Origin of the sequence: Escherichia sp. E2661, from assembly GCF_004745185.1 — a bacterium.
Classification (GTDB): Bacteria; Pseudomonadota; Gammaproteobacteria; order Enterobacterales; family Enterobacteriaceae; genus Escherichia.
Genome location: NZ_PDIG01000001.1, coordinates 230,687 through 287,769, shown reverse-complemented (window position 1 = coordinate 287,769; position 57,083 = coordinate 230,687). Strand labels below are relative to the sequence as shown.

Here is a 57,083-nt window from a genome sequence, read left to right as displayed (position 1 = left end):
TGTTTCACGTTGTCACAGGTGTTGCCAGTAACCGGGTTGGATTCGCCCATACCACGTGCGGAGATCTTGTCAGACGGGATACCTTTGGAGATCAGGTAATCAACGACGGACTGAGCACGACGCTCGGACAGACCCTGGTTGTAAGCGTCAGAACCGATGCGGTCAGTGTAACCCAGAACAACTACGGAACCGTCTTTCGGATCCAGGTTGCTCAGCTGGCTGTACAGCTGATCCAGAGCAGCCTGACCTTCCGGTTTCAGGGTTGCTTTGTTGAAGTTGAACAGAACGTCAGACTTCAGAGTGAAGTGCTTGGTCTGTACTTCTGGAGCCGGAGCCGGAGCCGGAGCAACTACTGGAGCTGCTTCGCCCTGACCGAAACGGTAGGAAACACCCAGGCTCAGCAGACCGTTGTCCGGACGAGTACCGATGGTGTTAGCGTCACCGATGTTGTTGGTCCACTGATATTCCAGACGGGTAGCGATTTCTGGAGTGATCGCGTACTCAACACCACCTGCGAATACCGGAGAAACGCCGGTGTCGTGGTCTTTAAAGGATGGGCCACCAGGTACGTTAGCCTTGGTGTCTGCGCGCCATACCATACCACCCAGACGAGTGTAGATGTCCAGATCGTCAGTGATTGGGTAACCCAGTTTAGCGGTCAGCTGAACGCCCTGAGCTTTGTATGCGCCGTTGATGTTGTCGCCTTTGTACGGCATACGACCTAACCAGTCGTAACCCATTTCAAAGCCAACATACGGGTTAACCTGGTAACCACCAAAAGCACCTGCACCCAGTTGGTTTTCGTGGGTCGGACCATTGTTAGGAATGAAACCAGTGTCATGGTACTGGGACCAGCCCAGTTTAGCACCAGTGTACCAGGTGTTATCTTTCGGAGCGGCCTGCGCTACGGTAGCGAAACCAGCCAGTGCCACTGCAATCGCGATAGCTGTCTTTTTCATTTTTTGCGCCTCGTTATCATCCAAAATACGCCATGAATATCTCCAACGAGATAACACGGTTAAATCCTTCACCGGGGGATCTGCTCAATTGTAACTCTGCCGATAAATTCGGCTTATGCCGAGCACCCCTGGCGATGTAAAGTCTACAACGTAGTTGAAAACTTACAAGTGTGAACTCCGTCAGGCATATGAAAAAAAAGACTTGTATAAGGTGCGTTTAACCTTTTTTGTTAACGATACTTTACAGGATAAAATCGCGGAAACCGCTTCAGACAAGCCTCCACAAGTAAAATTAGTGACAAGTGAAAGCGTCTACGGGTTAACAAAAAAAGTTCCAGGATTAATCCTAAATTTACTTAATGATACAAATTTGAGTGAATTTTTAGCCCAGAAAGTTGTCTCGTGGCGTGAGAGTGTGTGCTTACTGGACGCATAATAAACCCCATTGCGTTACCTTCATTGGCGGCATCAACAAGATCAGCATGCTCTTCTTCTGTCAGATCGTCTGCCAACCAACCGATCACTACGCTGTAATTTCCCGTACGCAAAGCACGAACCATTGATTCCACGGTGTGACAAGGGGAAAGCTGGCTTATCTGCATCACCTTAGTTAAGGGTAGTCCCGCTGCCTGCACCCATTCACGACTTAGTTTTTGTTGCGGCGTTAACCAAAGTTGCCAACGCGATTGTTGGCCTAGTTGCTGTAATAATGGCAAAAGCAGGAGTTGCGTCATCATGGGCTGATCTTCGCGATAGACAACTTCACTAATTAGCCCGGCTGTAGTGTTTTCCGTAGAGACACGCGCAATTTTGCTTGCTGTGGAGGAGAACATCGAAGAACGATTTGCGTAGCCTGAAGTGTACATAATCAATCCAGCCCTGTGAGTTACTGTATGAATATACAGTACATCCAGTGACAACAAAGATCAACACAAATTTCGGAAAGAGCCTCGCAATTTTTTGTCGTTGGTGGCCTGAAAACTTAAATTAATCTTGCCCCTTGAGAATAAGTTGCCTATTTTCGTATTTAACGGATCCGTTAATGTGAATCATTCTTTTATATTATGATTTTAAAAGGAATTTTATGAAAAGCCTCTCCTACAAGCGGATCTATAAGTCACAAGAATACCTGTCGACGTTAGGCACTATTGAATATCGATCATTGTTTGGCAGTTACAGTCTGACCGTTGACGATACAGTGTTTGCGATGGTTTCTGATGGTGAGTTGTATCTTCGGGCTTGTGAGCAAAGCGCACAGTACTGTGTAAAACATCCACCAGTCTGGCTGACATACAAAAAGTGTGGCCGTCCCGTTACTCTCAATTACTACCGGGTTGATGAAAGCTTATGGCGGAATCAACAGAAGTTGGTGCGGCTGTCGAAATATTCGCTGGACGCTGCGCTTAAAGAGAAAAGTACGCGCGACACCCAGCAACGGCTGAAAGATTTGCCCAATATGTCTTATCACCTGGAAGCGATTCTCGGGGAAGTGGGGATTAAGGATGTTCGGGCGCTACGTATACTTGGGGCGAAAATGTGCTGGTTGCGACTACGGCAGCATAACAGTCTGGTGACAGAAAAGATTCTGTTCATGCTTGAAGGCGCAATTATCGGTATTCATGAAGCTGCGCTCCCGGTGGCACGCCGCCAGGAGCTTGCAGAATGGGCAGATTCTATTACACCGAAACAGGAGTTTCCTGAGGAACTTGAGTAATCCGACGTTGCAGACGGCCAATTTCTGGCAGTAATGCAATCAGTAACCCGATTTGCTGTACGACCAGAGGTTCTTTGCTGTCTGCCCGCGGTTCAAGTTGTTGCATCCGCTGTTTCAGGCCAGCTAATGCCTGATTGACGCGTTCTTCATCGGCAGGTTGATGATGTAGCGCGTCATCAACATAGCAAACTGCGTCATCAAGAAACGCCAGAATTTCAGGGTTGGTTAACTGCTCGCGGTGTGCGCCGAGGGCAGAAATATAGCTGGTAAACGTATGGTTAAGGCACAGTAAACGGAATGCGTCATCGCGAATTTGCGGTGTGACGTTCGGTTCACTGGACATATTCGACACCACCGACGCCAGTTCAGCATCACGGTTGTGAGCATCGCGACGGGCAATACGATACGCCAGACGGTTGTCACGCCCCTGATGATATTGCTCAAGAATGGCATCGAGATAACGGCAGTTAGCATCCGTCGCGCGTTCAAGCATTCGCGGCAGATTGCGAAACCGCCAGTCGGGCCAGATGTAGCTCACCGCCGCCCATGCTATTGCACAGCCGATCAGTGTATCGATTACGCGAGGCAGCGCGACTTCAAAACCTTCACCCAGCAAGTTGAAGCACAGTAACACCAGAAGCGTAATGAACATCGTTGCATGAGCGTATTGCACGTTACGGAAGGCAAAAAAGAGCACGCCGGTAATCACCAGCAGCACCAGTTGTCCTTCCAGTGACGGAACAAACCACAGCACAGGAATACCAATCGCAATACCCACCAACGTACCAATAATCCTTAACTTCAGACGGTGGCGCGTGGCGTTATAGTTTGGCTGGCAGACAAACAGACTTGTCAGCAGGATCCAATATCCGTGATGCATTCCGGTAATCTGAATGATGGCGTAACCAACACACAATACCAGCGACATTCTCACTGCATGGCGAAAGAGTGCAGACTCCGGCGTTAAGTTACGTTTAAGACGCAGCCAGATATCGCTAAACCCGCGAGGGCTGTCGTCGGCGAGTTCATTTTCGTCTGCATTGTGGGGCAGCGCCTGGGCTTGTTCTGATTCAATAGTCGCCAGTTGGGCATCTATGGCACGTAAATTGTTCAGCAGGAATCCCAGTATTTTTAGTAGATCGGCGGGCGCACCGTTTTCGCGCATCCGCTCAAGTGCGGCGTCAATATGCGTAAAAGCGCGTTCAAAATGTGGATCGTGCTGATAAGGCTGACGCAGCAAAATACAGCGTGACAATTGTTGGCAGGCTTGTCCCTGCATCGACATCAGGCGCTGGAAGCGGAACAGCACGTCGCTGTGGCGAAAATGTTCTCGCAGCGTTTGATACTGAATATGTGAAGAGCTCGCTCGCTCGTGGATATCCTGCGCTACAAAATAGTAATGTAGTGTACGACGCGTTCCCCGCTGACCGCGGTCGCCGCGTAAGCGGGTCAGCAACGAGATTTTCGTCTGGTTCAGCGTCACCATAAGTTGCCCGTTGGCGAGCGCCAAATCATACAGCGGAGCCTGGCTTTCATCCTCAATATCAGGATCAAACATACGTGATTTGAGTTCCAGATACCGCGCCAGTTGTTCATAAGAACGTGCCAGGTTGTCCTGCAACGGGCGGACAGGGAACAGCAAATGACCAATAAGCGTCAGGATGTTGTACCAAACCGCACCAGCAAGCAGATAGATAGGCTGCTGATACCAGTGCTCATACAGGGAGGTTCCCAGCATCGTATAAATGGCAATCAGCAATGCACCGAAAGCGATGGTCGCATAGCGTTGACCCAGACCGCCGAGCAAAATGAAGCCGCTGGTGGAGAGCGTTAAACCAATGGCGAACAGCCAGGGCCACGGAAATAACAGCTCTACTGAAGCCGAGGCAATAAAAAAACAGAACAGCGTAATAATGAGATTACGCAGACGTCCCGCCAGTCGGTCGTCGAGATCGGTCAGTGCTGCCGCCACCATTCCGAGAGTCAGCGGAATCGTAAGTTTTACATCACCCAGCCACCACGGAAACGCAGTAGTGCCGCAAAGTGCGATAAAAATGCGCGCGTAATACAGCCAGGTGCTGTTCCAGGTATAGCGTTTGAGCAAAGGACTTAGCATAAAGGCCATAATGTTGGATTATTGGAAACGGCGACGTGCATTGGCTTCACGCGCAGCTTGAGCTGTTTCTACCGATACCACGCGGCGTCCGACCGGCCACAGTGCAATAGCGGCAATTTTAAAGTTCGCAATACCAACCGGAATACCAATGATGGAAATGCATTGCGCGATGCCTGTTGCGATATGCATCAGGCATAACCACCAGCCGAAGAAAACCAGCCAGAAAATATTCAGCACCGTACCGCCAGTGTTAAGCAGCACATTTTTGCCTGCCGGGTTTAGTTCATCGACATGAATAGCTTCATTGCCATAAGGCAGCAGAGACAGTTTGGTTATCTCCCAGCAGGATCGTGTCAGCGGTAAGGTAAAAATCAGCACAATACTGACCAGGGTCGCTAACAGCCAGCCAAGAGTGGTGGCGAATCCGCCAAGCACAAAGTTCAGAATGTTCAAAACGGTACGCATAAAACCTCGCTTTACTGTGGTTTTCAGTAATGGGCGGCAATTGTAACGTTTTTTTGGGCTGGAGCACGTTTTCTCTGGCGGTTACACTGATAAGAAATGACATCGTGTGGATCTACAGAGACATGGAACTGAAAGCGACAACTCTTGGCAAACGTCTGGCACAGCACCCTTACGATCGGGCGGTGATCCTCAATGCCGGGATAAAAGTTTCCGGCGATCGCCACGAATACCTTATTCCTTTCAATCAATTACTGGCTATTCACTGCAAACGTGGTTTGGTATGGGGTGAGCTGGAATTTGTATTGCCTGATGAAAAAGTCGTGCGTCTGCATGGCACTGAATGGGCAGAGACGCAGCGTTTTCACCATCATCTTGATGCTCACTGGCGGCGCTGGAGCGAGGAAATGAGCGAAATTGCCGCTGGCGTATTGCAGCAACAACTGGATCTTATTGCTGCTCGCACTGGAGAAAATAAATGGCTGACGCGGGAGCAAACCACTGGGGTACAGCAACAAATTCGTCAGGCTTTGTCTGCGTTGCCATTACCGGTTAATCGCCTGGAGGAATTTGATAACTGTCGTGAGGCGTGGCACAAATGTCAGGACTGGCTGAAAGATATTGAAGGCAGTCGGTTGCAGCATAATCAGGCGTATACCGAAACCATGCTTAACGAATATGCGGATTTTTTCCGTCAGGTTGAGTCTTCACCGCTTAATCCGGCGCAGGCCCGGGCGGTGGTTAATGGTGAGCATTCCCTGTTAGTGCTGGCTGGCGCAGGAAGCGGAAAAACGTCTGTGCTGGTGGCGCGCGCTGGCTGGTTACTGGCGCGTGGTGAATCATCTCCCGAGCAAATTTTATTGCTGGCGTTTGGCCGAAAAGCGGCGGAAGAGATGGACGAGCGGATCCGCGAACGGCTGCATACCGAAGAGATTGCCGCGCGCACGTTTCATTCTCTGGCCCTGCATATTATTCAGCAAGGCAGCAAAAAAGTACCGACAGTCAGCAACCTGGAAAATGACACCGCAGCCCGCCATGAACTCTTTATTGCTGAGTGGCGCAAGCAGTGTAGTGAAAAGAAAGCACAGGCGAAGGGCTGGCGACAATGGTTGATGGAAGAACTGCAGTGGTCCGTGCCAGAAGGCAACTTCTGGGATGATGAAAAATTGCAGCGTCGTCTCGCATCTCGCCTCGATCGCTGGGTCAGTCTGATGCGGATGCACGGCGGCGCGCAGGCTGAAATGATTGCCAGTGCGCCTGAAGAGATTCGGGATCTGTTCAGTAAACGAATCAAATTGATGGCACCGTTGCTGAAAGCCTGGAAAGGTGCGCTGAAAGCGGAAAAACGCCGTCGATTTTTCAGGTCTGATTCATCAGGCGATTGCTATCCTTGAGAAAGGGCGGTTTATCAGCCCGTGGAAACATATTCTGGTTGATGAATTCCAGGACATCTCCCCACAGCGAGCGGCCTTGCTGGCAGCATTGCGTAAACAAAATAGTCAGACAACGTTGTTTGCCGTTGGCGATGACTGGCAGGCTATTTACCGCTTCAGCGGCGCGCAAATGTCGCTCACCACGGCCTTCCATGAAAACTTCGGTGAAGGCGATCGCTGTGATTTAGACACGACTTACCGTTTCAATAGCCGTATCGGAGAGGTGGCAAACCGTTTTATTCAGCAGAACCCTAATCAGTTGAAAAAACCGCTGAATAGCTTAACGAATGGTGACAAAAAAGCCGTCACCTTGTTGGATGAGAGTCAGCTTGACGCTTTACTGGACAAGCTATCTGGTTATGTCAAACCCGAAGAGCGCATTCTGGTACTAGCGCGTTACCATCATCTGAAGCCCGTTACTCTGGATAAAGCCACGACGCGCTGGCCGAAGCTGCAAATCGACTTTATGACCATTCATGCCAGCAAAGGGCAACAGGCCGACTACGTCATCATCGTTGGTTTGCAGGAGGGGAGTGATGGCTTCCCGGCTGTGGCGCGTGAGTCCATTATGGAAGAGGCGCTACTGCCCCCGGTAGAGGACTACCCGGACGCCGAAGAACGGCGATTGATGTACGTTGCGCTCACTCGCGCACGGCATCGGGTTTGGGTACTGTTCAGCAAAGAGAATCCTTCTCCCTTTGTGGACGACCTGAAAAAACTGGATGTACCGGTAGCAAGGAAACCGTAAGAAACAGGCGGCGAGTGCCGCCTGTGCGAACTTACTTCAGGCGTTCTGCGAGATAACGCTGATAATCCGGGATCAGAATATCTACAGCGTCGTTGAAATGTGGTGACTGGATGATGAAATCAGCCGTTGCCACGTTGGTGGCGACCGGAATGTTCCACACCGTCGCCAGACGCAGCAACGCTTTCACGTCGGGGTCGTGTGGTACAGCATTCAGCGGGTCCCAGAAGAAAATCAGCACATCAATTTTCCCTTCTGAGATCAATGCGCCAACCTGCTGATCGCCGCCCATCGGGCCGCTCAGCATCGCGTTGACGTTCATTCCTGTCGCGCGGGAAATTAAGTTACCCGTGGTTCCCGTTGCATAAAGTTCGTGCTGCTCCAGAAGCGGCTGATGCCGTTCCACCCAGCTCATGAGCATTTGCTTGCAGTGATCATGTGCCACCAGCGCAATATGTTTACGCGCCGCCATTGTGCGAGTTGTCAGTTCCATAATTTACATCCGTAGTTAACTTTCCTACAGACTACTGTAAGCACTTATCGCTGCAAGATAAAGACTGAAAAAGCCTGCGCACAGGCACAAAAATCTCAGGAAGAAGGTTGTTTTTCCGCCCATTGCAGAAAGTTATTACGCGTTTGTGGGTCAGCCAGTTTAAACCAATACTTCAGCCGTTGTTCAGTGAGCACCTGTGACTGCGGAGGAATTGCATCCAGTTCCGAAACGCCGGAGAGCAGTGTACTGTCGTCCGCCATCATAGTGGCAAATTGCGGTAGCGAAGCGCGTTTTGCGGATTTGTTATAGCGTTCGACTTCCAGCTCATAATCGATTGTTTTCCCGGCAGAGGTAATGGCGAGAATATCCAGCTTCACCGGAATCGGCGTCGCATCGCCATCTAACAATTCAAGGTTCGGCGCTGCGTCAAAATGGTTCGCTTCTCGTTCATTCTCCAGGCGAGGGAGACGAAAATTCACCTGACTAATGAGCTGGGTATTAAAGCTAACGACCAGCGGCGGGGAGATATAAAGTCGCTCTTCGTTACTGGAAAGATGGATTGTCTTTTCAACGCGAAACACTAACTGATGTGGTCCATTATCCAGTTCGATGCTATCAGCACCGCGAAGCAGAGAACTGGAAACCTTTTTACCGTCGAGTATCAGGAGATCAACATCGCTGGATAGCCGCAGTGTGGTGGCAAAAACGGATACCGGCAAACACAGTGCAATCAAGGTGGTCATAATGCCGGTTTTCATAGGTAGCTCCTGTCCAAAGACCGCCCGACTAATAATGTATCAAAATTTTTCTTTAATCATACTTACTAACATATAGACATGTTTTCTGCTTTTGCTCTCATACATTCGTAGTAGCTACATGGTTGGCATGTCGGGATTGTCGTACACTTTGGTAAATAGTCTGGAGGAAATGATGAAAGAAACCGATATTGCAGGCATTTTAACGTCCACTCGCACCATTGCGCTGGTGGGAGCAAGTGACAAACCCGATCGTCCAAGTTATCGCGTAATGAAGTATCTGCTCGATCAGGGCTATCACGTTATTCCCGTCTCGCCAAAGGTCGCTGGTAAAACGCTGTTAGGCCAGCAAGGTTACGGCACGCTGGCGGAGGTTCCGGAAAAAGTGGATATGGTCGATGTTTTCCGTAATTCAGAAGCAGCATGGGGCGTGGCGCAGGAGGCGATCGCTATTGGGGCGAAAACCTTATGGATGCAGCTGGGTGTTATAAATGAACAGGCGGCAGTGCTGGCGCGTGATGCAGGGTTAAACGTGGTGATGGATCGCTGCCCGGCGATTGAGATCCCTCGTTTGGGCCTGGCGAAATAAAAAAATACCCGGAAGGCGAAAACCTTCCGGGCATGTTTATGAGGATTAGTTACGCAGACGCGGCGCCTGGAGTTGTTTGCGGATAGTCTGCGCTAGCTCATCCATTGACGGTTGCTCTGGATGTTCATCCTGCAATTCGCTACTTAGCTGGGCTTCAGCCAGGTAGGTATGAACCGGTAGGCCGTTGTCATCCTCCATCACCACGTGATACCACGGAGCGGCGCGAAGCTCGTCATTCACCGCCAGCTCATCAGGCGACGGTTCAGAGAGCGAGTAAACCGGGTCGATATCCACGACCACTCCGAGATAACCTAACAGGGAATGGCGGACCTGCTGGCCGATACCGAATTTGCTGGCAATCATAGTCACCTCCCGGGAAATCTTTACCTTTGATATATGGGCAAAATTTCACTTTTCAAGTTACATGACGCGACAGGCAAACCCTTTCAGATATAGCCCTTCCGGGTAGGTAGCGATCACCGGGTGATCGGCGGCCTGACGGAACTGCTCTATAAATTGTACATCACGACCGGCATCAATTGCGGCGTCAGCGATGATTTTCTGAAATAAATCGCTGGTCATCAGGCCAGAACATGAGAAAGTCAGGAGAACTCCGCCTTCATTCAACAGCTGAATGGCCAGCATGTTGATGTCTTTATAGCCACGGCATGCACCCATCAACTGGCTTTTATTCTCAACAAACTTCGGCGGGTCCATCACGATAACGTCAAATTTTTCACCGCGATCGCGATAGGTACGCAACAATTTAAAGACGTCATCACGGACAAACTCAGCCTTGCTCAGATCCAGCTTGTTCAGCTCAACGTTCTGCCGCGCGATATCCAGGGCTTCCTGCGAAGTATCGACACTGACAACCTGGCTGCATCCACCCATTAATGCCGAGACGGCGAAACCACCGGTATAGGAGAAACAGTTGAGTACGCGTTTATTTTCAACGTAGCGGCGGGTAGCCAGGCGGCTGTCACGCTGGTCCAGGTAGTAGCCCGTTTTGTGGCCGTGTTGAATGTCCACCAGCAGCTTCATACCGTGTTCTTCAATCGGCAGCAGGGCAGGCGGCAGCTCGCCGGTAACGGGACCCTGGGTCAGCTCCATACCTTCTTTTTTACGTACAGCGACGTCGCTGCGGTCGTAAATTGCGCACTCCGGATAGAGCGTTTGCAGGGCGCTAATTAATGCCGCGCGCTGATACTCTGCGCCAGCACTCAGCAGTTGCAGCACCAGAAAATTGCCGAAGCGGTCGATAGTAATGCCAGGCAGGCCATCAGATTCGCCAGCGATTAAACGATAGCTGTCGAGGCCATCTTTTTTCGCCAGCCAGTCGCGCCACTTTTGCGCCTGTTGTAAACGGCGAGTAAAAAAGGCAATGTCGATGGATTCTGACGGGTCAAACGTCCAGACGCGCGCACGGATTTGCGATGCTGGCGAATAAGCGCCGCGTGCTAACCATTTTCCCTGATGATCAACAATATCGATGGTTTCTCCGAGGCTGGCTTTACCTTCCATCCGGGCAACGGCGCCGGAAAAGACCCACGGATGGCGACGAAGTAATGATTTTTCGCGCCCTTTGGCTAACACTAAACGTACACTCATAATTAACTATTCTGTCGATGCAAAGAAATGGGCGCCATTGTCCGGAGTTTTCCATGGATTTGCAACGCGTCCATTAAGGATAAGGAGAGCAGTCATGTCGAAAGTCTGCATAATTGCCTGGGTTTACGGCCGGGTTCAGGGCGTAGGGTTCCGCTATACCACCCAGTACGAAGCGAAAAGGCTGGGATTAACTGGTTACGCCAAAAATCTTGACGATGGCAGCGTGGAAGTCGTTGCCTGCGGTGAAGAAGGGCAGGTGGAAAAATTAATGCAGTGGTTAAAAAGCGGCGGCCCGCGTTCAGCGCGTGTGGAACGGGTGCTTAGCGAGCCGCATCATCCCTCCGGGGAGTTAACGGATTTTCGTATTCGTTAAATGCATTTCACCGGTTTAGGCAGGCCAGCAATTTTGGTGGCTTGCTTTGCCGGGCCTTTCGGGAACAGTCGGTACAGATAGCGGCTATTGCCTTTCTCTTCACCAAATTTATTCGCCATCGCTTTAACCAGCATACGAATTGCCGGAGAGGTATTAAATTCCAGGTAGAAGTCACGCACAAAACGCACCACCTCCCAGTGTTCTGGCGACAGTGTAATACCTTCGTTCTCTGCAATGACCACCGCCAGTGGTTCGCTCCACTGGCTACTCTCTTTGAGATAGCCTTCGGTATCGGTTTCTATCTCTTTACCTTCGAAGATCAGCATAATTATTTACTACCTTAGTCAGACTGGCGGCAGTGTAACAAAAAACAAAGCCCCGCATAAAGCGAGGCTCAGAAAGAGATAGCGGGCGAGATTAATCGCGGCTGGCGAAGCCAGAATGCTCAACAGGCTAACGAAGATGTTATACAGCGACACATACAGGCTCACAGTGGCACGAATGTAGTTCGTTTCACCGCCGTGGATGATGTTGCTGGTTTCAAACAGAATTGCGCCAGAGGAGATCAGAATGAACACCGCGCTGATCGCCAGATGCAGAGCAGGCAGTTGCAGGAAGATATTCGCTACCATCCCGATCAGGACAACAACAATACCCGCCATCAGCATACCGCCGAGGAACGACATATCTTTGCGAGTGGTCAGCACATACGCAGAGCAGCAGAAGAACACTAATGCCGTACCGCCCAACGCCATGGCAATTACGTCACCCATTCCGGCTGACAGATAGGTGTTCAGAATTGGCCCGAGGATATAACCCAGAAAACCGGTAAACGCGAACGCGGAGATAATCCCGGTCGGCTTATTCGCCGTTTTATAGGTCAGGAACATCAAACCATACATACCCACCAGCGTCAGAATCAGCCCCGGAGATGGCAGCATCAGAACCGTACTGGCCGTCGCGGTAATCGCCGAAAAGGCCAGTGTCAGGCTCAGGAGAAAATAGGTATTACGCAGCACCTTATGGGTGCTAAGCAGCGATGTACGGTCATGTGAAGAACTAACAATACGATCCATTGAGTCACTCTCTATGACAGATGTAATTAATGAAGCAGCATAATGATAATGCCGAAAGCTACCCAGAGGTTTTACCCATCTTTACGCATTTGATCTGGAACAGGTTTAGCAGAGGATGGTTAAGCCACTGAGTGTGGTATAGCATTTTGACAGGCAAAAGAAAAAGGGGTTAGCATTTAGCTAACCCCTTATCTTATTTGGCGGAAGCGCAGAGATTCGAACTCTGGAACCCTTTCGGGTCGCCGGTTTTCAAGACCGGTGCCTTCAACCGCTCGGCCACACTTCCGGAATGACGCGAACTATAAACATCCCGATGCGTCGTGTAAACCCCCAATTTGTTTGTTTGCTTGAAAAACAGACAAATGCGTGTCGATAGCTTGAAATAACAGCAATTTGGACATTCTATCGCCATAAAAATTGGCTCGTAATTCTTCTGCGCCAAACCTTAAGGAAAATAAGGTCCATTTTTATCGCTAAAAGACAAATCCACACAGTTTGTATTGTTTTGTGCAAAAGTTTCACTACGATTTATTAACAATACTTTCTGGCGACGTGCGCCAGTGCAGAAGGATGAGCTTTCGTTTTCAGCATCTCACGTAAAACGATGGTTTGCCTTGCTACAGGGACGTCGCTTGCCGACCCATAAGCGCCCGGCGTCCTGCTGGTGTCGCAAGGAGAAGAGACGTGCGATATGAATAACGAGGAGACATTTTACCAGGCCATGCGGCGTCAGGGGGTCACCCGGCGCAGCTTTCTCAAATATTGCAGTCTGGCTGCAACCTCGCTGGGATTAGGCGCGGGAATGGCACCAAAGATTGCCTGGGCGCTGGAAAATAAACCGCGCATTCCGGTGGTGTGGATCCACGGTCTGGAATGCACCTGCTGTACCGAATCTTTTATCCGCTCCGCTCACCCACTGGCGAAGGATGTCATTCTTTCCCTTATTTCTCTCGACTACGACGATACTCTGATGGCTGCCGCCGGAACTCAGGCGGAAGAAGTCTTTGAAGACATCATCACGCAATACAATGGCAAATATATCCTCGCAGTAGAAGGTAATCCGCCACTGGGCGAGCAGGGGATGTTCTGTATCAGCAGCGGTCGACCGTTTATTGAGAAACTCAAACGTGCCGCTGCCGGAGCCAGTGCGATTATCGCCTGGGGAACCTGCGCGTCCTGGGGCTGCGTGCAGGCCGCGCGACCTAATCCGACGCAGGCAACGCCTATCGACAAAGTCATCACCGACAAACCCATTATCAAAGTGCCTGGCTGCCCGCCGATCCCGGATGTGATGAGCGCCATCATTACTTACATGGTGACGTTCGATCGCCTGCCGGATGTCGACAGAATGGGGCGTCCGCTGATGTTCTATGGTCAGCGTATTCACGATAAATGCTATCGCCGCGCCCACTTCGACGCCGGAGAGTTCGTCCAGAGTTGGGATGATGACGCGGCGCGTAAAGGTTACTGCCTGTACAAAATGGGCTGCAAAGGGCCAACTACGTATAACGCCTGTTCCTCTACCCGCTGGAACGATGGCGTTTCCTTCCCGATCCAGTCTGGTCACGGTTGTCTTGGCTGTTCTGAAAATGGCTTCTGGGATCGCGGCTCGTTCTACAGCCGCGTGGTCGATATTCCGCAAATGGGGACTCACTCCACCGCCGATACCGTCGGCTTAACCGCGCTTGGCGTGGTGGCTGCGGCGGTTGGCGTACATGCAGTCGCCAGCGCCGTTGACCAGCGCAGACGTCATAACCAGCAACTTGCAGAAGCAGAACAACAGCCGGGCAACGAGGATAAACAGGCATGAGCACTCAGTACGAAACTCAGGGATACACCATCAACAATGCCGGGCGCCGCCTGGTGGTCGACCCGATCACGCGCATCGAAGGCCATATGCGCTGCGAAGTAAATATCAACGATCAGAATGTGATCACCAATGCCGTCTCTTGCGGCACTATGTTTCGCGGGCTGGAGATCATCCTGCAAGGGCGCGACCCGCGCGATGCGTGGGCGTTCGTTGAACGTATTTGCGGCGTTTGCACCGGAGTACACGCCCTGGCTTCGGTTTACGCCATCGAAGATGCCATCGGTATTAAAGTGCCGGACAACGCCAATATCATCCGCAATATTATGCTGGCAACGCTCTGGTGCCACGATCACCTGGTGCATTTCTATCAGCTCGCCGGGATGGACTGGATCGATGTGTTAGATGCGCTGAAAGCCGATCCGCGTAAAACCTCCGAACTAGCGCAAAGCCTCTCCTCGTGGCCGAAATCGTCTCCTGGCTATTTCTTCGACGTACAAAACCGACTGAAGAAATTTGTTGAAGGCGGGCAGTTGGGGATCTTCCGTAACGGCTACTGGGGCCATCCGCAATATAAACTGCCGCCAGAAGCCAACCTGATGGGCTTTGCCCACTATCTCGAAGCTCTCGATTTTCAGCGTGAAATTGTCAAAATCCACGCGGTCTTTGGCGGTAAAAACCCTCATCCAAACTGGATTGTCGGCGGGATGCCATGCGCCATTAACATTGACGAAAGCGGCGCGGTCGGGGCGGTCAATATGGAACGCCTGAACCTGGTGCAGTCGATCATTACCCGTACGGCGGACTTCATTAATAACGTGATGATCCCCGACGCTTTAGCCATCGGCCAGTTCAACAAACCGTGGAGCGAGATCGGCACGGGCCTTTCGGATCAATGCGTCCTCAGCTACGGTGCGTTCCCCGATATCGCCAACGACTTTGGTGAGAAAAGTTTGTTGATGCCTGGCGGCGCGGTGATCAACGGCGACTTCAAAAATGTGCTGCCAGTGGATTTGGTTGATCCGCAGCAGGTGCAGGAGTTTGTCGATCACGCCTGGTATCGTTATCCCGACGATCGGGTTGGACGTCATCCCTTCGATGGTATTACCGATCCGTGGTACAACCCCGGCGATGTCAAAGGCAGTAACACCAACATTCAGCAGCTGAATGAACAGGAACGCTACTCGTGGATCAAAGCGCCGCGCTGGCGCGGTCATGCGATGGAAGTGGGGCCGCTGGCGCGCACGTTGATCGCTTACCACAAAGGCGATGCGGCAACCGTTGAGTCTGTCGATCGCATGATGTCGGCACTGAACCTGCCGCTTTATGGCATCCAGTCAACGTTGGGCCGCATTTTGTGCCGCGCGCACGAAGCGCAGTGGGCCGCAGGTAAGTTGCAGTACTTCTTCGACAAGCTGATGACCAACCTGAAAAACGGCAATCTCGCCACTGCCTCTACCGAAAAATGGGAGCCAGCGACCTGGCCGAAAGAGTGTCGTGGCGTTGGCTTTACCGAAGCGCCGCGCGGGGCGTTAGGCCACTGGGCCGCCATTCGCGATGGCAAGATTGATCTCTATCAGTGCGTGGTGCCGACCACCTGGAACGCCAGCCCGCGCGATCCCAAAGGGCAAATAGGTGCGTATGAAGCGGCGCTGATGAACACCAAAATGGCTATTCCTGAACAGCCGCTGGAAATCCTGCGTACTTTGCACAGCTTCGACCCGTGCCTCGCCTGTTCAACTCATGTGCTGGGCGACGACGGTAGCGAGCTTATCTCCGTGCAGGTGCGTTAACAGCGAAGGAGAATCATCATGCAACAGAAAAGCGACAACGTTGTCAGCCACTATGTCTTTGAAGCGCCCGTGCGGATCTGGCACTGGCTGACGGTGCTGTGCATGGCAGTGTTGATGGTTACTGGCTACTTTATTGGCAAACCGCTGCCTTCGGTCAGCGGCGAGGCGACTTATCTGTTCTACATGGGGTACATCCGGTTAATTCACTTCAGCGCCGGGATGATTTTTACCGTGGTATTACTGATGCGGATCTACTGGGCATTTGTTGGTAATCGCTACTCCCGCGAGCTGTTTATCGTGCCAGTGTGGCGTAAAAACTGGTGGCTGGGCGTGTGGTATGAAATTCGCTGGTATCTGTTTCTGGCAAAACGCCCGAGTGCTGATATTGGTCATAATCCCATCGCCCAGGCCGCGATGTTCGGCTATTTCCTGATGTCCGTTTTTATGATCATCACCGGTTTTGCGCTGTTCAGCGAACACAGTCAGTACGCTATCTTCACACCGTTCCGTTACGTGGTGGAATTTTTCTACTGGACGGGCGGCAACTCAATGGACATTCACAGCTGGCATCGGCTGGGGATGTGGCTGATTGGCGCGTTTGTGATCGGTCATGTCTATATGGCGTTGCGTGAAGACATTATGTCTGACGACACGGTGATCTCCACGATGGTGAACGGCTACCGCAGCCACAAATTTTTTAAAGTCAAAAGCAACAAGGAGCGTTCATGAGTGAGCAACGCGTGGTGGTAATGGGGCTGGGCAACCTGCTGTGGGCCGATGAAGGCTTCGGCGTGCGGGTGGCGGAACGGCTGTATGCCCATTATCACTGGCCCGAGGAAGTGGAGATTGTTGATGGCGGCACTCAGGGGCTGAAGCTTGCTGGGCTATGTCGAAAGCGCCAGCCACTTGTTGATTCTCGATGCCATTGATTATGGGCTGGAGCCAGGAACGCTACGAACCTATGCCGGAGAACGTATTCCGGCCTATCTCAGCGCGAAGAAAATGAGCCTGCACCAGAACAGTTTCTCCGAAGTGCTGGCGCTGGCAGATATCCGCGGACATCTGCCAGCACATATTGCCCTCGTCGGCCTGCAACCGGCGATGCTCGACGACTACGGCGGCAGCCTGAGCGAACTGGCGCGAGAGCAACTGCCCGCTGCGGAACAGGCGGCGCTGGTCCAGCTGGCTGAGTGGGGAGTTGTACCGCAACCGACTGAGGAGTCTCGTTGTCTCAATTATGACTGTCTGTCGATGGAAAATTACGAAGGCGTTCGTTTGCGCCAGCACCGGATGACGCTGGAGGAGCAGGGATGAGCAACGACACACCATTTGATGCGTTGTGGCAACGAATGCTGGCGCGCGGCTGGACGCCGGTCAGTGAATCCCATCTTGATGACTGGCTTACGCAAACGCCAGACGGCGTGGTGTTGTTAAGCAGTGACCCAAAACGGACGCCTGAAGTCAGCGACAATCCGGTAATGATCGGCGAGCTACTGCGCGAGTTTCCAGACTATGCGTGGAAGGTGGCGATTGCCGATCTTGAGCAAAGCGAAGCCATTGGCGATCGCTTTGGTGTTTTTCGCTTTCCCGCCGCCCTGGTGTTTACCGGCGGTCGCTATCGCGGCGTGTTGAACGGCATTCACCCGTGGGCGGAGCTGATAAACCTGATGCGTGGGCTTGTCGAACCGCAACAGGAGCGAGCCTCATGAGCGACACTTTCTTCCATCTGCTGGGACCGGGAACACAACCTGGCGACGACAGTTTCAGTATGAATCCACTGCCGATTACCTGTCAGGTGAATGATGAACCAAGTATGGCGGCACTGGAGCAATGTGTGCATAGCCCGCAGGTGATTGCGCTGTTAAACGAGTTACAACATCAACTAAGTGAACGCCAGCCGCCGCTGGGTGAGGTGCTGGCAGTCGATCTGTTAAATCTCAACGCCGACGATCGTCATTTCATCAATACGCTGCTTGGGGAAGGGGAAGTGTCAGTGCGCATCCAGCACGCTGACGGCAGTGAAAGTGAAATTCAGGAGGCGATCTTCTGTGGATTATGGCGTGTACGCAGACGTCGCGGCGAACAGTTGCTGGAGGACAAACTGGAGGCTGGTTGCGCGCCGCTGGCGTTGTGGCAGGCGGCAACGCAAAACGCGCTGCCGACAGATTCGCTATTACCGCCCCCCATCGATGGCCTGATGAATGGCTTACCGCTGGCCCATGAGTTGCTGGCGCATGTGCGAAACCCCGACGCGCAGCCGCACAGTATTAACCTGACGCAGTTACCCATCAGCGAAGCTGACCGGCTTTTTCTGTCGCGTCTTTGCGGACCGGGCAATATTCAGATTCGCACCATTGGCTACGGCGAGAGCTATATCAACGCTACGGGATTACGCCATGTCTGGCATTTACGCTGTATGGACACCTTAAAAGGCCCGCTGCTTGAGAGTTATGAAATCTGCCCGATACCCGAAGTTGTGCTGGCTGCGCCGGAAGATCTGGCGGACTCTGCGCAGCGTCTCGGCGAGGTTTGTCAGTGGCTGGCGGAAAGCGCACAACAGTAAAAATGGTGGCAAATATCGCTTTCGGTCCTGTGAATATCGCAATTAGCGAATACAACTACCTACAAACTGTAAGGATAAAAAGAGGGATCTACTATTAAAGGGTTATTACCCTCTCTTCGCCTACAGGAGTTAGCATGTGGGATGTTATTGACTTATCGCGCTGGCAGTTTGCGCTGACCGCGCTGTATCACTTTTTATTTGTGCCCCTTACCCTGGGGCTGATTTTTTTGCTGGCCATCATGGAAACTATTTACGTGGTTACCGGCAAAACAATCTACCGCGATATGACGCGTTTCTGGGGTAAGCTCTTCGGTATCAACTTTGCTCTCGGCGTGGCCACCGGCCTGACGATGGAGTTTCAGTTTGGTACTAACTGGTCATTCTATTCCAACTATGTAGGCGACATTTTCGGCGCACCGCTGGCGATGGAAGCATTAATGGCCTTCTTCCTCGAATCCACTTTTGTCGGTCTGTTCTTCTTCGGCTGGCAACGCCTGAATAAATACCAACACCTGTTGGTCACCTGGCTGGTGGCATTCGGTTCAAATATCTCCGCATTGTGGATCTTGAATGCCAATGGCTGGATGCAGTTCCCGACCGGGGCGCATTTCGATATCGATACCCTGCGTATGGAGATGACCAGTTTCAGCGATCTGGTCTTTAACCCTGTCAGCCAGGTGAAATTTGTGCACACGGTGATGGCAGGTTATGTGACCGGGGCGATGTTCATTATGGCGATCAGCGCGTGGTATTTGCTGCGTGGGCGGGAGCGCGACGTTGCACTCCGCTCGTTTGCCATCGGTTCTGTCTTCGGGACCCTGGCAATAATCGGCGCGCTGCAACTCGGAGACAGCTCTGCATATGAAGTCGCACGAGTACAGCCGGTAAAACTGGCGGCGATGGAAGGGGAGTGGCAAACCGAACCTGCACCCGCGCCGTTCCATCTCGTTGCCTGGCCGGAACAAGATCAAGAACGCAACGCTTTTGCCATTAAAATCCCGGCCCTGTTAGGGATCCTCGCCACTCATTCATTGGATAAACCTGTTCCCGGGCTGAAAAATTTGATGGCCGAAACCTACCCACGGCTGCAACGGGGACGCATAGCCTGGCTGTTAATGCAGGAGATATCGCAGGGCAACCGCGAGCCGCATGTATTACAGGCGTTTCGCGAGTTAGAAGGCGATCTCGGTTACGGCATACTGCTCTCCCGCTATGCACCGGATATGAATCATGTCACTGCTGCGCAGTACCAGGCGGCGATGCGTGGCGCAATCCCGCAAGTTGCGCCGGTATTCTGGAGTTTCCGCATCATGGTTGGCTGCGGTTCGCTGCTGTTACTGGTGATGCTGATTGCGCTCGTCCAGACGCTGCGCGGCAAAATCGATCAACATCGCTGGGTGCTGAAAATGGCGCTCTGGAGTTTGCCACTGCCGTGGATTGCCATTGAAGCCGGGTGGTTTATGACCGAGTTTGGTCGTCAGCCGTGGGCGATTCAGGACATCTTACCGACATACTCCGCGCACTCTGCATTAACCACGGGCCAACTGGCCTTCTCTCTGATTATGATCGTAGGACTTTACACCCTGTTCTTAATCGCCGAAGTCTACCTGATGCAGAAATATGCCCGCCTGGGGCCGAGTGCGATGCAGAGTGAACAACCAGCGCAGCAACAGGGGTAAAGGAGAGAGTCATGTTTGATTATGAAACATTACGGTTCATCTGGTGGCTGCTGATGGGCGTCATCCTGGTGGTCTTTATGGTCACCGACGGATTTGATATGGGGATCGGTTGTCTGCTGCCACTGGTGGCGCGTGACGATGATGAACGCCGGATAGTGATCAACAGCGTTGGCGCTCACTGGGAGGGTAACCAGGTCTGGCTGATCCTCGCAGGTGGGGCATTATTTGCCGCCTGGCCCAGAGTCTATGCAGCGGCGTTTTCTGGCTTTTATGTGGCGATGATCCTGGTGCTGTGCTCGCTGTTCTTCCGCCCGTTAGCTTTTGATTATCGCAGCAAAATAGCGGATGCCCGCTGGCGCAAAATGTGGGATGCCGGTCTGGTCATTGGTAGTCTGGTCCCGCCAGTGGTCTTTGGTATCGCCTTCGGCAACTTGTTGCTCGGCGTGCCGTTTGCCTTCACACCGCAATTACGCGTGGATTATCTCGGTAGCTTCTGGCAGTTGCTGACGCCATTCCCTTTGCTGTGCGGCTTGCTCAGTCTGGGTATGGTGATTTTGCAAGGGGGCGTCTGGTTGCAGCTGAAAACCGTTGGCGCTATTCATCTGCGTTCACAACTGGCGACCAAACACGCTGCGCTGCTGGTGATGCTCTGCTTCCTGCTGGCGGGTTACTGGCTGTGGGTCGGTATTGATGGCTTTGTGTTACTCGCTCAGGATGTCAACGGTCAGTCCAATCCACTGATGAAAATGGTGACGGTACTGCCAGGCGCCTGGATGAATAACTTCGTCGAATCGCCCGTCTTGTGGATCTTCCCACTGCTCGGTTTCTTCTGCCCGTTACTGACGGCGATGGCAATTTACCGTGGTCGCCCCGGTTGGGGATTTCTGATGGCGTCATTGATGCAATTTGGTGTGATTTTCACCGCTGGCGTTACGTTATTTCCCTTTGTTATGCCTTCGAGTATCAGTCCGATATCCAGCCTGACCGTGTGGGACAGTACCTCCAGCCAACTGACACTTAGCATTATGTTAGTAATTGTACTGATATTTTTGCCAATAGTGTTGCTCTACACTCTATGGAGCTACTACAAAATGTGGGGTCGTATGACGACTGAAACGCTGCGCCGTCACGATCATGAGCTGTACTAAGGAGCAAGAACAATGTGGTATCTATTGTGGTTCGTCGGCATTTTGTTGATGTGTTCGCTTTCTACCGTCGTGTTGGTATGGCTGGATCCGCGTCTGAAGGGATGACTGGCGTACAACGAACTTAGGCCTGATACGACGCGTCGCATCAGGCAGTCATGTCGGATATGAAAAACGGAAACATATCGATGAAAGCGATTTTGATCCCATTTTTATCTCTTCTGATTCCGTTAACCTCGCCACCTGCATTCGCTCAGAGTGAGCCGGAACTGAAGCTGGAGCGGGTGGTGATTGTCAGCCGTCATGGCGTGCGTGCGCCCACCAAAGCCACGCCACTCATGCAGGATATCACTCCAGACACATGGCCCGAGTGGCCGGTGAAATTGGGCTGGTTGACCCCGCGTGGCGGCGAACTGGTCACTTATCTTGGGCATTATCAACGCCAACGCCTGGTCGCTGACGGTTTACTGGCAAAAAATGGCTGCCCGAAACCTGATCAGGTTGCGATTATTGCGGATGTCGATGAACGTACGCGTAAAACAGGTGAAGCCTTTGCTGCCGGGCTGGCACCCAACTGTACGATTACAGTACATACCCAGCCAGATACTTCCCGGCCCGATCCCCTGTTTAATCCCCTTAAAACTGGCGTTTGCCAACTGGATAAGCCGAACGTTACCGCGACTATTCTCAGTAGAGCAGGGGGATCGATAGCGGAGTTTACCGAGCATCGGCAAACCGCATTTCGCGAACTGGAGCAGGTTCTCAATTTCCAGCAATCAAATCTGTGCCTTAAACGAGACAATCAGGACGAAAGTTGTACGTTGACTCAGGCATTGCCGTCCGAACTCAAAGTGAGTGATGACAATGTATCTCTGACCGGTGCGGCAAGCCTGGCTTCAATGCTGACGGAGATATTTCTCCTGCAACAGGCACAGGGAATGCCGGAGCCTGGCTGGGGGCGAATTACTGATTCACACCAGTGGAACACCTTGCTAAGTCTGCATAACGCGCAGTTTTATTTGCTGCAACGGACACCAGATGTTGCCCGTAGTCGTGCCACGCCGTTGCTGGATTTAGTGCTGACGGCGCTGACGCCAAATAACACGCAACAACAGGTTTATGGCGTGACATTACCCACTTCACTGCTATTTATTGCCGGACACGACACTAATCTGGCGAATCTGGGGGGGCGCGTTAGAGCTTAACTGGACGCTACCAGGCCAGCCGGATAATACCCCACCGGGGGGGCGAACTGGTTTTTGAACGCTGGCGGCGACTTAGTGATAACAGCCAGTGGATTCAGGTATCGCTGGTATTCCAGACCCTACAGCAGATGCGTGACAAAACTCCGTTGTCGCTAAAAACGCCGCCAGGCGAAGTGGAGTTAACGTTGGCTGAGTGTGGCGAAACAAACGCGCAGGGCATGTGTTCGTTGGCTGGTTTTACGCAAATCGTGGATGAAGCACGCATTCCGGCATGCACTCTCCATCAGGACAAATAAACATTTGCCGCTGAGGGGCCACGCAGGCCATTGACGCGGCAAAATTCCACGCGTAACCCTGGGGTGAGCACTTCTGCGTCGCGGGGGGTGAATGCGGAAATATGGACCTGGACTTCTTTACGACCGTCGGAGGGGATGATGAATCCTTTGCCGCTTTTGCGATCAAAGGTTTTGACAATTCCTGTCATTTTACGGGACAAACAAATTCCTTACTGATAAATCTGCGCTGCACTATACGGTCTAAATAAAATAAAGCCAGTTTTATTTAAGACCGCTGGACGGCCAAAATAAAGTTTGCTTAATCTTATTTATCATGCGTTAATAGCTGCGTCGGTTTGAAAGACAGACAGCATACAAAGTAGTTTACTAAAGCAGTTCTCATTATCAGGCAAATCCCCTTCTTTTGAGTCTCTCTCCTGAACACTAAGTAGTTTCTGTATTAAAGCCCTGTTTGCCGAAAGGCCCAAAATGAAGGAAGTAAAAATATGTCTAATAAAATGACTGGTTTAGTAAAATGGTTTAACGCAGATAAAGGTTTCGGCTTTATCACTCCTGATGATGGCAGCAAGGACGTTTTCGTCCATTTCACCGCCATCCAGAGCAATGAATTCCGCACGCTGAACGAAAATCAGAAAGTCGAATTTTCTATTGAGCAGGGGCAACGTGGTCCCTCGGCAGCGAACGTTGTTACGCTCTAAGGTTGCCGCTATTACTCAGCATCTCCATTTCCGCTGTCCATGTTGTCATGGTTCACAGTACCGCACATCGGCATTCGATGTGACGGAGCGAAACCCTTTAGGTGCAAAGTGTATTTTCTGCAAGTCGATGATGATCACCTTTGATAACATCGCATTGCAAATACGCACTGACCAGACACCACTGGATTTCACCAAATAATATCAGGCTCCCTCGTGGAGCCTTTTTTATATCTGGCTTATTTTTCCTCAACTCTGTATGTATAATAAGCGATAACCTGTTGATTATTGAATCTTTCAGGGAGATAGCTTATAACATTTCTTACCTGACCAGGTACCGGGAACCAACACCTTACTGGCGTGTTGCTGTCTTTTAAGACCAGAAGAGGTTAACAGTGAATATTGAAGAGCTAAAAAAACAAGCCGAAACGGAAATCTCAGATTTCATCGCGCAAAAAATCGCCGAATTTAACAAGAACACAGGGAAAGAAGTCTCTGAAATTCGCTTCACCGCGCGGGAGAAAATGACCGGGCTTGAAAGTTATGATGTCAAAATCAAAATAATGTGATTTTGTGAACATCACCCCGTGCGAGGTGATGTTCCGCTTGTTGCTAATTTAGTGACCAATCATTGGCGCTTGTGGAATTAAGCGTCGGTACAATTCCTCCGGCACCGGGCTTTGCCATACACCCGCATACATTGCGTAACCAATCACCGCAAACATAATCCCCAGAATCAGTAGCGTCATTAACCAGCCAGACAACGCAAAGGCTTTTTTATTTGCCGCAGGTTTTTGCAGTGAAAAGGTCAATGTTGAGGCCACCGGGCATGACTCCACGCAGGTCATACAACCGGTACATTCCACCGTTCTGACCTGAATTAATTTATCGACCGGGATCCGTGATGGGCAATTTTTCGCACATTTACCGCAGTCGATACAGCTTTCGGCATTGCGACGAATCTTAAACGGCGATAATAGCGAAACCAGTCCCATCAGCGCGCCATATGGGCAGAGATAACGACACCAGGCATGGCGAATAAATAGGCTGGCAATCAGCAAAACCGTCACGCTGATTAATGTGGCTTTCCCCATATGGCGAAAGAAATCGAGCATTTTAACGTCCATCACCACGCTATAAGGCGATAGCATAAAATAGTGAATCGCCTGGGCGGGCATGAATAACGCGATATAAAGAAAAAAGCTTAATAGCAAATATTTCACCGCGCGTAGAGGAATATCCAGCCAGCGTGGAGGGGCGAATTGTCGACCAAACAGTTTTTTTCCGAGATCGCCAATTAATTCAGAGAGCGTACCAACAGGGCATAGCCACGAACAAAAGGCTTTTTTAAGCAGTAAGCTGATAATGATAAAAGCGGCCAATAACAGCATCGCGGCGGCGTGCACGGAAGGTAACTGACCTGTTGCAAGGCTGTATTTCAGATTCATCAGACCAGCAATCGGCAGCCAACCTTCAATGCCACCCGGTCTGGCGACAAATGCCGTATTACCTGCCGTTTCGTAATAGCGCACCCAGTACCAAAAGGTGACGGCAATATAAATATTGATTGCCAACAGTAATAATTGCGTCGCTTTACGCCAGGTCGTGGCATTGCGCCAGTCATTCCACGGTAATTTACCGCCCGTCGTGCCTGGCCGTCGCTGCCAGCGGATTCTTTTTTTCTCTGTCATAATTTTGCCCGCCCGTTAAGTTGCATACCAAATGCCACTATTCTAAGTTTTCTTAACGGGATGATATTGATTCACATCGGGTTCGGGGCTTTCTTATTCAGCCACAGTTCCAGGGCAGCGATGCTACGCGTAATTTCTTCACGCGGCAGGACCGCGGTTAATGGTTCCTGCTCAAGTTGTCCGCACAACTGACTGGCACTGCGCATGCCCAGACTGGCACAGCTGCTTTTCAACTGATGCGCGGCACGTTTGATTTTGTCGCTGTCGTGTCTGGCGCGGGCAGTGTCCATTTCATCGAGGAGGGGCAGGGCATGTTGTTTAAATAATGTCAGCCATTCGTGGATTTTCTCCACCCCCATTAACTGCGCATCTTCATTGAGCTGCGATACATCCAGTGGTTGATGGTTATGTGTTTGCAGGTGCAGATAGTGCGCCAGTAACTGACCAAGCACTTCACGCGACACCGGTTTAGGGATAATTCCGCGAAATAGCGAACTGGTACGCTGGCGCAGCGTTTCGTCGATGACATGGGCGCTAAAGCCAATCAAAACCAGCGACGGATATTGCAGCGAAAGTTGCCGGGCAAGTGTAATGCCGTCGATATCCGGCAGATCAAAATCCACCAGTGCGGCAGCAAACGGTTCACTATTTTGCAGCGTCTCTAAAGCCTGCGCGGCATTTCCCACGGCCGCGACCTGAGCGCCACTGGTGTTAAGTATCTCGATGGTAATACGCTGCGTTAGCGGGTTATCTTCAATCAACAGTAATCGTAAACCGTCCAGACGCACCGCCTGATTGACTATTTTTGGTGCAGGCGCAGTGGCAACACGTAACGGTAACCGTAAGCCAAAACAGCTTCCTACTCCCGGCTTGCTGGTGGCGGTCAGTTCGCCGCCCATCGCCTGAGCCAGACTGGTACTGATAGTCAGCCCCAGTCCACTGCCGCCGCGCTTGCCGCTCACCTGAACAAACGGTTGAAAGATATCAGCCAGTTTCGCGGGATCAATACCACAGCCGCTGTCTTCCACTTCGACAAGCCATTGCTCGCCATCAATGCGGCTGCGCAGGATAATCTGCCCCTCATCGGTGAAACGCAGGGCATTACTCAACAAATTGGTAATAACCTGGCGAATACGGCGCGGATCGCCCATTAATACGGTTGGGACATCGTCGGCAATTTCCGTTACCAGTCGAATCGGACGACCTTTAACCCGTCCGCTCATTAATTGCAGGGTACTTTCCAGCAGTGGGCGCGGTTCAAAGGGCTCATCGCTGACCGAAACATTCTTGCCACCTGCTTCGATAGCCGAATAATCGAGAATATCATTGAGGATGGTCAGCAATGATTCGCCAGAGTCGGTAATCGCCCGCAAATCATCACGCTGGGCGTAAGCGCCGGGTTATCTGCCAGCAACTGCGCGGTGCCGAGAATTCCGTACAGCGGAGTGCGGATCTCATGGCTCATTGCTGCCAGAAACGCCGATTTTGCCTGACTGGCTTTTTCTGCTTCGGCCCGTGCCAGGCGGTGTTCTACCACCAGTTCCTGCAATTCGGCAGTGCGCGCTTTGACCTGCGCCGCCAGTTGTTCGCGGTGGCGATTAAGCGCATGAACACTGCTGCGAAAAGCATCCATCAGCCGCCCGATGGTATCCAGTTCCCGCACGCCAGCGGTTTCCGGGAAAGGGGAGTCGATATCACCATCCAGCAAGCGTTGCAGCGCCTGCGTTTGTTCGGCAAGAGGGCGCGTGACTGAGCGATAAACTACGCGCCAGAGGATCAGAATCAATGAGCAAAGTGAAACGACGCCCAGCAGTAGCAGGTTAAACCGTACATGTTCACTGGCGCTTTCCAGATGTGTAAGTCCGGCCCGATTACGCTGCTCAATGGTTGCGACCAACTGATTAACTTCGTTGCTGAACTGTGCAAACTGCACAATATTATTTTGCGTCAGCGTCTGCAGGTGAGTATTGAGTGCTTTTTCTCGTTGGTAGAGCGCCAGTAACTCGACATATCGTTGTACTGTCTCCAGCGCCTTTTCAGCCTGCGCGCGAACCGGTGGGGCCTTAATGCGCCTTTGTTGAAGCTGTACCCTGTTAAGGGCGTTTTTCAATTGAACAGGCAGCCTGTTCTTATTTTTTTCACTCTCCTCCAGCTCCAGTTTCATAACGAAATGCTGTATTTGCAGAGCGCTAAAGCGCATTTCGTGCATCTGCCTGACGTACTCACGATCGCCAGCAACCCACTGTTCGACGGCGCTCTCCGCCGACCTGTTATGATTGTGGCCAAACACACTTTGCGGGCCAGACTGCGGTGATGCGGTGGCGATTGCAATGTAATGGGTCTGGGATTGCGCGATGTTGGCGATTTCTCCGGCCGCGGCGACGATTTGCTGGCTGAGTTGTTGCTGTTGATCGTGGAGTTTCAGCCGCTGGCCGACCAGATCACCTTGCTGGCGTAGCGAGTGGTCAATTTCATAGGCTTGCCGTTCAATGGCTATCGTCTCAAACCCTTTCTCGCGCAGACCCTGCAACAGGGTGTCAATTTTTAGCTTCTGCGCCGATAACGTCCTCCCCTGGGATTGCCACATCTCTACGCTATCCGTGTTGTTCAGATTTTGGGCGGTAAAGAGCTCCCACGCACTGGCCTCACTTAACTGACGGGCCATATTCATGGTTGGGATCAGGGCCAGAGTGTTGGTCTGAGCGCTTTGGGTTAAAACGCGCAGGTTATACCAACCTACAAAGATACTCACCAGCGTCAGCAATGCCATCAGGGCAAACGCCATCCACAATCTTTTGGCCAGAGTGAAAATCATCCTTGGTGCACCACATTACCTGAATCGGTGGATTAATAGACATCAGCGGCTAAGAAATACCCTTCGCCATGCTGCGTAACTAACAGGTTGGCGCTGAGTTTATGACGCAAACGGCGGATCAATACGTCCACGGTGCGCAAATCGGGGTTTTCTACCCGCCGGGCGGAGAGCATACGCAGCAGTCGTTCACGGCTGAGGATCTCGCCAGGATTAGTGACAAAAGCCACCAGCATTTCGTATTCCGCGCGGGTGAGTTTGATAGGTCGGTCGTCCTGATCCAACGTGTGGCGTGAGATATTCAGACAATACCCGGCAAAACGATAGCAGTTATCCTGAGTGAGAGCGTTGGCCTGACGGGCCAGATCGATACGCCAGAGCAGATTTTTTACCCGTACCACGAGTTCACGCAGCTCCAGCGGTTTGATGACATAATCATCGGCGCCCATCTCCAGCCCGACAATTCGATCAATAGGATCGCTGCGCCCGGTCACCAGAATAATCCCCACCGTTGAGCGTTCGCGCAGGGCTCGGGTAAGCATTAAACCGTTTTCATCGGGCAGGTTAATATCCAGCAAAATGAGATCAACAGGCTGGTTTTCCATAATTTCCCGTAGTCCGTCGCCGCTTGCCGTGACCGACACGAGATACCCTTCCTGGATGAAGTAGCTTTGCAAACGTGCCTGCGTCACAGGCTCATCTTCAACAATGACAATATGGTGTGACATCCCTGCTTTCCCGATCTTCCTGTTCATATCCATTCATATGCTGTCATAAGCCATTCATCCTGACGAGTGCCTCTATTCATATTTGCTTATTAAGATCACAGTTGCCAAATTATATTTTTACAGGAGTTATTATGAGACGACTATGGAGTGCGCTGCGTCGGCCAAGTGCGCGTTGGTCGGTGTTAGCGCTGGTGCTGATGGGGATTGTGATCGGTATTGCCTTGATTGTGTTACCTCACTTCGGGATCAAGGCCACCAGCAGCACTGAGTTTTGTGTCAGTTGCCACAGTATGACGCCGGTGTATGAAGAATATAAAAAGTCGGCGCATTTCCAGAATGCTTCTGGCGTGCGGGCTGAATGCCATGACTGCCATGTCCCGTCAGATTTACCGGGAATGTTGAAGCGGAAACTGGAAGCGAGTAATGAGGTTTATCAGACCGTTATTGGTCACTCCATCGATACCCCTGAGAAATTCAACGCCAAACGTGCAGAACTCGCCGAGCGCGAATGGGCGCGGATGAAAGAGAATAATTCAGCGACCTGCCGTTCCTGCCATAACTACGACGCGATGGATCATGCGAAGCAGCATCCGGAAGCCGCACGTCAAATGGCCGCCGCAGCGAAAGATAATCAGACCTGTATCGACTGCCATAAAGGCATTGCCCATCAGCTGCCGGACATGAGCAGCGGCTCGCGTAAACAGTTCGAAGAACTACGCGCCAGCGCCAGAGATGATAAAGACATCCTTTATTCTATAGATATAAAGCCGCTTTATGCAGCAAAGGATGATAAAGAAGCGACGGGTTCACTGCTGCCAGCCTCTGAAGTGAAAGTGCTTAAACGTGACGGCGACTGGTTGCAGGTGGCTATCATCGGTTGGACGGAAAGCGCTGGAACTCAACGGGTTCTGACCGAGTTACCTGGCAAACGGATTTTTGTCGCCTCTATTCGTGGCGATATCCAGCAACAGGCGAAAATGCTGGAGAAAACCACCGTTGCTGACACCAAAACCGAGTGGAGTAAGATGCAGGCCACCGCATGGTTGAAGAAGGGCGATATGGTCGACGACATCAAACCAATCTGGGCCTATGGCGATACGCTGTACAGCAGCGCCTGTAAACAGTGCCACGGCGCGTCGGCAACCACCCATTACGACGCCAACGGTTGGATCGGCCAAATCAACGGCATGATTGGTTTTACCAGCCTGGATAAACGGGAAGAACGCACCATGCTGAAATATCTGCAAATGCATGCGTCGGATACCGCAGGGAAGTCTCACAGCGATAAGGAAGGAAAATAAATGAAAAATAAAGACATTTTTTCAGGCATCACGTCGACGTTTTTCTTACCCAGCTTGGTGGCTTAACGCTGGCCGGGATGCTGGGGCCATCGCTGTTAACTCCACGCCGTGTTAACGCAGCGCAGGCTGTTACGTCGAAAGAAGGTATCCTGACCGGTTCGCGGTTTGGCGCCATTCGCGCGACGGTGAAAGACGGGCGCTTTGTGGCGGTGAAACCGTTCGAACTGGATAAGTACCCGACGAAAATTATCGCCGGGCTGCCGGATCACGTCCACAATCCGGCGCGTATTCGCTACCCAATGGTACGAGTCGACTGGCTGCGTAAGCGCCATCTGAGTGACACCACTCAGCGCGGCGATAACCGTTTTGTCCGCGTCACTTGGGATGAAGCCCTGGACATGTTCTATGAAGAACTGGAACGGGTGCAAAAAACCTATGGCCCCAGTGCGTTACTGACCGCCAGCGGCGGGCAATCATCCGGTAAATTTCATAGCGCCGGGGGAATGCTGTCGAAAGCCATCGCACTACATGGCAATAAAGTGAGTACCGGCGGTGACTATTCCACCGGGGCAGCGCAGGTGATCCTGCCGCGGGTGGTGGGATCAATGGAAGTTTACGAACAGCAAACATCCTGGCCGTTAGTGTTGCAAAACAGTAAAATCATCGTCATGTGGGGCACCGATTTGGTGAAGAATCAGCAGGTTAATTTCCGCTGCCCGTCTCACGATGTTTATGAATATTACGAGCAACTGAAAGAAAAGGTGGCGGCGGGCGAAATCGAAGTTATCAGCATCGACCCGGTGGTCAGTTCAACGCATGAATATCTGGGGCGTGAGCACGTTAAACATATTATTGTTAACCCGCAAACCGATGTCCCGCTACAACTGGCGATGGCCCATACCCTGTACAGCGAAAATCTGTACGACAAACAATTCATTGCTGATTATTGCGTCGGTTTCGAGCAATTTCTGCCGTATTTGCTGGGTGAGAAAGACGGCCAGCCGAAGGATGCCGTCTGGGCAGAAAAACTGTGTGGCATTGACGCCGAAACGATCCGCATGCTGGCGCGGAAAATGGCGGGCACAAGAACGCAAATTATGGCTGGCTGGTGCGCCCAACGTATGCAGCACGGCGAGCAGTGGTCATGGATGATTGTGGTGCTGGCGGCAATGCTCGGGCAGATTGGCCTGCCAGGTGGCGGTTTTGGTTTTAGTTGGCACAGCAGCGGCTCAGGCGTGCCAGGCCGTAAAGGGATTATCCTGAGCGGTTTTCCCGGTGCCACGAAAATTCCGCCAGTTCATAACAACAACGATTACAAAGGTTACAGCAGTACCATCCCAACGGCCCGTTATATCGACGCCATTCTGGAACCGGGGAAAGAGATCAACTGGGACGGCAAAACAGTTAAGTTGCCGCCGCTGAAAATGTGTGTTTTCGCCGGGACCAATCCGTTCCACCGCCATCAGCAGATCAACCGCATAATCGAAGGCTGGCGCAAGCTGGAGACGGTGATTTCCATTGATAACCAGTGGACCTCCAGTTGCCGCTTTTCCGACATTGTATTACCCGCAACTACTCAGTTTGAGCGTAACGATCTCGACCAGTTTGGTGACTATGCCAGCCACGGGCTTATCACCACTAAACAGGTGGTGCAGCCGCAATTTGAGGCGCGCAACGACTTTGATATTTTCCGCGAGTTGTGCCGCCGCTTTGACCGTGAGGAAGCCTTTACTGAAGGGCTGGATGAGATGGGCTGGCTCAAGCGCATCTGGCAGGACGCGCTCCAGCAGGCCAAAGGACTCGGCATCCATTTACCGACCTTTGATGAGCTGTGGAACAGTAAAGAGTACGTGGTCTATGACCATCCGCAGATGTTCGTGCGTCATCAGGCGTTCCGAGAAGATCCTGACCTCGAACCGCTGGGGACGCCGAGCGGGTTGATTGAGATCTACTCGCAAACCATCGCCGACATGCACTATGACGATTGTCAGGGGCATCCAATGTGGTTTGAGAAGATTGAACGTTCCCACGGTGGACCAGGTTCGCAGAAGTATCCACTGCATCTGCAATCGGTACACCCTGATTATCGCGTCCACTCGCAACTGTGTGAATCTGAAACACTGCGTCAGCATTACAGCGTAGCGGGCAAAGAGCCGGTATATATCAGCCCGCAGGATGCCCGTGCGCGCGGGATTGCTAACGGTGATGTGGTGCGTGTCTTTAACGATCGGGGGCAGGTTCTGGTGGGCGCGGTGGTTTCTGATCTCTATGCACCTGGCGTGATCCGGATCCATGAAGGCGCCTGGTATGATCCGGATAAAGGCGGAGAGCTCAATGCGCTGTGTAAATACGGTAACCCTAATGTGCTAACGCCCGACATCGGGACTTCGCAACTGGCGCAGGCCACCAGCTCACACACGACCATTGTGGAAATTGAAAAATTCACCGGTCCAATAGAGAAGGTAACGGCGTTTAGCGGTCCGATTGAGATGGTGGCGCAGTGCGAATATGTTCCGGCACCGCAGGTGAAATCATGACTTCACTAACGGTGGAACAGAATGCCTGTATCTACGCCTGGCTGGCGCAGTTGTTCTCCCGTGAACTGGACGATGAACAACTGACGCAAATCGCCAGTGCACAGATGGCTGAATGGTTTTCTTTGCTGAAACGCGAGCCGCCGCTGACTGCGGCGGTGAATGAGCTGGAGAAAAGTATTGCTGCATTGACCGTACGTGACGACGCCCGTCTGGAACTGGCCGCCGACTTTTGCGGCCTGTTTTTGATGACTGACAGGCAGGCGGCACTGCCGTATGCATCGGCGTATCAGCAGGACCCACAGGTGATCAAAGGCTTACTGGCCGAGGCAGGGATGGACACCAGTGGCAATTTCAACGAACCGGCAGATCATCTGGCGATTTTTCTTGAGTTGTTAAGTCATCTGCATTTTGCCCGGGGAGAGGGGATTGTACCTGCACAGGAAGTTGACAATCTGCGGCAAAAAACACTGACGTCGCTGCGGCAATGGTTACCAGAGTTTGCAGTGCGTTGCCATCAGTATGACAGCTTTGGTTTTTACACGGCACTAAGCCAGTTATTGCTTGCGATAACCAATAGAGATAATGCCGATTGGTAGGCCTGATAAGACGCGTTAAGCGTCGCATCAGGCATTATGGCACAGCCGCCGGATGCGGCGTGAACGCCTTATCCGGCCTACGGGAACGGTGATTTTTGTAGGCCTGATAAGACGCGTTAAGCGTCGCATCAGGCATTATGGCAGCGCTGCCGGATGCGGCGTGAATGTCTTCTCCGGCCTACGGAAAGGGTGATTTTTGTAGGCCTGATAAGACGCGTTAAGCGTCGCATCAGGCATTATGGCAGCGCCGCCGGATGCGGCGTTAACGCCTTATCCGGCCTACGGGAACGGTGATCTTTGTAGGCTTGATAAGACGCGTCAGCATCGCATCCGGCAGCCACACTCACGGGTGAGCCACAAACCGGGAAAGCCGCTGGCGTAACAGACGGTTTTCCTGTTTCAGATGTGCAATATCATCCATTAACGTCAGCGCCACCGCGATCCCAGGCCAGTCCAGCGCCAGTTCTTGACGCAGACGTACCGCGCGTTGCACCACAATGGCGGCATGGTCATCAAATACCCAGGTTGTTTCCTGGATCTCTCTCGGTTCAACCACCCCCAAACCGACAATTTCATTCAACTCCTCTTCAGAAATGCCGGTATGTAGGCAAAATTCGGTAATAGTAAAAGTCACCGTAACATGAGCCATTATGCTTTCCCCCAATCTTTACGTGGATCAAAAGACGACTGGGCGTCTGCCAGTTGTTGCCACAGCGCGGCAGTATTTTCATCCGGTTTCGGCGGCATGACGATTTTCAGCACCGCATACAAGTCACCAGTCTGTTTTTTGCTTACCAGACCTTTGCCTTTAATGCGCAATCGTTGCCCGGCCTGACTGCCTGGCGGAATGGTCAACAAAATGCTTTCTTTCAGGGTTGGTACAGTGACTTTGCTACCCAGAGCCGCTTCCCACGGGCTAACCGGCACCACAATTTCCAGATCCTGACCGACAATATCAAACAACGGATGCGGAGCTATATGAATCACCAGCCACAGGTCGCCATTTGGACCACCGTTTTCGCCTGGCGTCCCCTGGCCTTTCAGGCGGATACGTTGGCCATTGCCGACGCCCGCCGGGATCTTCACATTCAGCGTTTTCGGGATTTCCTGTTCGATCATGCCAAAGGCGTTATAAACCGGCAGGTTATAGCTGATGGTACGTTTGTGCTCAGTAAGCGTTTCTTCCAGGAATACCGCAACTTCAATTTCAATATCGTGGCCACGTGTGGCGGGGCGTTGACGGCTCTGGCGGGCATGTTGACCGAAAATTGACGAGAAGATATCGTCAAAATCTTCGGCATTGAAACTCTGACCGTCGCCATGCTGGAACTGGCGGTTGAATTGCGGATCGTTGCGATGCTGCCACATCTGATCATATTCAGCGCGACGCTGTTCATCACTTAACACTTCCCAGGCTTCAGCGACCTCTTTGAAGCGGGCTTCGGCATCGGGCTCTTTGCTGACATCAGGATGGTATTTGCGGGCCAGTCGACGATAGGCGGTCTTGATTGTCTTGAGATCGTCCGTCGGTTTCACGCCCATGATGGCGTAATAATCCTTTAATTCCATAGCGTTATCTCGCGTAAATCAATACAGACAAAGGGAAACCCCTGACAAGGTATCAGAGTTAAGTGTAGGGGAAATCAGAAAAAATCGTAGGCCAGTGATAAAAACATAACTAAAAATGATATTTTCAGCCTGAATTTTGGCAGGTAAAAGAGGGGACGTTTAACCTTCATAGATGCCCCATGACGACGTTGTCAGGGGGCGGAAAATGGTGAATTATCCTGCTTTTACCGCAGTGACCATCACTTCAACCAGAATCTCCGGGCGGGCCATCTCAGCCTGCACGGCAGCACGTGCCGGGCTATATCCTTCTGGCAGCCAGTTAACCCATACGTCGTTGAAATCGGCAAAATCGTGGCTGATATCTTTCAGCCATACCTGAGCGGACAAGAGATGAAATTTATCACTGCCCGCTTCAGCAAGTAATGCGTCGATTTTCTCCAGCACTTCGCGCGTTTGTTGCGCGATGTCAGGAGTATTGCTCTTCGGTGTCTGACCGGAGAGAAATACAAGATTGACATATTCCACACTGGCGGCAAGACGAGGTTGTGGGTTATTACGTTTGATATTCAAGCTGATTGGCTCCATGTCAGTCCATCAAGGGAAATTGCGGGATCTTCGCCCGATAGCAGCGCGCCTAACACCACGGCACTACCCGCCGCCAGCGTAAAGCCCAGACTGCCCTGACCAAGATTCATCCACAGATTTTGATACTTCGCCCGTCCTAATAGTGGCGGACCCGCAGGGGTGGATGGACGCATACCTGTCCATAATTCGGCATCATCGATGCCTTGCAGTTGCGGAAAACTGCTAGCTACGATCTGCTTTAAGGCATTGATTCGTTCAGGGCGCAATTCATTTCCGTCATAGCCAATATCGACCATGGCGGCGATACGCAACCGCTCACCGAGGCGGGCATAGACAATTTTATGACCATAGTCGGTGACACTGATTTGCGGTGCGATCCCCATTTCTTGTGGGAAGGGGAGCGTCAGACTGTAACCTTTCAGACCGCAGAGCGGTACGTGAGTCCCGGTTTCGGCAAGTAAATGCTTACTGCCATTACCCGCGGCAACGACATAATCATCAGCAACCAGTGTTCCTGTGCTGGTGGTGATGGAATCAATGCGCTCGCCTTTTTTATTCAACTGCAAAACTTCACAATCGGTTTGTAGCGAAAAATTTACGCTGGCATTAAGTTTGGCAAGTAATGCCTGGCAGAACTTATAGCAGTCCGCCGTTTCATCGCCGGGGGAGTAAATACCGCCACACAATGAATGACCAATATGTTTTAGTGCTGGTTCAAGATGAACGCACTCTTCGCATGACAAAGCCTGTTGAAATTGCGGATTAATGCCTTTTGCCGCTTTGGCTAAATCTTGCGGGCGGCGATGAATAATCAGTTTGCCAGAACGGCGCCAGTGAAAATCATCAAGATTATCTTCCAGCAGCCACTCTTCCATGACCTGACGGCTTAACAGTGATAAGCGTAAAATATGGTCGCCATTGAGTTTATTTGTCCGGCTATTGCAGGCCAGTAAAAATTCCAGCAACCAGCGCCACTGGCTAAATGACATGCGCAAACGCATATTGAGGGGGGAGTCGCTTTTCCCCATCCATTTAATTCCCTGCATCGGTACGCCTTTATCCGCCAGAGGAGCAACGTAGCGATAACTGAGTTGCCCGCCATTAGCGAAACTGGTGGCGACGCCTGCCTGGCTGTTGCGTTCTAACAATTGCACCTGATGGCCCTGTTTTACCAGAACCCATGCTGTTGCCAGACCAATTACCCCGCCGCCAATAATTACAATGCGTTTTTTCATCACCTGAGATATCCACCGCTAATAAATGCGTTGGGGTTATGTCAAAGCATTTAGGCCTGAGGAGCAATTGACTTTTTATTTTCAGGGTATAACTCAAGGTTAATGGCTCGCAGCTGGAGACGTAATTGCTGACAAAGGAAATCGACAAATTTTTTGTGTAATGGGGCTAAGTGAAACGTCGGCGCGGCGTAGCAAGCAAAGATCAATTTTCATTGGCGGGGCGATGGGGTGAATCGTCTCTGCCGGGAGGTTATGACGGGCAGAGAAAATATCGGTAATACTGCATCCCATTCCGCGTTTTACAAATTCCGTGGCCATGTAATAGGTCTGGACATTCAGGCGCGTCGTCAAAAAATCACGTCGTTTAGCTATTGCATCGGAAAGGGAATGAGGGCCGGGAGAAATCCAGCGTTGTTGGTCAATCTTGTCTATTTCTACTGCGCCCTGGCGATAGTCCCGGTCGATATAAACCAGCGGAACTTCGGCGATCAGCGTCGTCATAATTTCCCCCTGTTGAATCGGCTGTAGCGTCAGGGCCAGATCAATCTCACGCAGATCAAGTTTTTTAACCAGCGTTTCAGTGTGCTCTGTCGTCAGTGTCATGACCAGATTCGCATTCTGCTGGTAAAACGCCGTGACTATTTCCGGCACCAGACTTAATCCCAGGCTTGGCAGGCATCCCAGGGCTATTCTGGCTCGCGGATCTCGCGTCAGGTTATCGGCCAGTAGTCGCAGGTTGTCGAGTTCGTGATAAATCGACTGCGCTTTTTCGAAAAGTGTGATCGCTTCGCTGGTTGGAAGAAGCTTGCCACGAACTCGCTGAAAGAGCTGAAAACCGAGTTTTTGCTCCGCGTTTTTTAACGCTTTACTGGCGGCCGGCTGGGAAATATTCAGCGATTCCGCTGCCCGTGAAAGTGTCCCGCATGTCATCACAGCATAGAAGATTTCCAGGTGGCGCAGTTTCATTAAGAGTTAACCCAGAGTTATAGACGATAGATAAAAAGTCATTTCATGGTAACACTAAGTTAACATAAATTTAATGCGTAACGCCTGTTCTGGTAACAATGCGTTATTTGCCCACCTAAAGGGGTTAATTACGAACTCAGAATAATACCTGTAGTACCCGGACAAACCCTCAGTGCATTTTGCTAACAATAATAACGAGGGGGGATATTTTCTGAGCTGTCCAAATATATCGGCTGATATTGAAAGTCGATTCGATGGGGTTAAGGAGTTATATGAGTGACTCAATGCTCGCTGGTGGTTCACTAACCAGACAAAATATCACCAAAAAGAATGTCATTATTGGCTTGTTATTGATTGCATTTTTACTGATAGCGTTCTGGTGCCAGGGGCGTCCCGGTAATGAACTCGGACTGCTTGGTTTTACACCACTGGTGGCGTTAGCGGTGCTCTCGTTGATAGGCGTCGATATTGTTCTGGCGGTTATTTCATCGATTATTATTGCGATGATAATGACCTCCACCGGCTTACCTGAAATGGGCGCCATGCTGGCAAAATCGACGGGATCGTTTATCGCCACTGTTGGTTTGATCATTATGCTTGGCGCAGGCGTAGGTGAAGTGGCAACACGTACCGGAGCCGCCGTTGAACTGGTCAAATTTGTGGTGCATCGTATCGGGCTTTCCAGCCAGACACGGGTCAAATTTGGTATCGTCGTCTCATCCATTCTCATCTGTGGCGCGCTGGGTACTATGGCAGGCGGCAACGCCATTATTGTTGCGGTGATTATTCCCGTGGCGGCGGCAGTACGGCTGACACCGCCTACAGTGGCTGCACTGATGATGACGGCGGGGTCAGTGGGATTGTTTACCGGGCCGTTTACTCCCAGTACCGTGACGATTTTACAACTCGGCGGCCTGACTTATCCGCAATACCTGATGTACGTCGGGCTGCCAATGAGCGCCGTGACGTTATTTGCTGGCTGGATAATGGCCGGGCGAATTCAGAAGATGACGGAAGGAAAATTACACTACGAAGTGGATCTCTCTGAGAAAACTCAGGAAGACGAGGATCCTGCCCGCGATCGTCGTCGCAAACTCAGCGCCCTGGCATTTGCTGCAACCATTATTGTGATGGCGGTTATTGGCGTAGTGATAAAAGCAGGTTTTAGTTTTGCCATTATCGTTATGCTGTTGGTGGCGTTGATCACCGGGCTGGTGGGCGGATTAAGCCCAACCGGGATCCTGCAAGCGCTGTATAAAGGCTGTGGCAGACTGGTGTGGATGTTTCTGCTCTACTGGCTGTATAACCCGATTCTGGAACTTATGGATAGCCTGCAGGCGTATCAGGGGTTGCTCGAATACACACAACCACTGTTAACCGGGATATCTCCGGCATGGCTTTGCTTCTGTATTTTTGCCTTTAACATTATCGGTCATGTGCCAGGTGCTGCTGTTGCTCAGATGACCTTCACGCATAAAATATTTGGTCCGATGTTGATGGCTGCGGGAGTGCCGCCACAGGGTACAACGGCAGTATTATTAGCCTCATCGCAAGTGGACTGGTTTGGGCCTTTCCCGTCATCGGATATGTTCGGTCAAATGGGGCTGGCACAATCAACTCACCTGAAATATATGCTTTATAACGGTTGGGCTATTGTCATTGCCAATATCATTCTTTTTGCCTTGCTGTTTCAGATATTAGTTTAACGATACAAACCAGGCGATAGCGCGACTACTGTCCGTTATCGCCTGACGGTTTCCCGCCTCGTCATCTGCTAAATTGCGAACCTGTTCCCGGAAAAATGCCATATTTCTGTCACACTCTTAATTGATTGATAACTAAAGAGGTGATGGGAATGAAAAAAACGCTAATCGCTGCGGCCGTGGCTGGGATGGTTTTACTCTCTTCGAATGCTCAGGCACAGACCGTGCCGGAAGGCTATCAGCTACAGCAAGTGCTACTCATGAGCCGTCATAACTTACGTGCGCCTCTGGCAAATAATGGCAGTGTGCTTGAGCAGTCGACGCCGAATAAATGGCCGGAGTGGGATGTTCCCGGTGGACAACTCACGACCAAAGGCGGCGTGCTGGAAGTGTATATGGGCCATTACATGCGTGAGTGGCTGGCAGAGCAGGGAATAGTGAAAACGGGTGAATGCCCGCCGCCGGACACCGTTTATGCCTATGCCAATAGTCTGCAACGAACCGTTGCGACCGCACAGTTCTTTATTACCGGCGCATTCCCGGGGTGTGATATTCCTGTGCATCACCAGGAAAAAATGGGCACTATGGACCCAACCTTTAACCCGGTGATCACCGATGATTCCGCCGCATTCAGTGAGCAGGCGGTGGCGGCAATGGAAAAAGAGCTCGGCAAACTTCAGCTTACCGACAGCTACCAGTTACTGGAAAAAATCGTTAACTATAAAGACTCTCCAGCCTGTAAAGAGAAGCAGCAATGTTCGCTGGTGGATGGCAAAAATACCTTCAGTGCGAAGTATCAACAAGAGCCGGGCGTTTCCGGGCCATTGAAAGTAGGCAACTCGCTGGTGGACGCGTTCACCCTGCAATACTACGAAGGTTTCCCGATGGATCAGGTGGCCTGGGGGGAAATCAAATCAGATCAACAATGGAAAGTGTTGTCGAAACTGAAAAACGGTTACCAGGATAGCCTGTTTACTTCACCGGAAGTGGCGCGTAATGTCGCGAAACCGCTGGTCAGTTATATCGACAAAGCCCTGGTTACCGATCGTGCCAGTGCGCCGAAAATCACAGTGCTGGTTGGGCACGACTCAAACATTGCCTCTCTGTTAACGGCGCTGGATTTCAAACCGTATCAGTTGCATGACCAGAACGAACGCACGCCGATTGGCGGCAAAATCGTTTTCCAGCGTTGGCATGACAGCAAAGCCAATCGCGATTTGATGAAAATTGAATATGTGTACCAGAGTTCGGAACAGTTGCGTAATGCCGATGCGTTAACGTTGCAGGCCCCTGCGCAGCGTGTGACGCTGGAATTAACCGGCTGCCCGATAGATGCCAACGGTTTTTGCCCGATGGATAAGTTTGATAACGTGTTGAATGAAGCGGTGAAATAACAGAAAGCTCCCCCGCGAGAAGCGGGGGAATATGAGACTGATGACAAACGTGAGATTGCCTGATGCGCTACGCTTATCAGGCCTACCCGAGAATTGCACTATATCGAATTTGCACGATCATGTAGGCTGCGGATAAGGCGTTCACGCCGCATCCGGCATGAACAAAGCGCACGTTGTCAACAATTTGAAAGTTCCCCCGCGAGAAGCGGGGGAGTCGCTGATTAAACGTTTTTACGTTCGATGGTCTGTTCGCCCCAAAAAAGCGAATCTTTATCGGTTTTAGCAAAGGCTTTGACTAACACTTCATCGCTACCTTCTTCCCAAATTTTTTCCGCCATTTTTTCGTCATACCCGGCGACTTCGAAAATGGCCTCGGCTATTTCCGGCGACGTATTGCGCAGAGATGCCCATTCACCCACGTGATGAGCTTTCGCTTCTTGAGTTGGCATGCGTATCCTCCTGTTGAAGATTAGCCGTTAAGTTTAACTGCCAGACCAGCGACGTATTCCCCCTGATAACGTGCGATAGACAACTCTTCCTGGCTGGGTTGGCGTGAACCGTCACCGCCTGCAATGGTGGTTGCGCCGTACGGCGTTCCGCCGCGAACCTGCGAGACGTCAAAAAGTTCCTGCGCTGCGTAGCCAATAGGGACAATCACCATGCCGTGGTGCGCAAGTGTCGTCCAGGTGGATGTGATGGTTTGTTCCTGACCGCCGCCAGTGCCGGTAGAGCTAAAGACGCTCGCCAGTTTTCCGTACAATGCGCCAGAAGCCCACAGGCCGCCCGTCTGGTCGAGGAAGGTACGCATTTGCCCGGACATATTGCCGAAGCGGGTTGGCGTACCAAAAATAATGGCGTCGTAATCGGCCAGTTCTTGCGGAGTTGCAACGGGTGCAGTTTGCGTTTTACCGCCTGCTTTTTCGAATAATTGCGGCTGCATGGTTTCCGGTACACGCTTAACAACAACTTCTGCGCCATCGACTTTGCTTGCGCCTTCAGCGACTGCGCGCGCCATCGTTTCGATATGTCCGTACATGGAATAATAAAGCACCAGAACTTTAGCCATTTCTAACCACTCCTCGTGTTATCTCTATTCCGTAGCGATTCGCTACCACTCTTTTAAAGATAAGACGTCCTTTTCAGAGTGCAAATTTCACAACCACTTATTTGATTTATAACAACTTTCACAAGCGCGTAAATTTGTCGCAAAATGATACATTTTTTATCCCATAGCGTTTTTTTTAATCATAAGAGAGGCTTATGGATAATTATTGGAAATGATATTTATTCTCGCTCAGAACCTGTTGCAGGATATTACCAAACGCGGGTCCCCCCGCGTCAGTTCACTAAGCTTAGTCCCACGTAGCGAAAATATGGCACCGCCATACGCCGCGTTAATCCTATGCAATGCAATATGATGTCTACATCAAGACGGAGGTCAGTAATGGCAAACCATCGAGGCGGTTCAGGTAATTTTGCAGAAGACCGCGAAAGAGCATCAGAAGCAGGTAAAAAAGGTGGACAGCACAGCGGGGGTAATTTCAAGAATGACCCGCAGCGCGCATCTGAAGCAGGTAAAAAAGGTGGCAAGAGCAGTCACGGCAAAAGCGACAACTAGCCGGGCTAATCAATGACGAATGCATTTTTGTCTCTAGCTCGTCAAAAAGCCATCACCGCCGGTTACCCGGCGGTTGATACTGATGACAAACGTAAGCTTGCCTGATGCGCGATGCTTATCAGGCCTACCAGAAGATTGCAATATATTGAATTTGCACTGTTTTGTAGGCCGGATAAGGCGTTTACGCCGCATCCGGCATGAACAATGCGTACGTTGTCAACAATCTGCACCGCCGGGTAATCCCGGCGGTTTTCTGTTCATGGCTCCTGATGAACAACTTCTGGCGGTGGAACGTCAACCAACTTTCTGCTTAACAACGCATTGAGTAAAATCGCGCCAAAAGTTGCCGTGCCGATCCCTCCCAACGTGAAGCCGCCCAGCGTGAGAGCAAAATCACCCGCGCCCAGCACTAAGGTTACTGCGACCATAATCAAATTACCGTTCTGGCTTAAATCGACACGGTTTTGTACCCAGATCCTTGCGCCTGCGACGGCAATCAGCCCGAACACAACAATTGATGCACCACCAATCACTGGCGCTGGAATGGTATGAATCAGCGCACCAAATTTCGGCGAAAAGCCCAACAGCATGGCGATGACGGCAGCAGCAACAAACACCAGTGTCGAGTAGACTTTTGTCACGGCCATCACACCGATATTTTCAGCATAGGTTGTCACGCCGCTACCGCCGACAGAGCCGGAAAGCATCGTTGCCAGACCATCACCGACGAATGCCCGCCCCATATACGGGTCCATATTGCGTCCGGTCATCCCGGCGACTGCCTTGAGATGACCTAAGTTTTCCGCCACCAGAATCACCGCCACGGGCGCAATCAGCATCATTGCCTGACCATTAAAAGCAGGAGTGGAAAAATGTGGCAGACCGAACCAGGCAGCATGACTGACAAGAGTAAAATCGACGGATTTTCCCAGCCCTACAACGTTGGTCATCACGCCATACAGCAGACAGGCGACAATTAACCCTACGAGAATCAACAACCGCTGGATCATGCCACGGGTAAACACCGCCACCAGCCCAATACACAGCACCGTCATTACCGCCATCCAGCTATCAAAGGCCGAAGCCGATACACTTTTCACTGCGATAGGCGCTAAGTTCAGGCCAATCGCCATCACCACCGCGCCCGTCACTACGGGCGGCATCAGGCGTTCAATCCAGCGCGTACCGATCTTCATCACCACCAGGCCAATGACGGTATAAACCAGCCCACAGGCGATAATCCCGCCCAGCGCAATGCTGATATTCGGGTTAATGCCCTGGCCGTTAAAGCCCGTTGCAGCAATCACCACACCAACAAAAGCCGCGCTGGAACCGAGATAACTGGGAACGCGTCCTCCGGTAATAAAGAAAAACAGTAACGTGCCGATCCCCGACATTAAAATGGAAAGATTGGGATCCAGCCCCATCAGGATAGGCATTAACACCGTCGCGCCAAACATCGCCACCACGTGTTGAACGCCCATTACTGCCGTCTGAGCAAACGGCAATCGTTCATCCGGCGCGACCACGCCGCTCTCTGTAGAGGTCGATTTTAACTGCCAGTGAGGAAAACCGAACATTGCCATCAGCTGTCTCCTTAAGGAGGTTAACAAGCAGGGCGCATCAGCGCGTGATAACTGCGATCGAACCACACCAGCCCGTAGGGGGTGGCGTGACGATGAATCGCCTCGATGGCGCAAAACAGAATGTCGTGGGTGCCGATGCTCACCACCTGGCTGATACGGCAGTCAAACGAAACCAGCGCCTCTTCCAGTTGCGGGCATCCGGTCACACCCGTCTGCCAGCGGGCGGCGGCAAAGCGGTGTTCCATTGGCGTTTTGCCGCCAAAAGGTTTGAAAGCGGTTCCTGCCCGGCGCTAAGTGTATTTACACACAGCGTTCGATTTTCATTGAATACCGGCCAGACGGACGCCCCACGATTCAGGCACACCAGTAATGTGGGCGGCGTGTCGGTCACGCTGCAGACGGCGCTGGCGGTGAACCCGGCGCGCCCGGCTGGACCGTCCGTGGTGATGATATTGACCGCCGCGCCCATACAGGACATCGCATCGCGAAAGGTTTGTTGATCAACTATGTTCATGGTTTGCTCCTTATAACAGCCCGCAGGCTTCTTCAAAGGACAGACGCGGCAGGCGCGGATAAAGTTTGCTGCTATCGCCATAGCCGATGTTAATCAGCAGGTTGCTTTTCAGCGTGCTGCCTGCAAAAAAAGCGTCGTCTACGTGTTGACGGTCGAAACCCGACATCGGGCCGGTATCCAGCCCCAGCGCACGGCAGGCAACGATCAGATAGGCCGCCTGCATGGAGCTGTTGCGAAACGCTGTTTCTTCGGCAAGTTGCGGGCTGGAAGTAAACCAACTGCGGGCATCGCCGTGAGGAAACAGTTGCGGTAACCGTTCATAAAATTCACTGTCCCAGGCGACGATAGCGGTGACGGGCGCGGTCAGGGTTTTTTGCAGATTGCCGCTGGAAAGCGCCGGGCGCAGACGTTCTTTTCCTTCTGCCGTGCGGATAAACACGATCCGTGCCGGAGAACAGTTAGCTGATGTTGGCCCCCATTTCATCAGGGCATAAATCTCCCGTAACGTCTCATCGCTGACGGGTGTCTCCCGCCGGCCGTTGTGAGTGCGGGCATCGGTGAACAAGGTGCTAAGCGCACCTGGGCTAACGGCTTCGTTCATAGCAATTCCTTACAGGGCGGCTTCGCGGTGATGTAACAGGCTGGCAAGCCCGTTGAGTAACAGAGCATTAAACGTTTCGGGATCGGTCACGTTGCAGGCGTGTCCGCCATAGCGCATCACCATTTTCTGGCTATCGGGCAGGGCGGCATGAAGTTCACTGGAACATGCTGATGGCACCAGCAGATCATCACTGGCGCAGATGATTTGCACCGGGCAGCGGATACGATTCGCATGGTGACTAAAGTCAGCGCGTTTGAGGGCGTTAAGTCGACGCAGTAAATTATTTTTGCCCTGAAAATGCGCCAGTGCCAGCGCGTCTTCTGCTTCCAGGCGAGGTGCGCGGGCCGCCATCCAGTCGGCGGGATAGAGGAACAACGGCTGCGCTTCCACCCATGCCTGCGCGCCGCCGCTATACAGTAATCGTTCGCGAACCTGAAAACAGCGGCGCGTATGGGCGTTTATTCGTAGCCAGCCGTTAACGCTGACCAGCACAGTTACCGACGCGGGATAATCCAGCGCCAGCTGCATTCCCACCAGCGCACCGAGCGCATGGCCGACCACCGCGTAACGCTCAATCCCTGCGGCTACCAGCGCCTGATGCAGTTCCGCTGCCATCTGGGCGATACTGTAATCTTCTGCCAGCGTGTCGGGATTATTGCCGGTGCCGCGCTGGTCGTAACAGACTACCTGATACTCCTGATCCAGCACCGCCAGTTGCGGTAACCAGTAACTGCCGCTACCGCCAAGACCTGAAATCAACACCACTACGGGCGCATCAGCATAAGGGGGAGGTGAGAGTGAAAGTTTCATCGCGGCCTCACTTGGCGATATGCGCAATTGTGGCGATTTCCACCAGCGCGTCAGGTTTTACCAGTCCGCACTGAATGCAGAATCGCGCCGGTTTATCACCCGGGAAAAACTCGGCGTAGATTTCGTTAATCGCGGCGTAATTTTTCCAGTCGGTAATAAATATGCTGTTGAAGGTCACGTCCGCCATCGTGCCACCCGCAGTTTCGATCACCTTGCGAATTGTCTCCAGAACGTGGCGGGTTTGCGCCTTTGGGTCATCGGCAAACAGCACGTTATTATGTTGATCAAAAGCCAGCGTACCGGAGACGTACACCACGCCATCAGCCAGCGTGCCGGGAACGAAGGGGGCCAGCGGTGCGCTGCTGCCAGCGGGAATAATTACGGATTTCGGCATAAGTAAGTTCCTCAGGCAATACGGGCAAGAGACGTGGGCGAAAGCGCGTCGCAGAACGTTCCGACGTCGCTGACCCAGCCAAAAAAGGTTTCGATATTGAACAACGCAGCTTTCTGCGCAAATTCCGGCCCCGCCTGGTGAGTTGCGTCTTCCAGCACCACGCCGAAATACTCCAGAAAAAAGCCGTCGCGTAGCGTCGATTCGACGCAGACGTTGGTAGCGATGCCGGTGAAAACCAGATGGCGTATTCCGCGGCTGCGCAAAATGCTGTCCAGCGGCGTATTGAAGAAACCGCTGTAGCGCGGCTTCGGCAGCACTATATCGCCAGGCTGCGGCACCAGTTCATCCACCAGTTGATAATCCCAGGAGCCTTTCGCCAGCAATTTCCCTTGCAGCTGCGGCTGCTTACGCATGGTTTTCAGGGCATTCGATTTATGAAAATTCGGTGAGCCGGGGCCGCCAGCCTCGACATACTGTTCATCCCAGCCATTTTGAAACCAGATGATTAACATCCCTGCCGCTCGCGCTGCGGTCACGGCGGTTTGAATGTTGGCAATGACCGGGCGAGTGGTTGAGACATCAAACCCGGCGAGATCTAAATAGCCGCCTGGCGTGGCATAAGCGTTTTGCATATCCACCACGATCAGCGCAGTTTGCTGCGGATCGAAGGTAATGGCTTCCGGTCGAGCGGTTAAGGTTGTCATCATGCCACCTCCTGAGTCAGTGCAGGGAGATGGGCGCGGCACTGCATCAGTGGTTGAATGCGCTCGCCGAAGGTTTCGATTCCCGACAGAAAATCATCGAAGGTCAACAGCACGCCTTCGGCACCAGGCACGCTTGCGACTTCATCTAACATGCGCGCGACACTGGCGTAAGAACCGACTAACGTCCCCATATTGATGTTTACCGCCGAAGTGGGATCGGCCATTTGACGGACGTTGGTGTCAGTACCGGAGCGGGTATCTTTCTGACTTTGTTCGGTTAGCCAGCTTAACGCCTCTTCATCCGCGCCTGCTTTGTAGTGTTCCCATTTGGCGCGAGCGGCATCGTCGGTTTCGTCGGCAATCACCATAAACAACACATAAGAGCCAACGTCGCGCCCGGTTTGCTCTGCGGCCTGTTTCATCCGCGTAGCGGTCGGGGCGAAAGCCGTAGGCGTATTTACGCCTTTGCCGAAACAGAAGTTGAAATCGGCATACTGGGCGGAGAACGCCATGCCAGCGTCGCTTTGCCCGGCGCAGATCACTTTCATGGGGACACTCGGTTGCGGACTGACGCGACAATCATTCATGGTGAAAAAATCGCCTTTAAAATCGCTTTTCCCCGTGCCCCACAGGTCGCGCAGCACCTGAACATATTCGGTGAGATAGTCGTAACGACGGGAGAAATAGTCATCGCCAGGCCAGATACCCATCTGCTCATACTCGGGCTTTTGCCAGCCAGTCACGAGGTTGACGCCAAAACGCCCGCCAGAGATGGAGTCGATGGTTGCTGCCATACGGGCGACGATTGCCGGAGGCAACGTTAAGGTGGCGGCAGTGGCGTAAATCTGAATGCGCGAGGTCACGGCCGCCAGCCCCGCCATCAAGGTGAACGACTCAAGGTTGTGATCCCAGAACTCAGTTTTGCCGCCAAAGCCACGCAGTTTGATCATCGACAGGGCGAAATCGAAATGGTAGTGCTCCGCTTTTTGTACAATGGCTTTATTCAGTTCAAAGGTCGGCATGTACTGCGGCGCGTGGGTCGAAATGAGCCAGCCGTTGTTGCCAATAGGTACAAATACGCCAATTTTCATCATCAACCTCTCTTCGTCTCGTAAAGTGAAAGTCAGACGGGGCGCTGCATCCTGCATATCCTTTTCAGCCGCGTAATGGCTTGTTTGCAAAGCGGATGCCAGTTTTTAAAAATTCAATGTTATTAATGTGTTAATGTTTGGTTGTTGGAAATGACTGGTAAAAAGTGGACTAAACGGTCAAAACAGTTGCACATAAAACATGCGTTCGTGCGCGATGAGAGTGCAGAAGGTCGAGGCCGGGCGGGGGTTTTGCTATCCTGTTGCCAATCTACAAGAGGGGAGAGCGCATGACGCAGGGCGCAGTGAAAACAACGGGTAAACGTTCGCGCGCAGTAAGCGCGAAGAAAAAAGCGATTCTTAGCGCAGCACTGGACACTTTTTCACAATTCGGTTTTCACGGCACAAGGCTGGAGCAAATTGCAGAGTTGGCGGGCGTTTCTAAAACCAATCTGCTGTATTACTTCCCGTCGAAAGAGGCACTGTATATTGCCGTGCTGCGGCAAATTCTCGATATCTGGTTGGCGCCGTTAAAGGCGTTTCGTGAAGATTTCGCCCCGCTGGCGGCGATCAAAGAGTACATTCGTCTGAAGCTGGAAGTTTCCCGCGATTATCCGCAGGCTTCGCGCCTGTTCTGTATGGAGATGCTGGCAGGTGCGCCGCTGTTAATGGATGAACTGACGGGCGATTTGAAGGCGTTAATTGATGAGAAATCAGCGCTGATTGCCGGCTGGGTCAAGAGTGGCAAACTCGCGCCGATTGACCCGCAGCATTTGATTTTTATGATCTGGGCTTCCACTCAACATTACGCCGATTTTGCCCCTCAGGTGGAGGCGGTGACAGGCGCAACGTTGCGCGATGAGGTATTTTTCAATCAAACGGTTGAAAACGTGCAGCGGATTATTATTGAAGGGATTCGACCACGTTAAAGATGCCGGAGGAGGTAGTAACATCCTCCGGCTACTTGTTTAACCGATCGTCATTAAACTGGCGTTACCGCCAGCGGCAGCGGTATTCACACTCAGCGAACGTTCGATATACAGCCGCTCCAGCAGGATATTGCTTTCGCCACGGGCAAAACCCTGCACCGAAACAATTGCGCCATCCCGCGCGGCAACTGCTTCACACAATGCGCGAAGCTGATCCGAATCACCGTGGAAGATCACCGCATCAAACGGTTGAGCGGTTATATTTTCCGCTTTCGCCAGTTGAATACGTTCGCTGACTGCCGATGGCAATGCCTTCACTAATTGACGATGCAGCGCGTCATCCGGCCACAGCACCTGGCTACCCACCGCCAGCACGGCAGCGAGCTGAGTCAGCGCATCCTGTTCATCATCCGCAATACACAATACGCGCTCACGCGGCAGCAGCGTCCAGGTGTTGCGTTCACCCGTCGGCCCTGGCAGCAATCGTTGTGTTCCTGCCTGCGCCAGCTCGCCATATTGCGTACATAACGCCTGCAATTCTGGACGATTTGCTGCCCATTCCCGCAGTGCATTTAGCGGCTGAGTCAATGCGGCTTTCAACTGCGCATCGACCGGATACTCTGCATCCTGACGCGCGAGCGTCACCGCCAGCGCACTTTCCGGGCGATTCGCCAGCAGACGGTAGAGATAGAGCGGACCGCCAGCTTTCGGCCCGGTGCCGGACAACCCTTCGCCGCCGAACGGCTGCACACCAACCACTGCGCCCACCATATTACGGTTAACATACAGGTTACCAACATGGGCCGAGCCAGTGACCTGGGCAATGGTTTCATCAATACGCGTATGAACGCCAAGCGTCAGACCATAGCCGGAAGCGTTAATCTGCTCGATCAGCTCTGGTAGCTGGTTACGGTTGTAACGCACCACATGCAGCACCGGACCAAAGACCTCTTTTTGCAATTCGGCAAAGTCATCCAGTTCGATCAGCGTCGGAGCAACAAAGGTGCCGCTTTGCCATTCACGGGCATCTTCGCTGTTTTCCCGCACCGCCTGGAACACCGGACGGCCTTTGCTACGCATGGTCTGAATATGGCGCTCAATATTGGCTTTCGCTTCGCTATCAATCACCGGACCGATATCGGTGGTCAGGCGACCCGGATTACCCATCCGGCATTCGGCCATTGCGCCGCGCAGCATTTTCAACGTGTGGTCGGCAATCTCATCTTGCAGGCACAGCACGCGCAGTGCCGAACAACGCTGACCCGCACTGTCGAACGCCGAGGCCAGTACATCTATTACGACTTGTTCGGTCAGTGCTGAAGAATCGACAATCATCGCGTTCATGCCGCCGGTTTCAGCGATGAGCGGAATAGGGCGACCCTGAGCGTCCAGGCGGCTGGCGATATTGCGTTGCAGTAACGTAGCGACTTCGGTTGAACCGGTAAACATCACCCCGCGCACGCGATCATCACCCGTCAGTTGCGCGCCCACGGTTTCACCCCGACCTGGCAGCAATTGCACCACGCCTGGCGGTACACCCGCTTCCAGCAAAATGGCGATCCCTTGCGCGGCAATCAGCGGCGTTTGTTCTGCCGGTTTTGCCAGCACGCTGTTACCTGCCGCCAGTGCGGCGGCGATCTGCCCGGTGAAAATAGCCAACGGGAAGTTCCACGGACTGATACACACCACAGGCCCTAATGGACGGTGGGTTTCGTTAGCGAAATCATCCCGCACCTGTCCTGCGTAGTAGTGGAGAAAATCGACCGCTTCGCGCACTTCGGCGATGGCGTTACTGAAGGTTTTTCCGGCTTCACGCACCAGAATACCAATCAGTTGCTGCATCTGGCTTTCCATTAGCACGGCAGCGCGGTGCAAAATCGCTGCGCGTTCAGCCGGAGGAGTGGCAAACCAGATTGGCGCGTTATTAACCGCACTTTCCAGCGCCAGTTCTACTTCACGCGGCGTGGCTTCACGCACATAGCCCACAATATCTTTCGGTTCCGCAGGGTTAATAACGGGCGACATCTCACCAGCCGTGACCGGTTGTTCCAGCATTGGCAAGGCCTGCCATTTTTGCAGTGCACTATTGAGCAGGGCAGAAGAGAGCGAGGCCAGTCGGTGTTCATTGGCGAGATCCAGCCCTGCCGAGTTGTCGCGCCCGTGACCGTAAAGATCGCGCGGCAGGGGAATTTTCGGATGCGGTAATCCCGTTTGCCCTTCCTGTTGCGCCAGTTTTTCTACAGCAGTGACCGGATCGGCGACCAGTTCATCCAGTGGCAAAGAGGTGTCGGCAATACGGTTAACAAACGAGGTGTTAGCACCGTTTTCCAGCAGGCGGCGCACCAGATACGCCAGCAGCGTTTCATGTGTGCCAACCGGGGCATAAATACGACACGGACGGTTAAGTTTGCCGTCGGCAACTTTCCCGGTGACCTGCTCATACAGTGGCTCGCCCATACCATGCAGGCACTGGAACTCGTACTGACCCGGGTAGTAGTTCTGACCCGCCAGTTGATAAATCGCCGCCAGCGTATGGGCGTTGTGCGTCGCGAACTGCGGGTAGATTAGATTCGGCACCGCCAGCAGCTTTTTCGCACAGGCGAGATAAGAAACGTCGGTATACACCTTGCGGGTATAAACCGGATAGCCTTCAAGGCCGTCCATCTGCGCACGCTTGATTTCACTATCCCAGTACGCGCCTTTCACCAGGCGAATCATCAGACGGCGACGGCTGCGGGTGGCGAGATCAATCAGATAATCAATCACCAATGGGCAGCGTTTTTGATAAGCCTGAATAACAAAACCGATGCCGTTCCAGCCTGCCAGTTCTGGTTCGAAACAGAGTTTTTCCAGCAGATCGAGGGAGATCTCCAGACGATCGGCCTCTTCGGCGTCAATGTTGATACCAATATCGTACTGACGCGCCAGCAGGGTGAGTGATTTCAGACGCGGGTAAAGCTCTTCCATTACCCGGTCATACTGGGCGCGGCTGTAACGCGGATGCAGCGCCGACAGTTTGATTGAAATGCCCGGCCCTTCATAGATGCCACGACCATTGGACGCTTTACCAATGGCGTGAATCGCCTGCTGATAGGAAACCATATACGCTTGCGCGTCCGCGGCAGTCAGCGCGGCTTCGCCCAGCATATCGTAAGAGTAACGGAAACCTTTCTCTTCCAGCTTGCGGGCATTGGCTAACGCTTCCGCAATAGTCTCACCCGTGACGAACTGCTCGCCCATCAGGCGCATCGCCATATCCACACCTTTGCGGATCAGCGGTTCACCGCTCTTACCGATAATGCGATTCAGCGAGCGGGAGAGGCTGGCTTCGTTATGGGTAGAAACCAGTTTGCCGGTAAACAGCAGCCCCCAGGTGGCGGCATTAACAAACAAAGACGGGCTACGACCAATGTGTGACTGCCAGTTACCGTTGCTGATTTTGTCGCGAATTAACGCATCCCGGGTGGCTTTGTCGGGAATACGCAACAACGCTTCTGCCAGACACATCAGCGCCACGCCTTCCTGCGATGACAGCGAAAACTCCTGCAATAACCCCTGGACCATACCTGCGCGGCCACTGGCATTTTTTTGATTACGCAGTTTATCGGCCAGTTGATACGCCAGTTTGTGCGCCTGTTCAGCAACTGGCTGCGGCAGGCGAGCTTGTTCCAACAGCATAGAAACCGCTTCGGTTTCCGGGCGGCGATACGCGGCGGTGATAGCGGCGCGGGAAACCGACTGGGGCAAAATTTGCTCGGCAAAGTCGAGGAAAGGCTGGTGTGGTTCCTCTGCCGGATTCGGCGCTTCATCGCTCTCATTGGCTGCGCCAGAAAGCAGTGCAGGCAGCTCCGGCAAGGTATCGCTATTTTCCAGTTGTTCAAGATAAGAAAAAATCGCCTGCTTAATTAACCAGTGCGGTGTGCGATCGATACGTGTCGCGGCAGACTTAATACGTTCACGCGTCGCGTCGTCCAGCTTAACCCCCATGGTGGTGGTTCCCATGCCATTGCTCCTGTTGTTCTGAAAAGTGCAACTTAACGTTATCGTGAAATATCTATTATGTTGCAACTTTGTGCAACCACGTTAAATGTGACTTACGTAGCAAGCTTAAAAATGAATGAAATGTTAATAAAAGAAATCGATATGACAGGGATTAAAAAAGTAATGCAGACTTTTTCTCTGCGGCAGTTAACATTTTTGAAAGGTGCAACCGTAAAAAAATGTGAGGAAGTGCAACCTGATGAAAAATAGTATCGCTGGGTAATAAAATTTGATGTAAATGATGTGTTAAATCGATTGTGAATAACCAGCACTTCCGGCAGGATACGGTCGCCCTGGTAAAACATAAACTCTGTTACCCCGTTCCGGTGGCAGATATAACGGCAAGTTTCGACATTGCCGATAATAATTTTTGGAGACTTTAGATGGCTATTAGCACACCGATGTTGGTGACATTTTGTGTCTATATCTTTGGCATGATATTGATTGGGTTTATCGCCTGGCGATCAACGAAAAACTTTGACGATTATATTCTGGGCGGTCGTAGCCTTGGGCCATTCGTGACGGCATTATCGGCGGGTGCGTCGGATATGAGCGGCTGGCTGTTAATGGGGTTGCCAGGCGCAGTTTTTCTTTCCGGGATTTCCGAAAGCTGGATCGCCATTGGCCTGACATTAGGCGCGTGGATTAACTGGAAACTGGTGGCCGGGCGGTTGCGTGTTCATACCGAATACAATAATAACGCCTTAACTCTGCCGGATTATTTCACCGGGCGCTTTGAAGATAAAAGCCGCATTTTGCGCATTATCTCCGCGCTGGTTATTTTGCTGTTCTTCACCATTTATTGCGCTTCGGGCATTGTGGCAGGCGCGCGTCTGTTTGAAAGCACCTTCGGCATGAGCTACGAAACGGCTCTGTGGGCAGGAGCTGCGGCGACGATCCTTTACACCTTTATTGGCGGTTTCCTCGCGGTGAGCTGGACTGACACTGTACAGGCCAGCCTGATGATTTTTGCCCTGATCCTGACGCCGGTTATCGTCATTATCAGTGTCGGTGGCTTTGGCGACTCGCTGGAAGTGATCAAACAAAAGAGCATCGAAAAACGTGGATATGCTCAAAGGGCTGAACTTTGTTGCCATTATCTCGCTGATGGGCTGGGGGCTAGGTTACTTCGGTCAGCCGCACATTCTGGCGCGTTTTATGGCGGCGGATTCTCACCATAGTATTGTCCATGCGCGTCGTATCAGTATGACCTGGATGATCCTCTGCCTGGCAGGGGCGGTGGCTGTTGGCTTCTTTGGGATTGCTTACTTTAACGATCATCCGGCGTTGGCTGGTGCGGTAAATCAGAACGCCGAGCGTGTGTTTATCGAACTGGCGCAAATTCTGTTTAACCCGTGGATTGCCGGGATTCTGCTGTCGGCGATTCTGGCGGCGGTGATGTCAACCTTAAGCTGCCAGTTGCTGGTATGTTCCAGTGCGATTACTGAAGATTTGTACAAAGCGTTTCTGCGTAAACATGCCAGCCAGAAAGAACTGGTGTGGGTAGGGCGTGTGATGGTGCTGGTAGTGGCGCTGGTGGCGATTGCGCTGGCGGCAAACCCGGAAAACCGCGTGCTGGGCTTAGTGAGCTACGCGTGGGCAGGCTTTGGCGCGGCGTTTGGTCCGGTGGTGCTGTTCTCGGTGATGTGGTCACGCATGACGCGCAACGGTGCGCTGGCGGGGATGATCATCGGTGCGCTGACGGTTATCGTCTGGAAGCAGTTCGGTTGGCTGGGTCTGTACGAAATTATTCCGGGCTTCATCTTCGGCAGTATCGGGATTGTGGTGTTTAGTTTGCTGGGTAAAGCGCCGTCAGCGGCGATGCAAAAACGCTTTGCCGAGGCCGATGCGCACTATCATTCGGCGCCGCCGTCACGGTTGCAGGAAAGCTAAGGGAAGGCGTTTTAACGAAAATCCCACGTTATAATGGGAAGCAAGCAGAGGGCAATCGGTGATTGCCCTCTGTGTTTTCTCTCAAAAAAATTTTACATTTTCTCATCATTATTACTACATTCTGCTTGTGTTTTTCCTCGCCGTAATGATAATCGCTATCACTGCGATTTACTTTTCTTTGCATAGATTGACTCAGAAAAACGTTTAAGGGTGGTGGCATGTTTGTTCCGTTTCTCATTATGTTGCGCGAAGGACTTGAAGCCGCGCTGATTGTCAGTTTGATTGCCAGCTATCTTAAGCGTACCCAGCGAGGCCGGTGGATTGGTGTGATGTGGATTGGCGTATTGCTTGCCGCTGCGTTGTGCCTGGGCTTGGGTATTTTCATTAATGAAACTACCGGCGAATTTCCACAAAAAGAACAGGAACTGTTTGAAGGTATCGTGGCGGTGATCGCGTGGTGATCCTTACCTGGATGGTTTTCTGGATGCGTAAAGTGTCGCGCAACGTCAAAGTGCAACTGGAACAGGCAGTCGATAGCGCATTGCAGCGTGGAAATCATCATGGCTGGGCGCTGGTGATGATGGTTTTTTGCCGTTGCAAGGGAAGGGCTGGAGTCGGTCTTTTTCCTGCTGGCGGCATTTCAACAAGATGTCGGGATCTGGCCGCCGCTGGGTGCAATGCTCGGTCTTGCTACAGCCGTGGTGCTCGGCTTCCTGCTCTACTGGGGCGGTATTCGCCTCAATCTTGGTGCATTTTTTAAATGGACCAGCCTGTTTATTCTCTTCGTCGCCGCTGGGCTGGCAGCTGGTGCTATTCGCGCATTTCATGAAGCCGGATTGTGGAACCACTTTCAGGGAATCGCCTTCGATATGAGCGCGGTGCTCTCAACTCACTCGCTGTTTGGCACGCTGATGGAAGGGATTTTTGGCTATCAGGAAGCGCCAAGTGTCAGCGAAGTCGCCGTCTGGTTTATTTATCTCATCCCGGCGCTGGTGGCATTTGCCCTGCCACCACGCGCAGGGGCGACAGCGTCTCGTTCTGCGTAGCAAATACGACGCAAACTCTTGCTTAGTTACAACATACTTTAAAGGGATAGTCTCGTCATGACCATTAACTTCCGCCGTAACGCATTGCAGTTGAGCGTGGCTGCGCTGTTCTCTTCTGCTTTTATGGCTAACGCCGCTGATATTCCGCAAGTCAAAGTCACTGTGACGGATAAGCAGTGTGAACCGATGACCATTACGGTTAACGCCGGGAAAACACAGTTCATTATTCAGAACCACAGCCAGAAGGCGCTGGAGTGGGAGATCCTTAAAGGCGTGATGGTGGTGGAAGAGCGGGAAAATATCGCCCCTGGCTTTAGCCAGAAAATGACGGCGAATTTACAGCCTGGCGAATACGATATGACCTGCGGCCTGCTGACTAACCCGAAAGGGAAGTTAATCGTCAAAGGTGAGGCAACGGCGGATGCGGCGCAAAGTGATGCGCTGTTAAGTCTTGGTGGTGCAATTACTGCATATAAAGCGTATGTCATGGCGGAAACCACGCAGCTGGTGACCGACACGAAAGCCTTTACTGACGCTATTAAAGCAGGCGATATCGAAAAAGCGAAAGCACTGTATGCGCCGACGCGCCAGCACTATGAGCGCATCGAACCGATTGCTGAACTGTTCTCCGATCTGGATGGCAGCATTGACGCCCGTGAAGATGATTACGAGCAAAAAGCCGCCGATCCGAAATTCACTGGTTTCCACCGTCTGGAAAAAGCATTGTTTGGCGACAACACCACCAAAGGAATGGATCAGTACGCTGACCAGCTTTATACCGATGTGGTCGATTTGCAAAAACGCATCAGTGAACTGGCTTTCCCACCTTCAAAAGTGGTCGGCGGCGCAGCCGGACTGATTGAGGAAGTGGCAGCCAGCAAAATCAGCGGTGAAGAAGATCGCTATAGCCACACCGATCTGTGGGATTTCCAGGCTAACGTTGAAGGCTCGCAGAAAATTGTCGATCTGCTGCGTCCACAACTACAAAAAGCCAACCCGGAGCTGCTGGCAAAAGTCGATGCTAACTTCAAAAAGGTCGATACCATTCTGGCGAAATACCGTACCAAAGACGGTTTTGAAACCTACGACAAACTGACCGATGCCGACCGTAACGCGCTGAAAGGGCCGATTACTGCGCTGGCGGAAGATCTGGCGCAACTTCGCGGTGTGCTGGGGCTGGACTAAGCGTTATGCAGTATGAAGATGAAAACGGCGTGAATGAACCGTCACGCC

48 protein-coding genes, 1 tRNA gene and 11 pseudogenes (2 of these 60 running past the window's edge) are annotated in these 57,083 nt (G+C 52.1%); 30 read left to right on the top strand and 30 right to left on the bottom strand.

All coding sequences use genetic code 11. The features are described from left to right. Together ompA and sulA are read right to left on the bottom strand one after the other, a co-directional pair. Positions 1-959 carry the 5' portion of a porin OmpA gene (ompA, locus tag CRI63_RS01595; protein WP_064528817.1) on the bottom strand. It extends 94 nt beyond the left edge of the window, so 959 of the gene's 1,053 nt are visible here — the first part of the coding sequence; its start codon is at positions 957-959; the stop codon falls past the left edge of the window. A gap of 356 nt (positions 960-1,315) precedes the next feature. Then, a complete protein-coding gene (sulA, locus tag CRI63_RS01590) occupies positions 1,316-1,825 on the bottom strand; it encodes an SOS-induced cell division inhibitor SulA (protein WP_064528402.1) in 510 nt (169 codons plus the stop codon). Between the two features lie 218 nt (positions 1,826-2,043). Here sulA and sxy point away from each other — a divergent pair, with 218 nt between their 5' ends. Continuing rightward, positions 2,044-2,673, top strand: a complete 630-nt coding sequence (gene sxy, locus CRI63_RS01585) for a CRP-S regulon transcriptional coactivator Sxy (RefSeq protein WP_130205381.1) — start codon at positions 2,044-2,046, stop codon at positions 2,671-2,673. Here sxy and yccS read toward each other — a convergent pair. Next, the gene (yccS, locus tag CRI63_RS01580) at positions 2,636-4,798 is read right to left on the bottom strand and encodes a YccS family putative transporter (RefSeq protein WP_135404481.1); all 2,163 of its coding nucleotides are present in this window, start codon (positions 4,796-4,798) and stop codon (positions 2,636-2,638) included. The genes sxy and yccS overlap by 38 nt on opposite strands. A 9-nt stretch (positions 4,799-4,807) precedes the next feature. Then, entirely contained in the window at positions 4,808-5,254 is a 447-nt protein-coding gene (locus tag CRI63_RS01575) for a YccF domain-containing protein (protein WP_032161476.1), read from the bottom strand. Between the two features lie 122 nt (positions 5,255-5,376). Here CRI63_RS01575 and helD point away from each other — a divergent pair. Further along, positions 5,377-7,432, top strand: a pseudogene (gene helD, locus CRI63_RS01570) (DNA helicase IV). Between the two features lie 31 nt (positions 7,433-7,463). Here the strand turns inward: helD and mgsA are convergent. Together mgsA and CRI63_RS01560 are read right to left on the bottom strand one after the other, a co-directional pair. Next, the gene (gene mgsA, locus CRI63_RS01565) at positions 7,464-7,922 is read right to left on the bottom strand and encodes a methylglyoxal synthase (protein ID WP_064528411.1); all 459 of its coding nucleotides are present in this window, start codon (positions 7,920-7,922) and stop codon (positions 7,464-7,466) included. A 95-nt stretch (positions 7,923-8,017) separates the two neighbouring features. Continuing rightward, complete coding sequence (locus CRI63_RS01560) at positions 8,018-8,680, bottom strand: DUF2057 family protein (RefSeq protein ID WP_130205387.1); 663 nt, start codon at positions 8,678-8,680, stop codon at positions 8,018-8,020. Between the two features lie 172 nt (positions 8,681-8,852). Between CRI63_RS01560 and CRI63_RS01555 the strand changes: the two genes are divergently transcribed. Further along, a complete protein-coding gene (locus CRI63_RS01555) occupies positions 8,853-9,266 on the top strand; it encodes a CoA-binding protein (protein ID WP_064528416.1) in 414 nt (137 codons plus the stop codon). Positions 9,267-9,311: 45 nt separating this feature from the next. On the opposite strand, the gene hspQ is transcribed toward CRI63_RS01555, so the two are convergent. Both hspQ and rlmI read right to left on the bottom strand, forming a co-directional pair. Next, entirely contained in the window at positions 9,312-9,629 is a 318-nt protein-coding gene (hspQ, locus tag CRI63_RS01550) for a heat shock protein HspQ (protein ID WP_001295356.1), read from the bottom strand. Positions 9,630-9,686: 57 nt separating this feature from the next. Further along, positions 9,687-10,877, bottom strand: a complete 1,191-nt coding sequence (rlmI, locus tag CRI63_RS01545) for a 23S rRNA (cytosine(1962)-C(5))-methyltransferase RlmI (protein ID WP_064528417.1) — start codon at positions 10,875-10,877, stop codon at positions 9,687-9,689. Between the two features lie 94 nt (positions 10,878-10,971). Between rlmI and yccX the strand changes: the two genes are divergently transcribed. After that, a complete protein-coding gene (yccX, locus tag CRI63_RS01540; RefSeq protein WP_000048252.1) occupies positions 10,972-11,250 on the top strand; it encodes an acylphosphatase in 279 nt (92 codons plus the stop codon). On the opposite strand, the gene tusE is transcribed toward yccX, so the two are convergent. The 3 genes and pseudogenes from tusE to CRI63_RS01525 form a co-directional block, all read right to left on the bottom strand. Continuing rightward, positions 11,247-11,576: a sulfurtransferase TusE gene (gene tusE, locus CRI63_RS01535; RefSeq protein WP_000904443.1), complete on the bottom strand. Its 330-nt coding sequence runs from the start codon at positions 11,574-11,576 to the stop codon at positions 11,247-11,249. The two genes, yccX and tusE, sit on opposite strands and share 4 nt — an antisense overlap. Before the next feature lie 91 nt (positions 11,577-11,667). Next, positions 11,668-12,326, bottom strand: a pseudogene (yccA, locus tag CRI63_RS01530) (FtsH protease modulator YccA). Positions 12,327-12,524: 198 nt separating this feature from the next. Then, a tRNA-Ser gene (locus tag CRI63_RS01525) sits at positions 12,525-12,612 on the bottom strand. A 405-nt stretch (positions 12,613-13,017) separates the two neighbouring features. Between CRI63_RS01525 and hyaA the strand changes: the two genes are divergently transcribed. The 10 genes and pseudogenes from hyaA to CRI63_RS01470 all read left to right on the top strand — a co-directional run bounded on the left by hyaA (position 13,018) and on the right by CRI63_RS01470 (position 22,814). Beyond that, positions 13,018-14,136, top strand: a complete 1,119-nt coding sequence (hyaA, locus tag CRI63_RS01515; RefSeq protein WP_010344442.1) for a hydrogenase 1 small subunit — start codon at positions 13,018-13,020, stop codon at positions 14,134-14,136. Next, positions 14,133-15,926, top strand: coding sequence for a Ni/Fe-hydrogenase large subunit (gene hyaB, locus CRI63_RS01510; protein WP_135518298.1), 1,794 nt, complete (start codon positions 14,133-14,135; stop codon positions 15,924-15,926). The genes hyaA and hyaB overlap by 4 nt, the downstream gene beginning before the upstream one ends. An 18-nt stretch (positions 15,927-15,944) precedes the next feature. Then, positions 15,945-16,655 carry a Ni/Fe-hydrogenase b-type cytochrome subunit gene (gene hyaC / locus CRI63_RS01505; RefSeq protein ID WP_135518258.1) on the top strand — a complete coding sequence of 237 codons (711 nt, stop codon included), beginning with the start codon at positions 15,945-15,947 and terminating at the stop codon, positions 16,653-16,655. Beyond that, positions 16,652-17,240, top strand: a pseudogene (hyaD, locus tag CRI63_RS01500) (hydrogenase 1 maturation protease). The gene hyaC and the pseudogene hyaD overlap by 4 nt, the downstream one beginning before the upstream one ends. Continuing rightward, complete coding sequence (hyaE, locus tag CRI63_RS01495) at positions 17,237-17,635, top strand: hydrogenase-1 operon protein HyaE (protein WP_135518257.1); 399 nt, start codon at positions 17,237-17,239, stop codon at positions 17,633-17,635. Before hyaD ends, hyaE begins: the two are co-directional and overlap by 4 nt. Beyond that, positions 17,632-18,489, top strand: coding sequence for a hydrogenase expression/formation protein (locus CRI63_RS01490; RefSeq protein ID WP_135518255.1), 858 nt, complete (start codon positions 17,632-17,634; stop codon positions 18,487-18,489). The genes hyaE and CRI63_RS01490 overlap by 4 nt, the downstream gene beginning before the upstream one ends. A gap of 134 nt (positions 18,490-18,623) precedes the next feature. Further along, positions 18,624-20,168, top strand: a complete 1,545-nt coding sequence (gene appC, locus CRI63_RS01485; RefSeq protein ID WP_135518253.1) for a cytochrome bd-II oxidase subunit 1 — start codon at positions 18,624-18,626, stop codon at positions 20,166-20,168. An 11-nt stretch (positions 20,169-20,179) separates the two neighbouring features. Further along, complete coding sequence (gene appB, locus CRI63_RS01480; RefSeq protein WP_135518251.1) at positions 20,180-21,316, top strand: cytochrome d ubiquinol oxidase subunit II; 1,137 nt, start codon at positions 20,180-20,182, stop codon at positions 21,314-21,316. 12 nt (positions 21,317-21,328) lie between these two features. After that, positions 21,329-21,421 carry a cytochrome bd-II oxidase subunit CbdX gene (gene cbdX, locus CRI63_RS01475; RefSeq protein ID WP_032161491.1) on the top strand — a complete coding sequence of 31 codons (93 nt, stop codon included), beginning with the start codon at positions 21,329-21,331 and terminating at the stop codon, positions 21,419-21,421. An 80-nt stretch (positions 21,422-21,501) separates the two neighbouring features. Then, positions 21,502-22,814, top strand: a pseudogene (locus CRI63_RS01470) (AppA family phytase/histidine-type acid phosphatase). On the opposite strand, the gene cspH reads toward CRI63_RS01470, so the two are convergent. Beyond that, positions 22,802-23,014 (bottom strand): cold shock-like protein CspH, encoded by a 213-nt coding sequence (gene cspH, locus CRI63_RS01465; RefSeq protein ID WP_130205408.1) that lies wholly within the window; start codon positions 23,012-23,014, stop codon positions 22,802-22,804. The pseudogene CRI63_RS01470 and the gene cspH overlap by 13 nt on opposite strands. Positions 23,015-23,299: 285 nt before the next feature. Between cspH and cspG the strand changes: the two genes are divergently transcribed. From cspG to CRI63_RS01445, 4 genes and pseudogenes are all read left to right on the top strand, one after another. After that, a complete protein-coding gene (gene cspG, locus CRI63_RS01460) occupies positions 23,300-23,512 on the top strand; it encodes a cold shock protein CspG (RefSeq protein ID WP_000066493.1) in 213 nt (70 codons plus the stop codon). 10 nt (positions 23,513-23,522) lie between these two features. Further along, positions 23,523-23,711 carry a cold-shock protein gene (locus CRI63_RS01455; protein WP_130205730.1) on the top strand — a complete coding sequence of 63 codons (189 nt, stop codon included), beginning with the start codon at positions 23,523-23,525 and terminating at the stop codon, positions 23,709-23,711. Next, positions 23,680-23,915 (top strand): annotated as a pseudogene (locus CRI63_RS01450) (cold-shock protein). The gene CRI63_RS01455 and the pseudogene CRI63_RS01450 overlap by 32 nt, the downstream one beginning before the upstream one ends. Beyond that, positions 23,905-24,078, top strand: a complete 174-nt coding sequence (locus tag CRI63_RS01445) for an addiction module toxin, GnsA/GnsB family (RefSeq protein ID WP_130205410.1) — start codon at positions 23,905-23,907, stop codon at positions 24,076-24,078. Before CRI63_RS01450 ends, CRI63_RS01445 begins: the two are co-directional and overlap by 11 nt. Before the next feature lie 48 nt (positions 24,079-24,126). Here the strand turns inward: CRI63_RS01445 and CRI63_RS01440 are convergent, their stop codons facing one another. From CRI63_RS01440 to torR, 3 genes and pseudogenes are all read right to left on the bottom strand, one after another. Next, on the bottom strand, positions 24,127-25,200 hold the full coding sequence (locus tag CRI63_RS01440) for a 4Fe-4S binding protein (protein ID WP_135518249.1): 1,074 nt from the start codon (positions 25,198-25,200) through the stop codon (positions 24,127-24,129). A 71-nt stretch (positions 25,201-25,271) separates the two neighbouring features. Continuing rightward, positions 25,272-28,015, bottom strand: a pseudogene (gene torS, locus CRI63_RS01435) (TMAO reductase system sensor histidine kinase/response regulator TorS). Positions 28,016-28,047: 32 nt separating this feature from the next. Next, entirely contained in the window at positions 28,048-28,740 is a 693-nt protein-coding gene (torR, locus tag CRI63_RS01430) for a two-component system response regulator TorR (RefSeq protein WP_135409808.1), read from the bottom strand. A 131-nt stretch (positions 28,741-28,871) separates the two neighbouring features. Between torR and torC the strand changes: the two genes are divergently transcribed. The 3 genes and pseudogenes from torC (at position 28,872) to torD (ending at position 33,174) form a co-directional block, all read left to right on the top strand. Further along, positions 28,872-30,041, top strand: a complete 1,170-nt coding sequence (torC, locus tag CRI63_RS01425; protein ID WP_130215817.1) for a pentaheme c-type cytochrome TorC — start codon at positions 28,872-28,874, stop codon at positions 30,039-30,041. A gap of 7 nt (positions 30,042-30,048) precedes the next feature. Next, positions 30,049-32,578, top strand: a pseudogene (gene torA, locus CRI63_RS01420) (trimethylamine-N-oxide reductase TorA). Beyond that, entirely contained in the window at positions 32,575-33,174 is a 600-nt protein-coding gene (gene torD / locus CRI63_RS01415; RefSeq protein ID WP_135518244.1) for a molecular chaperone TorD, read from the top strand. Before torA ends, torD begins: the two are co-directional and overlap by 4 nt. Positions 33,175-33,517: 343 nt before the next feature. Here torD and cbpM read toward each other — a convergent pair whose 3' ends face one another. The 5 genes and pseudogenes from cbpM to CRI63_RS01390 form a co-directional block, all read right to left on the bottom strand. Next, the gene (gene cbpM / locus CRI63_RS01410) at positions 33,518-33,823 is read right to left on the bottom strand and encodes a chaperone modulator CbpM (RefSeq protein ID WP_130205424.1); all 306 of its coding nucleotides are present in this window, start codon (positions 33,821-33,823) and stop codon (positions 33,518-33,520) included. Beyond that, positions 33,823-34,743 (bottom strand): curved DNA-binding protein, encoded by a 921-nt coding sequence (gene cbpA / locus CRI63_RS01405; RefSeq protein WP_130205426.1) that lies wholly within the window; start codon positions 34,741-34,743, stop codon positions 33,823-33,825. The genes cbpM and cbpA overlap by 1 nt, the downstream gene beginning before the upstream one ends. A 213-nt stretch (positions 34,744-34,956) precedes the next feature. Further along, the gene (locus CRI63_RS01400) at positions 34,957-35,313 is read right to left on the bottom strand and encodes a RidA family protein (RefSeq protein ID WP_135518242.1); all 357 of its coding nucleotides are present in this window, start codon (positions 35,311-35,313) and stop codon (positions 34,957-34,959) included. Then, entirely contained in the window at positions 35,310-36,563 is a 1,254-nt protein-coding gene (locus CRI63_RS01395) for a D-amino acid dehydrogenase (RefSeq protein WP_135518240.1), read from the bottom strand. The genes CRI63_RS01400 and CRI63_RS01395 overlap by 4 nt, the downstream gene beginning before the upstream one ends. Before the next feature lie 50 nt (positions 36,564-36,613). Next, positions 36,614-37,529: pseudogene (locus CRI63_RS01390) on the bottom strand (LysR family transcriptional regulator). A 272-nt stretch (positions 37,530-37,801) separates the two neighbouring features. Between CRI63_RS01390 and CRI63_RS01385 the strand changes: the two are divergent. Next, a complete protein-coding gene (locus CRI63_RS01385; protein WP_130215829.1) occupies positions 37,802-39,235 on the top strand; it encodes a gluconate:proton symporter in 1,434 nt (477 codons plus the stop codon). A gap of 149 nt (positions 39,236-39,384) precedes the next feature. After that, complete coding sequence (agp, locus tag CRI63_RS01380) at positions 39,385-40,626, top strand: bifunctional glucose-1-phosphatase/inositol phosphatase (RefSeq protein WP_135518238.1); 1,242 nt, start codon at positions 39,385-39,387, stop codon at positions 40,624-40,626. Positions 40,627-40,847: 221 nt separating this feature from the next. Here the strand turns inward: agp and CRI63_RS01375 are convergent, their stop codons facing one another. Both CRI63_RS01375 and wrbA read right to left on the bottom strand, forming a co-directional pair. After that, positions 40,848-41,075 (bottom strand): YccJ family protein, encoded by a 228-nt coding sequence (locus CRI63_RS01375; protein WP_001143120.1) that lies wholly within the window; start codon positions 41,073-41,075, stop codon positions 40,848-40,850. 20 nt (positions 41,076-41,095) lie between these two features. Continuing rightward, a complete protein-coding gene (gene wrbA / locus CRI63_RS01370; RefSeq protein WP_001151442.1) occupies positions 41,096-41,692 on the bottom strand; it encodes an NAD(P)H:quinone oxidoreductase in 597 nt (198 codons plus the stop codon). 378 nt (positions 41,693-42,070) lie between these two features. On the opposite strand from wrbA, the gene CRI63_RS01365 reads away from it, so the two are divergent. Next, positions 42,071-42,244 carry a general stress protein gene (locus CRI63_RS01365; RefSeq protein WP_001273658.1) on the top strand — a complete coding sequence of 58 codons (174 nt, stop codon included), beginning with the start codon at positions 42,071-42,073 and terminating at the stop codon, positions 42,242-42,244. 257 nt (positions 42,245-42,501) lie between these two features. Here the strand turns inward: CRI63_RS01365 and rutG are convergent, their stop codons facing one another. The 7 genes and pseudogenes from rutG to rutA form a co-directional block, all read right to left on the bottom strand. Further along, positions 42,502-43,830, bottom strand: a complete 1,329-nt coding sequence (gene rutG, locus CRI63_RS01360; RefSeq protein ID WP_135518236.1) for a pyrimidine utilization transport protein G — start codon at positions 43,828-43,830, stop codon at positions 42,502-42,504. A gap of 20 nt (positions 43,831-43,850) precedes the next feature. After that, positions 43,851-44,344 (bottom strand): annotated as a pseudogene (gene rutF, locus CRI63_RS01355) (NADH-dependent FMN reductase RutF). Between the two features lie 10 nt (positions 44,345-44,354). Continuing rightward, complete coding sequence (locus CRI63_RS01350; RefSeq protein ID WP_135518234.1) at positions 44,355-44,945, bottom strand: malonic semialdehyde reductase; 591 nt, start codon at positions 44,943-44,945, stop codon at positions 44,355-44,357. Positions 44,946-44,954: 9 nt separating this feature from the next. Further along, positions 44,955-45,755, bottom strand: a complete 801-nt coding sequence (rutD, locus tag CRI63_RS01345) for a pyrimidine utilization protein D (protein WP_135518232.1) — start codon at positions 45,753-45,755, stop codon at positions 44,955-44,957. Positions 45,756-45,762: 7 nt separating this feature from the next. Next, positions 45,763-46,149 (bottom strand): 3-aminoacrylate deaminase, encoded by a 387-nt coding sequence (gene rutC / locus CRI63_RS01340; protein ID WP_001126780.1) that lies wholly within the window; start codon positions 46,147-46,149, stop codon positions 45,763-45,765. Positions 46,150-46,160: 11 nt separating this feature from the next. Continuing rightward, the gene (rutB, locus tag CRI63_RS01335; RefSeq protein WP_135518325.1) at positions 46,161-46,853 is read right to left on the bottom strand and encodes a peroxyureidoacrylate/ureidoacrylate amidohydrolase RutB; all 693 of its coding nucleotides are present in this window, start codon (positions 46,851-46,853) and stop codon (positions 46,161-46,163) included. Next, positions 46,853-47,944, bottom strand: coding sequence for a pyrimidine utilization protein A (gene rutA, locus CRI63_RS01330; protein ID WP_125097102.1), 1,092 nt, complete (start codon positions 47,942-47,944; stop codon positions 46,853-46,855). The genes rutB and rutA overlap by 1 nt, the downstream gene beginning before the upstream one ends. A 287-nt stretch (positions 47,945-48,231) precedes the next feature. Here rutA and rutR point away from each other — a divergent pair, with 287 nt between their 5' ends. After that, complete coding sequence (rutR, locus tag CRI63_RS01325; RefSeq protein WP_000191701.1) at positions 48,232-48,870, top strand: HTH-type transcriptional regulator RutR; 639 nt, start codon at positions 48,232-48,234, stop codon at positions 48,868-48,870. A gap of 39 nt (positions 48,871-48,909) precedes the next feature. Here rutR and putA read toward each other — a convergent pair whose 3' ends face one another. After that, a complete protein-coding gene (putA, locus tag CRI63_RS01320; protein WP_135518230.1) occupies positions 48,910-52,872 on the bottom strand; it encodes a trifunctional transcriptional regulator/proline dehydrogenase/L-glutamate gamma-semialdehyde dehydrogenase in 3,963 nt (1,320 codons plus the stop codon). Positions 52,873-52,929: 57 nt separating this feature from the next. On the opposite strand from putA, the gene CRI63_RS01315 reads away from it, so the two are divergent. The 5 genes and pseudogenes from CRI63_RS01315 to efeB all read left to right on the top strand — a co-directional run. Then, complete coding sequence (locus tag CRI63_RS01315; RefSeq protein WP_135518228.1) at positions 52,930-53,121, top strand: hypothetical protein; 192 nt, start codon at positions 52,930-52,932, stop codon at positions 53,119-53,121. 173 nt (positions 53,122-53,294) lie between these two features. Beyond that, positions 53,295-54,804 (top strand): annotated as a pseudogene (gene putP / locus CRI63_RS01310) (sodium/proline symporter PutP). A 218-nt stretch (positions 54,805-55,022) separates the two neighbouring features. After that, positions 55,023-55,850 (top strand): annotated as a pseudogene (efeU, locus tag CRI63_RS01305) (iron uptake transporter permease EfeU). A gap of 57 nt (positions 55,851-55,907) precedes the next feature. Next, positions 55,908-57,035: an iron uptake system protein EfeO gene (gene efeO, locus CRI63_RS01300; protein WP_000154382.1), complete on the top strand. Its 1,128-nt coding sequence runs from the start codon at positions 55,908-55,910 to the stop codon at positions 57,033-57,035. A gap of 5 nt (positions 57,036-57,040) precedes the next feature. After that, a protein-coding gene (efeB, locus tag CRI63_RS01295; protein ID WP_135518226.1) for an iron uptake transporter deferrochelatase/peroxidase subunit crosses the window boundary here: on the top strand, positions 57,041-57,083 show its 5' portion. The gene runs 1,229 nt beyond the window's last position; the window shows 43 of its 1,272 coding nt (coding positions 1-43); its start codon is at positions 57,041-57,043; its stop codon lies beyond the right edge, outside the window.

What these genes read in the sequence shown, in the direction of transcription:
- CRI63_RS01555 (WP_064528416.1), top strand. Translation starts at nt 8,853, where the DNA reads ATGAAAGAAACCGATATTGCAGGCATTTTAACGTCCACTCGCACCATT.
- torC (WP_130215817.1), top strand. Translation starts at nt 28,872, where the DNA reads ATGAGACGACTATGGAGTGCGCTGCGTCGGCCAAGTGCGCGTTGGTCG.
- rutB (WP_135518325.1), bottom strand. Translation starts at nt 46,853, where the DNA reads ATGACAACCTTAACCGCTCGACCGGAAGCCATTACCTTCGATCCGCAG.
- hyaB (WP_135518298.1), top strand. Translation starts at nt 14,133, where the DNA reads ATGAGCACTCAGTACGAAACTCAGGGATACACCATCAACAATGCCGGG.
- cbdX (WP_032161491.1), top strand. Translation starts at nt 21,329, where the DNA reads ATGTGGTATCTATTGTGGTTCGTCGGCATTTTGTTGATGTGTTCGCTT.
- hyaC (WP_135518258.1), top strand. Translation starts at nt 15,945, where the DNA reads ATGCAACAGAAAAGCGACAACGTTGTCAGCCACTATGTCTTTGAAGCG.
- torD (WP_135518244.1), top strand. Translation starts at nt 32,575, where the DNA reads ATGACTTCACTAACGGTGGAACAGAATGCCTGTATCTACGCCTGGCTG.
- appC (WP_135518253.1), top strand. Translation starts at nt 18,624, where the DNA reads ATGTGGGATGTTATTGACTTATCGCGCTGGCAGTTTGCGCTGACCGCG.
- CRI63_RS01575 (WP_032161476.1), bottom strand. Translation starts at nt 5,254, where the DNA reads ATGCGTACCGTTTTGAACATTCTGAACTTTGTGCTTGGCGGATTCGCC.
- putA (WP_135518230.1), bottom strand. Translation starts at nt 52,872, where the DNA reads ATGGGAACCACCACCATGGGGGTTAAGCTGGACGACGCGACGCGTGAA.
- CRI63_RS01375 (WP_001143120.1), bottom strand. Translation starts at nt 41,075, where the DNA reads ATGCCAACTCAAGAAGCGAAAGCTCATCACGTGGGTGAATGGGCATCT.
- torR (WP_135409808.1), bottom strand. Translation starts at nt 28,740, where the DNA reads ATGTCACACCATATTGTCATTGTTGAAGATGAGCCTGTGACGCAGGCA.
- cbpA (WP_130205426.1), bottom strand. Translation starts at nt 34,743, where the DNA reads ATGGAATTAAAGGATTATTACGCCATCATGGGCGTGAAACCGACGGAC.
- yccX (WP_000048252.1), top strand. Translation starts at nt 10,972, where the DNA reads ATGTCGAAAGTCTGCATAATTGCCTGGGTTTACGGCCGGGTTCAGGGC.
- mgsA (WP_064528411.1), bottom strand. Translation starts at nt 7,922, where the DNA reads ATGGAACTGACAACTCGCACAATGGCGGCGCGTAAACATATTGCGCTG.
- tusE (WP_000904443.1), bottom strand. Translation starts at nt 11,576, where the DNA reads ATGCTGATCTTCGAAGGTAAAGAGATAGAAACCGATACCGAAGGCTAT.
- CRI63_RS01490 (WP_135518255.1), top strand. Translation starts at nt 17,632, where the DNA reads ATGAGCGACACTTTCTTCCATCTGCTGGGACCGGGAACACAACCTGGC.
- hspQ (WP_001295356.1), bottom strand. Translation starts at nt 9,629, where the DNA reads ATGATTGCCAGCAAATTCGGTATCGGCCAGCAGGTCCGCCATTCCCTG.
- wrbA (WP_001151442.1), bottom strand. Translation starts at nt 41,692, where the DNA reads ATGGCTAAAGTTCTGGTGCTTTATTATTCCATGTACGGACATATCGAA.
- rutG (WP_135518236.1), bottom strand. Translation starts at nt 43,830, where the DNA reads ATGGCAATGTTCGGTTTTCCTCACTGGCAGTTAAAATCGACCTCTACA.
- cspG (WP_000066493.1), top strand. Translation starts at nt 23,300, where the DNA reads ATGTCTAATAAAATGACTGGTTTAGTAAAATGGTTTAACGCAGATAAA.
- sulA (WP_064528402.1), bottom strand. Translation starts at nt 1,825, where the DNA reads ATGTACACTTCAGGCTACGCAAATCGTTCTTCGATGTTCTCCTCCACA.
- rutD (WP_135518232.1), bottom strand. Translation starts at nt 45,755, where the DNA reads ATGAAACTTTCACTCTCACCTCCCCCTTATGCTGATGCGCCCGTAGTG.
- appB (WP_135518251.1), top strand. Translation starts at nt 20,180, where the DNA reads ATGTTTGATTATGAAACATTACGGTTCATCTGGTGGCTGCTGATGGGC.
- rutR (WP_000191701.1), top strand. Translation starts at nt 48,232, where the DNA reads ATGACGCAGGGCGCAGTGAAAACAACGGGTAAACGTTCGCGCGCAGTA.
- CRI63_RS01350 (WP_135518234.1), bottom strand. Translation starts at nt 44,945, where the DNA reads ATGAACGAAGCCGTTAGCCCAGGTGCGCTTAGCACCTTGTTCACCGAT.
- CRI63_RS01440 (WP_135518249.1), bottom strand. Translation starts at nt 25,200, where the DNA reads ATGACAGAGAAAAAAAGAATCCGCTGGCAGCGACGGCCAGGCACGACG.
- sxy (WP_130205381.1), top strand. Translation starts at nt 2,044, where the DNA reads ATGAAAAGCCTCTCCTACAAGCGGATCTATAAGTCACAAGAATACCTG.
- CRI63_RS01395 (WP_135518240.1), bottom strand. Translation starts at nt 36,563, where the DNA reads ATGAAAAAACGCATTGTAATTATTGGCGGCGGGGTAATTGGTCTGGCA.
- yccS (WP_135404481.1), bottom strand. Translation starts at nt 4,798, where the DNA reads ATGGCCTTTATGCTAAGTCCTTTGCTCAAACGCTATACCTGGAACAGC.
- CRI63_RS01315 (WP_135518228.1), top strand. Translation starts at nt 52,930, where the DNA reads ATGTTGCAACTTTGTGCAACCACGTTAAATGTGACTTACGTAGCAAGC.
- CRI63_RS01560 (WP_130205387.1), bottom strand. Translation starts at nt 8,680, where the DNA reads ATGAAAACCGGCATTATGACCACCTTGATTGCACTGTGTTTGCCGGTA.
- rutC (WP_001126780.1), bottom strand. Translation starts at nt 46,149, where the DNA reads ATGCCGAAATCCGTAATTATTCCCGCTGGCAGCAGCGCACCGCTGGCC.
- rlmI (WP_064528417.1), bottom strand. Translation starts at nt 10,877, where the DNA reads ATGAGTGTACGTTTAGTGTTAGCCAAAGGGCGCGAAAAATCATTACTT.
- efeO (WP_000154382.1), top strand. Translation starts at nt 55,908, where the DNA reads ATGACCATTAACTTCCGCCGTAACGCATTGCAGTTGAGCGTGGCTGCG.
- hyaA (WP_010344442.1), top strand. Translation starts at nt 13,018, where the DNA reads ATGAATAACGAGGAGACATTTTACCAGGCCATGCGGCGTCAGGGGGTC.
- cbpM (WP_130205424.1), bottom strand. Translation starts at nt 33,823, where the DNA reads ATGGCTCATGTTACGGTGACTTTTACTATTACCGAATTTTGCCTACAT.
- CRI63_RS01385 (WP_130215829.1), top strand. Translation starts at nt 37,802, where the DNA reads ATGAGTGACTCAATGCTCGCTGGTGGTTCACTAACCAGACAAAATATC.
- hyaE (WP_135518257.1), top strand. Translation starts at nt 17,237, where the DNA reads ATGAGCAACGACACACCATTTGATGCGTTGTGGCAACGAATGCTGGCG.
- rutA (WP_125097102.1), bottom strand. Translation starts at nt 47,944, where the DNA reads ATGAAAATTGGCGTATTTGTACCTATTGGCAACAACGGCTGGCTCATT.
- CRI63_RS01365 (WP_001273658.1), top strand. Translation starts at nt 42,071, where the DNA reads ATGGCAAACCATCGAGGCGGTTCAGGTAATTTTGCAGAAGACCGCGAA.
- agp (WP_135518238.1), top strand. Translation starts at nt 39,385, where the DNA reads ATGAAAAAAACGCTAATCGCTGCGGCCGTGGCTGGGATGGTTTTACTC.